This is a genomic window from Streptomyces sp. A0642 (assembly GCF_004795105.1).
Lineage (GTDB): Bacteria > Actinomycetota > Actinomycetes > Streptomycetales > Streptomycetaceae > Streptomyces.
Genome location: NZ_SSBL01000002.1, coordinates 683,737 through 738,026 on the forward strand (window position 1 = coordinate 683,737; position 54,290 = coordinate 738,026).

The window sequence follows — 54,290 nt, forward strand, 5'->3', positions numbered from 1 at the left end:
GGATCGCCGCTCACGTCCGGCCGCACATCCCCTGGACGCAGGGTGAAGGGCTGCGCCGACTCGCTTACGCACTGCGGCCGTTGATCGACCAGGGGCTGGACGCCCACGACATCGCCGCCGAGCTGGCCTCCTGGTGGCTCGCCTGGCGTCCTGCGCGACCGGCCGCGTACATCACCGCGCAACTCCGCGACCGGACGGCGACCGCTCCGTACGACGCCCCGTCGGCTGACGCCCACCCCCACACCACCGGGCCCACCGGCAACCCCGCCTGGCAGGCATGGCTCCGGCAACGCGCCACGGCAACGGAACTCCGCGAAGAACAGCGCACCGACGACGACCGCCGCCACGCGCGCCTCTACGGCTGGGACCGATGGGCGAAGGTCGCCGACCACTACGCCACCGACCCGGACGACGCCCTCGACCTCTACGGCACGCGGCTGTGCTGTTACGCGGTCAGGCGCGCTTCGGGCGGCGCGGCGCGCTCGTAGCCGACCCGTCTCGCTCTGGGCGGTGACGTGCGCGCCACCGTTCGCCCTCGTAAGGTCCCGCGCGGGCCGACCGGTGAAGGCATCAAGGGACAGCCCGCCGGGCCGCACATCCCGGCACCGTTGTGCCCGCGCGGCGATGAGGGTCGGGGAGTTGTGCCCGGCACTGGGCATCGCGCATACGCCCGACCCGCGAGCAGATCGTCGGCCGGAACCGCGCTCCGCGGGTTCGCACATGGTTACTGCCCGGGATTACCAAGTCGGCAGTGCGACCGGGCGCCGGGATCGGCGTCAGAAATACTACTCGGCATGAATGATTCGCCATCGATCAGCAAGCCAGGCCGGTCCGGTCTGACGCGGCGGCTGGTCCCGATGACCGGCCGTGACCCGCACGAGCACGGCCGGACCTCCTCGCCGCTGGAGCTCCTGTTCGATCTGACCTTCGTCGTCGCCGTCGGCACTGCGTCATCCCAGTTCGCAGAGATGCTTGCTGAGGGCCATGCCGCCCCGGCGGTCACCGCGTTCGTACTGGCCATGTTCGCCATCAGCGTCGCCTGGATCAGTTTCAGCTGGTTCGCCTCCGCCTTCGCGACCGACGACTGGCTTTACCGAGCCCTGACCATGGTCCAGATGATCGGCGTCGTCGTGTTCTCGCTCGGCCTCCCCGCGATGTTCCACTCCGTCGAGAAGGGCGGCCACCTCGAACTGCGGGCCATGGTCATCGGCTACGTCGTCATGCGGATCGCGATGGTGCTCCAATGGTGGCGCGCAGCCCGGGAGGCTCCGTCGTTCCGCGAGGTCGGCATGGCCAACATCCGCTGGACGCTGATCGCCCAGGCCGGCTGGATCGTCGTGGCCTTCACGCCCCTCCCGATCGCTGTCGCCTTCGCCGCGTTCGCCGTCCTCGCCGCCCTCGAACTCGCCCTGCCGGTGTTCGCCCAGGGTTCCGCCGTTGGCACGCCCTGGCACCCGCACCATGTGGCCGAGCGCTACAGCCTCTTCGCGATCATCGTTCTCGGTGAGGGCGTCGTCGGCACAGTCGCCTCCTCGGGAGACCTCCTGGGCGGCGGGGACGGTACGCACTGGACCTGGAATGCGATCGCTGTCGTCATCGCAGGTGTAGGGCTGACCTTCGGTTTGTGGTGGATGTACTTCATGACGCCGTTCGGCGACATCCTGGTGCACCGCCGCGGGCTCGGATACCTCTTCGGATACGGCCACATCCCTCTGTTCATCGGCGTCGCCGGTGCCGGCGCGGGGCTGCACGTGGCGGGTCTGTACATGGAGAACCACGCCGAGATCTCCGGCACCGCCGTCGTCCTCGCACTGGCGATCCCCGTCGGCCTCTACATGCTCATGATCTACCTCCTGCACACCCTTCTGCTGTCCACGGCCGACCGCTTCCACATCCTTCTGGTCACCCTCACTCTCGCCGTACTGCTCGCCGCGGTCCTCTTGGCTGCCGCGGGTGTAGCCGTCGCGACATGCCTGCTCGTCATCATGCTCGCGCCGTTCGTCACCGTGATCGGCTACGAGACGATCGGCCACCGCCACCAGCAGAAGATGCTGGAAGACCTCGGTGCGCGGTAGGGGCTCCGCGTGATGGTCACCGTTGACGGCGGTGACCTACGTGGCTCACGCGGTGGAGTCCGAGGGGGACAGTTCACCGATCCCCCCGGGCCGCGGGCTCGCCGCAGCCGGTGCACGGCGTCACTGACACGCGGGCAAGAAGCGGGGCCCGCGCGCGGACATCACGTCGCGTCCGTGTCGTACGCCGATGCGAGCGAGCTGGGGCGTTCCGTCGTGCACACCTCCAACTGGAAGGCGTGCACGCAGAGTCCTTCGGCCGGTACGTACAGCACGGCGACCAAGGTCGCGTTTGATCCTCGGAGTGACGGAGTCGTGCGCGAACCCGCCGAGCTCCTCACCCGCTGGTACGTCCACGAGCGGCGGGTCGTCCTCGTCCGGGGGCGACGACCACGGACGAGGCCGGGCGAAGGATCACCTGCAGCTATCAGTCCAGTGCCAACCGGTGGCACTATTGAGGGGTCCGGCCGGCTCGGCGACGGATTCCGGGGCGGCCACGGGACGTGGCCGTTGCCGTGTCCCGTACGCCGTTGCCGCGTCCCGTACGCCGTATCCGAGCCCGCCGCTCCCGCCAAGCCTCCCGCTACGGCGGGACCGGTGCGGACGGGCGCTCCGTCTGCGGCCGGTCCGAGACCGTCAGTCTGCACTGACCGTCCTCGCAGGTCTGGCGCAAGCGACCCCGCGAGACGGTCTGCACCAGGCCGACGGCCCAGCACATCGGGCAGCCGCGCAGCGCGAGGAGGCCGGCCGGCAGCATCAGCAGGCTGGCCGGTCCGGTGACCGGGAGGAGCGCGACCGAGCCGATCAGGCCGCCGAACCCCACCACGCCCCGCAGCAGGTGCCGGGGAAGGGAGGAACTGGCGAAGTCAGGGCCGTCTGTTCGTGGCGTCGGCATCGGTATCTCCACACTCCGGTTCGGGTAGTGCGCCAAGGGACCGCTGAACAGCCGTCCGGGCGCGGTGCAGGCGCGATTTCATCGCGGCGGTACTGAGGCCGAGCGCGTCGGCGACCATGCGCCCGCTGTGGCCCTGGATGTCGCGCATGATCAGGACGCGGCGCTGTTCGACCGGCAGGGCGGCGATGACGGCCGCCACCTCGCTCGCCTCGATGCGCCCCAGAACCTCGTCCTCGGCCGAGCGCACGGGGAACTCCGGCAGGGGTGCGGAGGGCCGGATCGAGCGGGCGCGCCGCAGGCACTCGTTGCGGACGATCCGGAACATCCACGAGGCCAGCGCACCGGACGCCCGGAGCATCCCGATCTTGCGGTAGAGGATGATCAGGGCTTCCTGGGCGGCATCCTCGGCGTCCTCCGGAGTGGCGCAGAGCGAGCGGGCGAATCGCCGGACGTTGGGGTGCGAGCCCGACACCAGCGCGCTGATCGCATCGACGTCACCGCGCTGGGCGGCGGCGATCAGCTGTTCGCCCGGCCAGGACGAGTCAGCCACGGGCTTGCTTTCGCCTGCGCATGACGACGTAACTGCACGTGCAGAGCAGTACGGCTCCGGCGGCGATGGCGATGGCTGCGATCACGATGTCCTCCTGTCTCCCGTCCCGGCGTTCACCGGCACATGTATAGGAGGCGCGGGCCCGCCGAAAGGATTCGGGCCGCTCCGGAGAGATTCGATCGCGGCCTGCGAGAGCGTCCTAAGCCGCGAGAGCGCCCTCCGCCGGGAGGGCGCCCCCGGCCCGCGAGGGCGTCCTCGGCCGGGCGGCGGCTCGGTCCTGCCCGTGCCTCGCGACCGGTGCACCTTCCGCGCCACCGGGCGGCCCCCGGAGCGGCGGATGCTCAGAGCTCCGTCGTGGCTCCCCGCACTCCGTCCACATGCGCCGCGATGCGCGCGATCGTCCGGGCGTTGTCCTCGAACAGGTGGCCCTGCATGCCCGCCGCCCCCGCTGCCTCCACGTTGACTGCGAAATCGTCGATGAAGAGGCAGCGTTCCGGCTTCACGCCCAGGGCGGCGCACGCGGCCTCGAAGGCACGCGGGTCGGGCTTCTCGATGCCGATCTCGTGCGAGTAGACGATCCGCTCGACCAGTTCGTCGAACCCGTACAGCGCGGTCTCCCTCTCCCGTGCCCCGACGAAGCTGTTGCTCAGGATGCCCAGCCGGCACCTCCCCCGGAGCCCGCGCACATAGGCGATGAGCTCCTCATTGGGCGTGCCGAGGTACTCCGTCCAGAGGTCGGCCATGAAGGCTTCGACCTGGGACGCGTCGAGGGCCAGGCGGGCGGCCAGTTGCTCGTGCACGTCCTGTTCGCCGATGCTCCCGAGGCTTCCGGCCTGCCATACGTCGCCCATGCGCTCGTGCACCGTGCCCGGCGGCAACCGCAGGCGGGTTTCCCACTGTTGCACCCAGCCCGTTGCCGGAGTGAGTTCCAGCACGCCGCCGATATCCAGAATGAGGCAGGCCTCGTTCTCCGCCACTTCCGTTCCCCCTACGCCGTGACCGGCCTCGGCTCGGCCGGTCTTCGGTCGGGCGCCCGGCAGGCCACCGGCCAGGCGCCGGGAACCGCGCGGCCCGTGTCCGCGTCCGTCCGGACACTAGCAAGATCATCGGAACCTCACGGAGGATCTCGCCCCCATGACTGGAACAGCCACCCGCTACCTCTATCTGACCCGCCACGGAGAGGCGTCCCCGGACGAGAGCGAGCTGACGAACACCGGCCGCCGACAGGCCGTACTGCTGGGCGAGCGGCTGCGGCGCGCCCCCCTCACGGCCGTCCACCACGGTCCGCTCCCCCGGGCCGCGCAGACCGCTCAGCTGATCCGCGAGCAACTCGGTGACGTACCCCTGCACGTGTCCGACGAGGCCGGCGACTACCTCCCCTACCTGCCGCAGCGGCACGAACTGCCCCCGGAGTCGGCCGACGCCATGGTCGCGCGGCTGGCCGGGTTCCCGGCCGAGGAGCGCGAGCAGGGGCCGGGGTTGGCCCGGGCGGCTCTCGCCCGGTTCACGGGGCCGGTGGACGGTGACGAGCCCCGGCATGAACTGCTCGTGACGCACAACTTCCTGGTCGGCTGGCTCGTCCGAGCCGCCCTCGATGCTCCGAACTGGCGCTGGATGGGGCTCTACCACGCGAATGCCGCACTGACCGTCATCCGCTACGAACCCGGCCGGCCCGCATCCGTGCTGCTCTACAACGACACCGGACATCTGCCCGCCGAGCTTCGCCGGGACGCCTTCCCACCCGACCTCCGCATCTGAGAGGTCTGACGGGCCTGAGGGGTCCGAGAGGTCTGGCCGAAGTGTCTGGCTGAGGGGTCTGGCCGAGGGATCTGCCGGGCCGACGGTGCCTGGGAGCGTCGGCCCGTCAGGGGCCGGGCTCCCAAAGGGCCGCCGCCGCGGGATCGTCCGCAGCGGCGGCCCCTTCCCGGTCAGCCGCGCATGGACGTGGCGTACGCCTCGATCGCATCCCGCTGGAACGCGGCCAGGCCAGGGGCGATCGCCTCGTACGCCGCGCGCCAGGCCTCGTTGTCCACGCAGGAGCGCCCGATCGCGCGGTACTCCTCGGCGGAGACGGTGCGCAGCTCGGTCAGCGCCGCGTACTGGGCGTCGATCTCCGCCTGCACGGGTTCGGCGTCGGCCCGGTGGCCTTCGGCCATCAGCTCGGCGAGACGGATCATCTGTGCTGTGCGCTCGCGGTGCCCGGTGTCGGCGTCGCCCTGGGTCATCGTGGCGGCCCGCCGGCCGACCTCCTCGGCGAGTTCGGGGAAGTCGCGCATGTTGGCTTCGTACTGGGAGGGCTCCACGCCCTCGAACAGGTTCTCCGGTCGGTTGATGGTCATGGGTCGGCCGTCCTTTCTGGACTGCTCCAGTTCGGCGATGGTGCGGGAGACGGTTCCGGCCAGGGCGTCAAGGCGGTCCCGCTCCGCGAGCAGCCGCCGGTGGTGGCCGCGCAGGGCTTCCACCTCGTCGACCTGCGCGGTCAGGATCAGCCCGATCTCGGGCAGCCCGAGGCCCAGCGCCCGCAGGACGAGGATCTGCTGCAGCCTCAAGAGCTCGGGTTCTCCGTAGTAGCGGTAGCCGCCCGCACCGATCCGGACCGGCGACAGCACACCGATCTCGTCGTAGTGCCGCAGGGTCCGGGCGGTCACACCCGACATGCGGGCGACCTCCGAGATCGGCCACTCCATTGCCGCTCCCTCACGCACGCGTCACCGGGCCGGTCTTTCCGGCCCTGGTCAGGACCGTAGAAGCTGCCGCAGCGGCAACTTCAACCCCGCGCGCGGCCTCACTCCGGCCTCGTCACGGCGCGGGCGACTCCGGTTTCGTGTGGAGGACCTCGCGGGCCTGGTCCGCGGCGCGGGCGATGCTCTCGGAGACGAAGTCTATGAAGCGCGCGATGTTCTCCAGGCGGGCCGCGGCCGGGGTGCCCTGGCCGAGGACGCCCACGCCCTGCCGGGCGACCTCGCCGAGGTGGGCGGTGGCGCGGGCGCTGGCCATCGTCGACTGGTAGAGGACGTCGTCGTCGACGACGTAGCGCTCGCGGCGGCCCTCGTCGCGCTCCCGGCGGACGAGGCCCTGACTTTCGAGGAACGCGATCGCCTTGGAGACGGACGCCGTGCTGATCCCCAGGCGCTCGGCGAGTTCCGCGGCGGTGAGCGTGCCTCTGTCGGTCATGTAGAGGGCGGCCAGCACCCGGGCGGTCATCTTCGGCAGTCCCGACTGCATGAAGACGGTGGCGAACACCTCCTCGTACGCGCGCACGGCGTCGGCATCGCGTCCGTGGGGCTGCGGAGGCGTACGGGAGCCGGCGGGCGCGGGGCGCTTGCGGCGGTGGGCGCGGTGTTCGGTGGCGCGGTGGGCGAGGTCGGCACGGTAGGCGTGGCCGCCGTTGCGCATCACCTCGCGCGTGACCGTCGAGGTCGGGCGGTCGAGGCGCCGGGCGATCTCCGCGTAGGCGAGCCCGTCGGCCAGTCCCAGCTCGATCTGCCGGCGTTCCTGCTGGGTGAGTCTGCCTCCGGGCATCGCGGTCCCCTTCGTGGTGCGTGGTGGGTGGCGTGCCGAGCTTAGCGTTCATTCTCAGCTCATTGCAACGACCCGCATGGGCGTCGTTGCATTAGACGGCACCAGCAATGCAACGAAATAGGCCCCGTGAGCTGCAAATACGCCCACCTGGTGCGCCATCTCTATTGCCCACTTCAGAAACGCAACGTAGCTTTCTCGCATCGGAAACAACGAGCGAAGGAAAGAGACCATGCAGAAGTTCGAGACCCCCGCCCAGGTGACCGCTGTCCTCCACATCCCCGCCGGCCGCATCCAGCTCATCGGCGCCGACCGGGCCGACACCACCGTCGAGGTCCGCCCCTCGAACGCCTCCAAGGGCCGCGACGTGAAGGCCGCGGAACAGACCCGGGTCGAGTACGCCGACGGCGTCCTGCGGATCACCGGCCCCGAGGGGAAGAACCAGATCCTCGGCCCCTCCGGTTCCGTCGAGGTGACGGTCCAGCTGCCCGCCGGCTCCGTGGTCGAGGCGAAGGCGGCCGGCGCCGAACTCCGCGGCGTCGGACGGCTCGGTGACGTCGCCTTCGAGAGCGCGCAGGGATCGGTCAAGCTCGACGAGGCCGAGAGCGTGCGCCTCACCTTGCAGTCCGGCGACGTCTCGGTGGGCCGCCTGGGCGGCTCCGCCGAGATCAGTACGCAGAAGGGCGACCTCCGGATCGCCGAGGCCGTGCGCGGCACGGTCACCCTGCGCACCGAGCACGGCGAGATCTCGGTCGGCGCGGCCCACGGCGTCTCCGCCTCACTGGACGCCGGCTCCGCCTACGGCAGGATCCACAACTCCCTCAAGAACGCCGACGGCGAGGCCGCTCTGCACCTGCACGCGACCACCTCCTACGGCGACATCACCGCACGCAGCCTGTGAGACACGCACCCAGTCTGTGCGGCGCGCGCAGCCCCGCGACGAAGGGCGCGCGCGCCGCGAGGAACGCGCACCGCCGCCGGGTCCGCGCCCGGCGGCGGTGCGCTTTCTCAGCGGTGCGCGTCTTTCGTGGTGCGCGTATCTCGTGGTGCGCGGTCGCAGCGGTGCACGTTCCTCGTGGCGCGCATTCGCAGCGTGCACGTGCGCAGCTGGTCCGCGCCGCCCCGCTCAGGGCGCCATGTCGTACGCGGACCGGGCCGCCAGCACCTCGTCCATGTTCTGCTCCGCCCACGCCTTGATCGTCCGCATCACCGGGACCAGGCTCAGGCCGAGGGGGGTCAGGGCGTAGTCGACCCGGACCGGCACCGAAGGGGTCACGGTGCGGGTGACGAGGCCGTCGCGTTCGAGGGCGCGCAGGCTCTGCGTCAGCATCTTCTGACTGACGCTCACGAGGGTGCGCGCCAGGTCCGTGTAGCGCTGCGGCCCGTCGGCGAGGGCGTTGATGATCAGGCTGACCCACTTGTTGCTGATCCGGTCCAGCAGGTTCCGTGCGGGGCATTCGGCGAGATAGGCGTCGTACGCCGCATGGGCCTCGGAGCGGGTGGTCGTCGTCATGGCTCACCTTCCGGTGCGATAGGCACCTTGAAGTGCCTTCTTCCTTATGGAGAGTAGCTCTCCATAAGGTCGTGGACATCAACGGTCCGAAAGAAGGAGTCACGCGTGCGCGCGATCGTGGTGCGAGCGGTGGGTGGGCCCGAGGCCCTGGAGCTCGTGGATGTACCGGTGCCGGTGCCCGGCGTCGGGCAGGTCCGGATACGGGTCGAGGCGGCGGCCGTGAACCCGGTGGATCTGGCGACGCGCTCCGGGGCCCTGATCCCCGCCGGCCTGATGGCGCCCCGGGACGTCATCGGCATCGGGTGGGATGTCGCCGGCCGGATCGACCAAGTCGGTCCGGGGGTGACGGCGTTCGCCGAGGACGACCGGGTGATCGGGGTCCAGGACAGGCTGGACGTCTCGCTGGGGGCCTATGCCGAGTACGTCGTGCTGGACGCCGCGGCGGTCGCACCGGCCCCCTCCCGCCTGTCCGCCGCCGAGGCCTCGACGCTGCCCCTGAACGGGCTCACCGCACTCCAGTCCCTGGACCTGCTCGCAGCCGAGCCGGGCGCGACCCTGCTGGTGACGGGAGCGGCAGGGGCGGTGGGCGGGTACGCGGTGGAGCTGGCCGCCCTGCGCGGGCTGCGGGTAGTGGCGGGCGCCGGCGCGGAGGACGAGGCGTTCGTACGGAAGGCCGGGGCCCGGTGGTTCGTCGAGCGGTCGGCCGATCTGGCGGCTGCCGTGCGCGAGTTGGTTCCCGGCGGGGTGGACTGCGTCCTGGACGCGGCGGTGCTCGGGCTGCCGGCGCTCGGGGCCGTACGCAACCGCGGGGCCTTCGTCTCCGTCATCGGCGGCGCCGCGCCCGTCCCGTTGCGGGGGATCCGCGTGCACGAGCAGTGGGTCGCGGCCGACAGCGGCGCCCTCGCCCTGCTCTCCTCCCTCGCCGAGAGCGGCCGGCTCACGCCGCGCGTCGCCGACACGATGCCCCTCCAGGAGGCGGCCCGGGCCCACCGCCGCCTGGCCGAGGGCGGATTGCGGGGACGACTGGTGCTCATCCCCTGACCGGGAGGAACGGGGAGGACGGGGAGGGACGGGGAGGCGTGCCGCCGGGGACGGCACCTCTCCCCGGCGGCACACCCGCGCACGCGTCTCTGCCCCGTCCGCCCGGACGAGGGCGAGGGGCGCTCACACCCTGGGCACTCACACCCTGGGCCCCCACGGTGGGCGCGTCCACCACCCGCCGGGTGACGCCGATGAGGGAGAAGTCCTCGGGTGTCAGCCCGCGGCAGGGGATGCCCCGGTCGCGCACCCCAGGGCCCGGCTCCCGCGCCCCACCGGCGTCAGCCGCCTGCCCCCGCGGCTGACGCCCCCTCACATGCGGTTCGGCACACGCGAATCCGTCCGATGTCTTGACGTGCCCCTGACTGGATGGCTTCATGGGAGCGCGCAAATGTGGGAGCGCTCCCACAGAGCCATGGAACGTCTGTCGATGCTCAGCTCTTGATCCCCGTCCACTCCCTGGAGCCGCAGTGAGAACAGCAAGAAGCACGGCGAAGAACCCAGCGCGCAAGAGCCCCGCCACCGTCCTCCTGACCGCACTCGTCACCCTCCTCGGGCTCCTCGCCCTCGGCGGCCTCACCCCGGCGCAGGCCGCCAGCGCCGCCGCGAGCGGGCTGCACATCAGCGACGGCCGGCTGGTCGAGGGCAACGGCAACGACTTCGTCATGCGCGGGGTCAACCACGCCCACACCTGGTACCCCGGCGAGACGCAGTCGCTGGCCGACATCAAGGCAACGGGCGCCAACACCGTCCGCGTCGTGCTCTCCGACGGCTTCCGCTGGAGCAGGAACAGCCCCGCCGACGTGGCCGCCGTCATCGCCTCGTGCAAGGCCAACCGGCTCATCTGCGTACTCGAGGTGCACGACACCACGGGATACGGGGAGGACTCCGCCGCCGGCACGCTCGATCACGCCGCCGACTACTGGATCAGCCTGAAGGACGTCCTCGCCGGCCAGGAGGACTACGTCATCATCAACATCGGCAACGAGCCCTGGGGCAACACGAACCCGGCCGGCTGGACCGCGCCCACGACCGCGGCGGTCAAGAAGCTGAGGGCCGCTGGGTTCGCGCACACGATCATGGTGGACGCACCCAACTGGGGCCAGGACTGGCAGGGCGTGATGCGCGACAACGCCCAGGCCGTGTACGACGCGGACACCACCGGCAACCTGCTGTTCTCGATCCACATGTACAGCGTCTACAACACCGCCCAGAAGGTCACCGACTACCTCCACGCCTTCGTGGACGCGGGACTGCCGCTGGTCATAGGGGAGTTCGGGGGACCCGCCGACCAGTACGGCGACCCGGACGAGGACACCATGATGGCCACCGCCGAGCACCTCGGACTCGGTTACCTCGCCTGGTCCTGGAGCGGCAACACCGACCCGGTCCTCGACCTGACGATCGGCTTCGACCCCACCCGGCTCAGCCCCTGGGGTGAGCGCATCTTCCACGGCGCCGACGGAATCGCCCAGACCTCCCACGAGGCCACCGTCTACGGCGGCGGCACACCCGAGGACACCCAGGCCCCGACCGCGCCCGGCACCCCGGCCGCCTCCGCGGTGACGGACACGTCCGCGGCCCTGACCTGGACCGCGTCCTCCGACAACGTTGCCGTCACCGGCTACGACGTCGTCCGCGTCAACGCCGGTGCGGAGACGGCCGTCGCCTCCTCCGCCACCAACAGCGTCTCCGTCACCGGCCTCACCGCCGACACGGCGTACACGTTCGCCGTGTACGCCCGCGACGCCGCCGGGAACCGCTCGGCGCGCTCGGCGACGGTGGCCGTCACCACGCACTCCGGCGGCGGCACCGGCGGGAACTGCTCCGTCGGCTACCGGATCGTCGGCCAGTGGCCGGGCGGCTTCCAGGGCGAGATCACCATCCGGAACACCGGTACCGCCCCCATCGATGCCTGGAAGCTGGGCTTCGCCTTCGCCAACGGCCAGACCATCACCAACATGTGGGGCGGAACCCCCACGCAGAACGGTGGGTCGGTGAGCGTCGCCCCCGCGTCGTACACCTCGACGATCGCCGCGAAGGGCTCGGTCACCGTCGGCTTCACCGGCAGTCAGAGCGGTACGAACGCCGCCCCGGCCGCGTTCACCCTGAGCGGCGCCGCCTGCGCCGCCGCGTGAGGCGGTACCCGGCGGCGTAGCGCCGCAGCGATGTGCGGCCGGCCGGCGGAGGTCATCGACTCCGCCGGCCGGTCAGTCCTCGTCGGTGACCACGACGGTGTCCGTGACGCGCTCGTACGTGAGGAACGCCGTCCCGCTGTCCAGGATCTTGTGGTCCGTCAGCGACCAGGCGACCGGGTCGAAGGCCGCCTGGCGGGAGAAGAGCGGAACGCCCGCTCCGATCGTCGTCGGGTTCAGCTTGACGATCAGCGTGTCGATCTCGGTGTACGCGACGGTGCGGGACCGGCCGCACAAGCGCGGCGGGGTAGGCGGGCGTCCCGAGGCACACGACGGGGTACGGCGGTGTCCGGCCGCCATGATCAGGCAGACCTGCCGGCCGTGCAACGGAAATCGTGTCTTCCGGGTGCGCGCCCGGTCACCGCGGCGAACGTACGGGCCCCTTGAAACGCGCGTTCTGCACCCGTCGGGTTTTGGATAGGGTGCCGTGTCGACAGCAGTGCTCTTCGGGGGAGTTATGAGTTCATGAGCGGTCAGCAGCCAAACCGGGGCAGCGTCTCCCAGGTCTTCCAGCCACTCGCGGCCGACGACCCGGCCACCATCGCCGGATACCGTCTCGCCGCGAAGCTCGGCGCCGGCGGTATGGGCAAGGTGTACCTGTCGTACACGCCCGGCGGCCGGCCCGTCGCCATCAAGGTGATCCGGCCCGAATTCGGCGAAGACCCCGAATTCCGGAGGCGGTTCGCGCAGGAGGTGCAGTCGGCGCAGCGTGTGCAGGGGCTGTTCACCGCGCCCGTCATCGACGCCGACACCCAGGGTGCGCAGCCGTGGCTCGCCACCGCGTACGTGCCGGGGCCCTCGCTCGCCGACGCCGTCGTCGCGCACGGGGCGCTGCCGGTCGAGGCCGTCCTGCTGCTGATCGCCGGGATGGCCGAGGCCCTGCACGTCATTCACGGTGCGGGCATCGTGCACCGCGACCTCAAGCCGTCGAACGTGCTGCTGGCCGCCGACGGTCCGCGCGTCATCGACTTCGGCATCGCGTACGCGGCCGACGCTACCTCGCTCACCGGCAGCGGCGTCACCATCGGCACGCCGTCGTTCATGGCGCCGGAGCAGGCCGCGGGGCGCCGGGTCACCCCGGCCACCGACATCTTCGCGCTCGGACAGGTCGCGGCGTACGCGGCCACGGGGTCACCGGCCTTCGGCGAGGGGACCTCGCACGGGGTGCTCTACCGGATCGTCCACGAGGACCCGGACCTCACCGGCGTCCCGGAGCGGCTGATGGAGTTGGTCAGCCGCTGCCTGGCCAAGGACGCGGAGGCCAGGCCCTCGGTGGCCGAGGTCATCGCGCTGTGCCAGACCGCGAACGCGGAGACGGTGCTGCGGCGCCCCGAGGACTGGCTGCCGAGCCCGGTGGCCGCCGACATCACCGTACGGGCGGCGGCTCCCGCCCCCGCGCAGACCCCGCCGCCTCCGGCGGCCGCCCCGGCGGTCGCCTACTCGCCCACGACTCCGGCGGCGCCGAGCACCCCGCCTCCGGGCTACGGTCCTCCGGTCACACCGCCGCCCGGCCAGTCGCCGCAGGGCGCGCAGACGCCGTACCCGGGTCCGGGACACTCCGCTCCCACCCAGCCCGCGCAGCCCTACCAGCCGGGCCCCGCCCACCCCTACCAGCCGGGCCCGCCCTCGCAGGCGCAGGCCCCGACGCAGTTCCCCACCGCGTACCCGGCCCAGGCCCAGACGTACCCCGGGCACCAGCCGCCGCAGGGACCGGCGGCGCCGCAGCCCGCCAAGCGCCGCGGCGGCCGGGTCGCGGCCATCGCGATCGCCGTCGCACTCGTCGTCGGCATCGCGGGCGGCGGGACGGCGTACTTCCTGCTGAAGGACGACGGGAAGTCGTCGCAGAGCAGCGGGTCGCCGAAGGGCGGAAGCACACCGACGCAGAAGCAGGCGAGCTCGTCGCCCAGTGCGGAGGAGGGGGACGGAGGCGCGGAGGCGGACCCGAAGCCTTCCGCCGTCGCGGACCCGGAGCCCCGCGAGTTCCCGGGCATCAACCTCACCGCCGGATACCACCTGACGCTCGGCGACGAGGAGGTCCGCCCCCAGGACGGCGAGGACAGCGGGTACGAACTGTCCTACGACACCGGCGGATACCTCGACGCCGAGGAGGAAGGCGGACGCCTCGCCCTGCTCGACCCGGGGCAGCAGGGGTCACTGGAGACCTGCCGCTCGGAGACCCGGTTCACCACCAACATCTATGTGGACAAGCTCTCCAAGGGCCGTCAGATCTGCATCACCACGGGTACGGGGCACCTCGGACTCCTGACGTACCAGGGCCACTCGCCCGAGGACTCGGCCAGTGACTACATGACGATCGACCTGACCGTCTGGCGCAACGCGATGGGCTGACACGCGCGTCGGGCGGGAAGGCGGCCGTGGGCAGAGCCCCGGCCACCGTCCCGCCCGCGTCCACTAACCGGCCAGCAGGTCCCGCTCCACATGGGCCGTGACCACCCAGTTCGGCGCGTCCACCACCTCGGAGATCTTCAGGTCCGCCGCCACGCTCGCCAGCAGGTACGCGTCCTGCGGGGCGAGGCCCGTACGGCCCGTGATCTCCTCGATCAGCGCCCGGACGGCGTCCTTGGCCGCCTCCATCAGGTCAGGGCCGATACCCGTCGTCGCCAGGGCCGCCCCGGCCCGGGCGCTCACCGGGTCGGTCTCGATCACCGGGGTGCGGGGCGCCGCGCCCTTGCGGACGTCCACGCGCAGCCGCACGGTGGCCCCGGTCTCGATCCCCGTACCGCAGACCTCGCCGTCGCCCATCGCGGCGTGCGCGTCGCCCGCCGAGAGCAGGGCGCCGGCCACGCCCACGGGCAGGATCAGCCGCGCGCCGGGGCCGAGGTGGCGGATGTCCATGTTGCCGCCCCAGCGGCGGGGCGGGATGACCGAATGCGGCCCGGGCTCGGGCGGGGCGACGCCGATCGTCCCGATCATCGGCACGACGGGAATCCGCAGGCCGGGCAGGAGTTCCGCGTGGCCGTCGCCGATGGCGGAGATCCGCAGGTGCGGATCGGGGAAGTCGTCGGCGAGCAGCCCGAATCCGGGCAGGCAGGCGGTCCAGCCCCAGTCCCCCACCTGTACGTCGAGGACGTCGACGACCAACGCGTCACCCGGCTCGGCGCCGGCCACGCGCAGCGGCCCGGTGACCGGGTTGAGGGTGCCGAAGTCGAGTCCGGTGAGGTCCGCCGCGGTCGACTCCCTCTCCAACTGGCCACCGCTCGCGTCCTGGAACTCCAGGACCGCCTCGTCGCCGGGGTGGAGCGTGGCGACGGGGGCGATCGTCCGGTCCCAGGTGTGGTGCGCCTGCCCGCGGTGGATGCTGAAGTCACTCATGAACGCTGCGGCCTCCAGGTCGAGTTCGGTGCGACGACGGCCGTGCAGGGCCGCCCGCACGGCACCGTTGATCCTGGCGCGGGCGCGCGAGTGACACAACAGGGCCGCCCCGGGCCTGCGAACCGGCCCCGGTCCCGATGACGCCCGCGTCCGGGAATGGATGCCGGGCTCCACGGGGTTGGCAGGGCATGTCGACACCACGCGTGGTCCTTCTGCTGTCCGGCAGCCTGCGGGCGGGCTCCTCCAACGAGACGGTGCTGCGCACCGCGCAGGCCGTGACGCCGCCCGGAGTACGGACCGTGTTCTACGAGGGTCTGGCCGGCCTCCCGCCGTTCAATCCGGACGACGACGCCGAACCGCTGCCGCAGCCGGTGGCGGCTCTGCGGTCGGCGATCGACGCGGCCGACGCGCTGCTGGTCTGTACACCGGAATACGCGGGGACCCTGCCCGGCGCGTTCAAGAACCTGCTGGACTGGACGGTCGGCGGGACCGAGATCTGCGACAAGCCGGTGGCCTGGGTGAGCGCCGCGGCGCCGGGACGCGGGCAGGGCGCGGAGGCCACGCTGCGGACCGTGCTCGGCTACACCGGAGCGGTGGTCGTCGAACCGGCCTGCGTACGGGTCGCGGTGGGCCGGGATCCGGTCGGCGCCGACGGGGCCCTCACGGACGACGGGGCGCGTGAGCGGATCGCCGAGGTGCTCACGCTGCTCGCGTCCTACGGCTCGTGACCGGCCGCCGACCGGTCAGCGGTAGTCCTCCGGGTGGCCCTGCATCCAGGCGTTGACGCGGTCGCGCGTGCCGATGAGCTGCTTGCGGTGCTTCTCCAGGTTGTTCGTGGAGGCGTCCCCGGCCAGCGCGGTGCGCAGCGCGCTCATCCACGCCAGCGGCTCCTTGAAGTGGCGCAGCCCGTCGTCGCCTTCGGCCCTCATCGACTCGTCCAGACCGGCCAGCTCCGTGTTCACCCGGCCGAGGAAGTAGGCGCAGTCGCCTGCCCCGGGGGCGCAGCCGTCCTGGTACGTGGCCTGGAGACCGGCGAAGGCGCTGCGTACCTCTTGGGGCTTGGTACTCAGGGCCGTTTTCCTGTCCGCCTGCGCCTCGGCGTCCGCCTGCGCCTCCGCGTCCGCCTCGGCCTGCTGGATCCCCTTGTCCACCGCCGACGCGTTCACCGAGGGCGCCACGTACGGGACATCGCCCCCGGGGCCCTGTGACGTGCTCGCCGCGGTGCAGCCGGCCAGGGCCACCATCAGAGCGGCCGCCAGGGCCGGTGCGGCGGTGGACATGCGGATGCGGACAGACATGTGAGGCCCCCTCGTAGGTTGGCCCAGACCATACCGCCCGCCCCGCCGGCCGGCGACCGCGTTAGCCTCGGAGCCGAAAGCCGGTACGGGCGGTGTGCACACCGCGGGTACGGCGACGACGATCTACGAGAAGGCTGAGGTGGCTGCGATGGCGAAGGTTCCGGCAGCGGCGGTGGCGGCGGGCGGACTGGTCGGCGGCTACGCCGTCGCGCGGTGGACCAGGAAGCGGCCGCTGGGCGGGGTCGCGCTCGCCGCCGCGGGAGGCGTCGCCGCGTACGAGTGGAACCGGCAGGCCGGGCCCCGGGCCGCCGCCGCCCTGACCACCGCCTATGTCGCCGCGTTCGCGGGGTCGCACCCGCTGGCGAAGAAGGTCGGCGCCTGGCCCGCGGTGTTCACCGCGGCCGGCACGGTGGCCGCCGCCTCGTGGGCCGTCACGCGCCGCGCCGCCTGAACCCGCTCGGGGGGACTTCTTCCGCACGCGGTGAACGCGGGCGGCGCCGGGCCCGTATACATGGGCACTCCCCCGCGTAACCCGGGTGCGTATCCGAAGTGATCGACAGGACGGATGCGCACCCGGTCCCTCCCCGGCGTACGGCCCTCAGGCGCCGAACGCCCAGGACACCGCATAGATCGCCAGGCCCGCCAGCGCGCCCACCACCGTGCCGTTGATCCGGATGAACTGCAGGTCGCGGCCGATGTGCGCCTCGATCTTCTTCGACGTCTGGTCCGCGTCCCAGCCGGCCACCGTGTCGCTGATCAGTGAGGTGATCTCCGCCCGGTAGGTCGTCACCACGTACACCGCCGCGTCCTCCAGCCAGCCCTCCAGCTTCGCCTGGAGCCGCCCGTCCGTCGCGAGCCGTGCGCCCAGCGACATCAGCGAGGCGCGCGCCCGCAACCGCAGTTCGCTCCGCTCGTCCTCCGCCGCCGTGATCATCATCTGGCGGACGGACGACCAGGCGGAGGCGATGACGTCCTGGACCTCGCCGCGCCCCAGGATCTCCGACTTCAGCCGCTCCACCCGGGCCCGGGTCTCCTCATCGGTCTGGAGATCGGCCGCGAAGTCCGTCAGGAACGTGTCGATCGAGCTGCGGGCCGGGTGCCCCGGCATGTCGCGCATCTCGGTGACGAACCGCAGCAGCTCCTTGTAGACCCGCTCGCCCACCCGCTTGTCGACGAAACGCGGGGTCCAGCCCGGCGCCCCGCCCTGCACCGCGTCCATCACCGAGTCGCCGTGCTCCACCAGCCAGTCGTGCGCCCGCACACAGACCAGGTCCACCACCTTGCGGTGCCCGCCGTCGGCGACGATCTTCTCCAGCATCTTGCCGAGCCCGGGGCCGACTTCCGCGGCGTTCGCCCGGCGGGTGATCGCCTCACCGACGACCGCCTGCACGTCCGAGTCCCGCAGGACGGTGAGCGCGCCCCGCAGCGCGGTCGACAGTTCGGCCGTCACCCGGTCCGCGTGGGCCGGCTCCGCGAGCCAGGAGCCGAGCCTGCCGCCGATGGCCAGGGAGTGGATCCGGTCGCGGACGACCTCGCCCGACAGAAAGTTCTCGCCGACGAAGGAACCGAGGGAGGCGCCCAGCTGGTCCTTCTTGGTGGGAATGATGGCGGTGTGCGGAATGGGCAGACCCAGCGGACGCTTGAAGAGAGCAGTGACCGCGAACCAGTCGGCCAGCGCACCCACCATGCCCGCCTCGGCGGCCGCCGCGACGAAGCCCGGCCAGCCGTCCACCCCTTCGTTCTTCGCCCATGTGGCGAGGACGTACACCAGCGCGACGAGCAGAAGGAGTCCTGTGGCCGTGGTCTTCATGCGCCGTACGCCACGGCGCTTCTCCTCGTCGGCGGCCGTGTACGCGAACGAGGCGAGGGCCGACGGCGGGCGCGCGCCCGACCGCCGCCCCGGCCCCCGGCCGGGGCCGCCCGCACCCGCGCCGGTGCCCGCCGTCCCGTTGTCCGCCGCGCCGGACGCCGCGTCCTCGCCCGTGCCTTCGATCCGTTCCATCCGCTCCACCCGTCCGCGTACCCGTCGCCCCCGGCGTCCCGTACGCATTGTGCCTACCTGACCTACTCCCGGGCCGCACGTCGAGTTCCCCGCGCCCTGCCGCATCATGAGTCCGGCCCACGAACGAACCGGCCGGCGAACCAACGAGGAGACACACCGTCCATGCCCAGGCGCCAGGGGTACGCCCTGCTCATAGCCCTCGTGGCCGGCACCGCCGCGCTCGCCGCCGTCGTGGCGTTCGCCGGGTCCCTGCTGTTCTCCGGGCCCGGGGCGAAGCCCGTCGCCGCCCCCGGCCCGCAGGGCGCGGCCCGCAGCCCCGTCGCACCGGCGCACTCCACCGGCCACTGGCTCGCCACCTGGGCCGCGGCCCCCGTCCGCGGCGTCACCGACCCGGAGCAGGGCACGGACCCGGCCCTGCGCACCATCCATAACGTCGTGCACACCAGCATCGGCGGCGACGCGGCCCGCATCACCCTCTCCAACCTCTTCGGTACCCACCCGCTGCTCATCGACCGCGTCACCGTGAACACCCTCCCGGTGACGTTCCGCAGCGCCCCGGCCGTGACCGTCGCCGCCGGCGGGCAGATCGTCAGCGATCCCGTCGTCGTCCCGGTCGCCGCCGACGCCGATCTGGTCGTCACCCTGCGCACCCCCACCGCCCGGGGTCCGGTCACCGTCCACCCCAACAGCCACCAGACGTCCTCCACCGAGGACGCGCGCGGCACCCGGCCCACCACGGACTGGCGTTACCTCACCGCCGTCGACGTACGCGGTGACACCGCCGCCGGGACGCTCGTCGCGTTCGGCGACTCGCTGACCGCGGGCAGCGGCTCCACCACCGACGCGAACAGCCGCTGGCCCGACGTCCTCGCCGACCGGCTGCACGGCCGGTACGCCGTGGTCAACCAGGGCATCGCGGGCAACCGCCTCCTGCGCGACGGCGCCGGTCCCCGCGCCCTCGACCGCTTCGAACGCGACGTCCTGGGCGTCGGCGGAGCCAGAACCGTCGTCATCGCCCTCGGCATCAACGACATCCGCGCCATCCCCCACGAGACGGACCCGGCACGGATCACGGACGCCCTGCGCACCCTGACGCAGCGCGCGCACGCCCGCGGACTGCGGGTCGCCGGCGCGACCCTGATGCCGTACGAGGGCTACCGCACCTGGACCCCGGCCCAGAACGCCGTACGGATCCGGGTCAACGAGACGATCCGGGCCGGCGGCGTCTTCGACGAGGTCCTCGACTTCGAGCGCGCGGTACGCGACCCGTCCCGGCCCGACCGGCTGCTGTCCGCCTACGACTCCGGCGACCACCTCCACCTGAACGACGCCGGCTACCAGAGCCTGGGATCGCTCATCGACCTGAAGGGGCTGCTGCGCACCCAGCCGTCGTCCGACGCGCTGTAGCGAGAGCCCCCGCGGGGCGGGCACGACGCCCGGTGTCGCGAGAACGCTCAGGGCAGGCGCGCCGCCTGGTGTGACGAGCACTCCCCGGGCAGCCGCGTCGCCTGCTGCCACGAGAACGCTCACAGCAGGCGACGCCCCCTACGCCTCGCGGTCGCCCTTCTCCAGGCTCGGGAGCTCCGCGTTCCGCAGGCGCTGCTTCTCCGCCTTGCTCCGCTTGTGCTCCACCCCGACGCCCCCCATCAGGGCGAGGCCGGTGATCCGCACCCGGGGAGCGTCCGGCGCCGGGTCCCCGTCGTCCTTCGCGCGCTCCCCGAAACCGCCCATGATGCCGATGCCGCGGACCTCGACGTTCAGCTCCGGCGGCACCGTCACCTGCATGCCGCCCATGATCGCGAAGCAGCGGATGACCACCTCGCCGTCCTCGAAGTTCGCCTCGCGCAGATCGATCTCGCCACCGCCCCACATCGCGAACGCGGTGAACACCCGGCTGACCGTCCAGTGCCCCCGGCGCGAGAACCCGCCCCAGAAGGCGAAGGCGCCCCTCGACGTGGCGGGCCTGCCGACACGGTCCGGCCAGCGGGCCATCGATCCCGTCCGGGGCCGCCCCCCGGCCACCGGCGCCACCGCCGCGCCTCCGGGCGCGGGCAGATCGCGGACGAGCGGTTCGAGCTCACCGTGCGTACGGGCCCGATAGGCGGCGTCCAGCCGCTGCTCGAACTCCTCCATCCGCAGCCGGCCCTCGGCCACCGCCTCCCGCAGAACCTCGGCGATCCGTTCACGTTCGGCGTCGGAGGCGCGCATCTCCGGAAGTTCGCTTGTCATACCGAGCAGCCTATTGACCCTGGGGCGCCACGCCATGGAAACCGCCGGATGGGAGGGCGTCCGACGGCCCGGAGGGCGGGCGAGCCGCCGGGACGGGCGCAGCGGCAGCGGCGCCCTTCCGCCTTCCGCGGGTCCCTCCACCTTTGCGACATACCCCTAGGGGGTATACAGTCGGGGTCTGGACCGCGAGAGCGGGACCACGCCGGACTGGATGGGGGATGACGGTCATGGATCACAGCGCACACCACTCAGCCGCCGCGCACGACCACGCCGCGCACCAGGCGCACGCGGGTCACGCCGGGCACGGGACGGGCGGGGTGACCTGGGGCGCCGCCGCGCAGGCGACGCTGCACTGCCTGACCGGATGCGCCGTCGGCGAGATCCTGGGCATGATCATCGGCACCGCCCTGATGTGGGGCAACGTCTCGACGATGATCCTGGCGATCGCTCTCGCCTTCGTCTTCGGCTACTCGTTCACGCTGTTCGGCATCCGCAAGGCGGGGCTGGACCTCAGGACCGCCCTCAAGGTCGCCCTCGCCGCGGACACCGTCTCGATCGTGGTGATGGAGCTCGTGGACAACGGCATCATCGCCCTGGTCCCCGGGGCCATGGACGCCCACCTCGCCGACACCCTGTTCTGGACCTCGCTGCTGGGCGGCTTCGTCATCGCCTTCCTGATCACGACGCCCGTCAACAGGTGGATGATCGGCCGCGGCAAGGGCCACGCCGTCGTCCACGCCTACCACTGACCCGCCGGCCCGGCACCGCGTCCGGCCGCACCTCATGGTGCGGCCGGGCGCATACGCGCGCGGGGGCGTTAGCTGGAAGTACCGGGGACTTCGACGGCGGCCGCCCCGGACACGCCGGCCCCCCGGGAGAACGGAGGCATTCCGATGACCAGCACCGTGAAGGGCATGCTCGCCACCTACCCGGCCGACCTCGGCGCCATCGACCAGGCCAAGCTCGCCCAGTGCGTCGAGGCGTGCGTCGCCTGCGCGCAGGCGTGTACGGCATGCGCGGACGCCTGCCTGTCCGAGGGCATGGTGGGTGATCTGGCCAAGTGCATCCGCACCGACATGGACTGCGCCGACATCTGCACCGCCACCGCCGCGGTCCTCTCCCGCCACACCGGTTACGACGCCAACGTCAGCGCCGCGATCCTCCGGGCGTGCGCCACGGTCTGCAAGGCGTGCGCCGACGAATGCGGACGGCACGCGGAGATGCACGAGCACTGCCGCCTCTGCGCCGAAGCCTGCCGCTCCTGCGAACAGGCGTGCAACGAACTCCTCGGCGCCCTCGGCTGACAGGACGCGGAACCCAGGACGCGGGCTGGGGCAGCGCGGCCGGCGCGCCGCCCTCGCCCGGCCGGCCGCCGCGCTACGCGCCCGAAGCCGACGCGTACATCTTCGCGATCACGGCCTCGATGTCCGGCTCCCGCACCGAGAGGTCCACCAACGGGTACTCCGCCGCGATCCGCGCCACCAGCGGAGCCGCCGACGCGGACGCCGGGAACGCCAGCCACTGCCGTACCCCCTCCACCTTCACCGTACGCACCGAGGGCTCCGACTCCAGCCGGATCGGGGGGAGTTCCCGCTCCAGATCCACCACGAGCATCCGCTCGCTCTCCCCCACCTCGTGCAGGCCCGCGAGCGCGCCGTCGTACATCAGACGGCCGTGGTCGATCACCATCACCCGCTTGCACAGCTGCTCGATATCGGTCAGGTCGTGGGTGGTGAGCAGCACCGTCGTCCCGCGCTCCGCGTTCAGGTCCCGCAGGAAGCCGCGGACCTTCGCCTTCGACACCACGTCGAGACCGATCGTCGGCTCGTCCAGATACAGCACCTCCGGGTCGTGCAGCAGTGCGGCCGCGATATCGCCCCGCATCCGCTGCCCCAGGGACAGCTGCCGCACCGGCACGTCCAGCAGCGCCGCGAGATCGAGGAGTTCGACGCAGCGGTCCATGTTGACCCGGAAACGGTCATCGGGGATCCGGTACATCCGGTGCATCAGACGGTACGAGTCCCGCAGCGGCAGGTCCCACCACAGCGTGGTGCGCTGCCCGAACACCACACCGATCCGGTGCGCCAGCCTCGTACGCTCCCGGGACGGATCGATGCCCGCCACCCGCAGCGAACCGGCGCTCGGGGTGAGGATCCCGGTCAGCATCTTGATGGTCGTCGACTTCCCCGCCCCGTTCGGGCCGATGTAGCCGACCATCTCCCCCCGCGCCACACGGAAGCTGATCCCGTCGACAGCCCGCACCGCACGCCGTTCGCTGCGCAGGAATCCCGTCCTGCGACGGACGTCGAAGACCTTCTCCACGCCGTCCAGCTCGATGAAGTCCGTATCCATGTCCGCCGCCTCTTCCCGCTCGCCCCGCGTCAACTTCCCGTGCTCCGGTACGCCCGCAGCCCCGCCCGCCACGCCCACCCCGCGAGCGCCCCGCACGCACCCGCCACCAGCGGAGGCAGGAACGCCACCCACTCCGGCAGGTCCAGCGGATACTCCCGCCCCAGCACGTACAGGGACGGCAGCCAGTTCACGAAGGCCAGAGGGACGACGAACGTCACCCCGCGCAGCAGGTCCGTCGCGAAGATCGTCGGCGGGTACTGGAGCAGGGTCGCTCCTCCGTACGTGAACGAGTTCTGCACCTGCGAGGCGTCCTGCGCGACGAACTGGAACGCCGCCCCGGCCACGAACACCGCCGCGAAGATCGCCGCACCGCTCAGCACCATCAGCGGCACCAGCACCGCCTTCGCCACCGTCCAGTCGACGTCCAGCGTCACCAGCGCATAGCCGAGCACCAGCAGGCCCTGACTCACCCGTCCCAGCCTGCGCAACGCGAACCGGTCCGCCGCCACCTGCGCCAGCACCGGAGCCGGCCGCACCAGCAGCGTGTCCAGCGTCCCGTCCCGCACCCGGCGGCCCAGCCGGTCCATCGACCCCATCAGCAGGTCCGCCAGGCCGAACGCCGTACCCGAGGCCCCGTACAGCAGCGCGATCTCCGGCAGCGTGTAGCCACCCAGCGCCTCGACGTGGGAGAACATCAGCAGGATCGCCACGAAGTCGAACGCCGTCGCCGCGAAGTTCCCGAACGTCGTCATCACGAACGACGCCCGGTAGGCCATCGTCGACCGCAGCCACATCGCCACGATCAGCCCATACGCCCGGACCCCCTCCACCAGCCGCGACCGGGGGACGAACACCACCGCCGGCCCCCGGGCCACCACCTCGTCCACCGCCTCAGCCACCCTGGACCACCACCCTCCGCGTCGCCACCGACTGGAGCAGCCGCCCCGCCAGCAGCAGCACCAGCGCCCAGGCCGCCTGGAACGCGTACACCCCCACCAGGCCCCAGCCCGTGTGCTTGCCGAGGAACACGTCGGCGGGCACCTGGAGCAGCGCCGACCACGGCAGCGCCCGCGCCACCTCCCCCAGCAGCCCCGGGAACAGGTTCAGCGGCACCAGCATCCCCGAGAAGAACATGCCCGCCAGGAACGCGATCTGTGCCGCCCCCGCCCCGTCCATCAGCCAGAAAGCCGACAGCGCCACCAGATAACGGATCGCGAAACTCACCACGACCCCCAGCACCACCGCGACCAGGAAGGCCACCCACGTCCCCGGCGACTCGGGCATCGCCAGATCGAAGGCGAGCGAGCCCAGGATCATCGGCACGATCCCGCGTCCCAGCAGATGAAACGCCGCCCGCCCCAAGTCACCTGCCAGCCACCACAGTTGCAGGTCAACCGGCCGGTAGAGATCGACCGCGATATCGCCCGTGCGGATCCGCTCGATCAGCTCGTCCTCGAAACCGCCGCCCATCATCACGCACGTCATCAACAGCGCCTGGCCCAGCCACACGTACGTGAGCGCCTGCGACACGTCGTAACCGCCGAGCTGCGGACGCTCGTCCCACAGGGCCGCATACGTGTACGCCAGGACGAAACCGAAGACCGTGTTCGTGAAGACCCCGGCAGCCGTCTCGATCCGGTACGTGGCATAGCGCCGGAACCCGCCCGCCACCACCACCGCGTAGAGCCGCACCACCACCCCCAGCGCTCGGGGTGCCGCGCCGTACGCGGACACCAAAGCGCAGGAGCCTAGCCCAGCGAGGGACCCGCCGCGACCGCTTTACGAAGGTCGATCCGGTAGTTATTCCACAGAAAAGTGCAGTATGGGAGAACTGACCGCGGCCGAGGAGTCTGCACCGACATGAGCGACGAGCCACAGCAGCAGAACGGGGACCCGGCAGACCCCGGCTGGACCCCCAGAGACCTGTCTGCCGACGCTGCCGCCCCCGCGGAACAGGGCACCCCGGCCGCCGGCGGAAAGGGCACGGGAAAGCAGAGGAAGCCCAAGTCCAGGCGCCCCAAACGCACCGGCTGGCGCCGCGCCGTCCCCACCTGGCGCATGGTCCTCGGCGGCATCCTCCTCATCGCACTCGTCCTGATCGGCGGCTTCATCGCCGGCTACCAACTCGTCGACATCCCGCCCGCCAACGCCAGCGCCACCGCCCAGTCCAACGTCTACCTCTACAAGGACGGCAGCGTCATCGCCCGCGACGGCGAAGTGAACCGGGAGAACGTCAGACTCGCCCAGGTCCCCCGCACCGTCCAGCACGCCGTCCTCGCCGCCGAGGACCGCGACTTCTACTCCGAACGCGCCGTCGACGTCAAGGCGATGATCCGGGCCGGCTGGAACACCCTCACCGGCAAGGGCAAACAGGGCGGCTCCACCATCACCCAGCAGTACGTCAAGAACTACTACCTGGGCCAGGAACAGACCGTCGTCCGCAAGATCAAGGAATTCTTCATCGCGATCAAGCTCAACCGCGAAGAATCCAAGGACCAGATCTTCGAGGGCTACCTCAACACGAGCTACTTCGGCCGCAACGCCTACGGCATCCAGGCCGCCGCCCAGGCCTACTACAGCAAGGACGTCGGCGACCTCACCACCGCCGAAGGCGCCTACCTCGCCTCCCTGCTCAACGCCCCCAGCGCCTACGACATCGTCACCCACCCCGAGAACAAGCCCGCGGCCCTCGCCCGCTGGAACTACGTACTCGACGGCATGGTCAAGGAGAAGTGGCTCGGCCCCGGCCGACGCGCCGCCCTCACCTTCCCCGTGCCCGGCCCCGTCAAGCCCACCAACAGCCTCTCCGGACAACGCGGCTACATCGTCCAGGCCGTCGAGGACTACCTCGTCCGCAACGACATCCTCGACGAGAAGACCCTCGCCACCCGCGGCTACCGCATCACCACCACGCTGGAGAAGAAGAAGCAGGACGCCCTCGTCGAAGCCGTCGACGACAACGTCATGTCCAAGACCAGCAAACAGAACAAGGCCGACCGCAACGTCCGCGTCGGCGGCGCCTCCATCGACCCCGCCACCGGCCGGGTCCTCGCCCTGTACGGCGGCATCGACTACACCCGGCAGTACGTCAACAACGCCACCCGTCGCGACTACCAGGTCGGCTCCACCTTCAAGCCGTTCGTCTTCACCTCCGCCGTCGCCCACCGCTCCACCACACAGGACGGCCGCCGCATCACCCCTGAGACCCTCTACGACGGCACCAACAAGCGCATGGTCCAGGGCCCCGACGGACCCACCGGATACGACCCCGCCAACGAGGACGACGTCAGCTACGGACCCCTCACCGTCCGCGCCGCCACCGACAAATCCGTCAACGCCGTCTACGCCCAGATGGCCGAGGACGTCGGCCCCGAGAAGGTCCGCACCACCGCCATCGACCTCGGCATCCCCAAGGACACCCCCGACCTCACCGCCTCCCCGTCCATCGCGCTGGGCCCCTCCACCGCCAGCGTCCTCGACATGACCGAGGCCTACGCCACCCTCGCCAACCACGGCGAACACGGCGCCCACGTCCTCGTCGACCACGTCACCAAGGACGGCGAGAGCGTCAAGCTCCCCGACCGCACCACCGAACAGACCGTCACCCGCGAGGCCGCCGACACCACCACATCGATCCTCCGGAGCGTCGTCGAAGGAGGCACCGGCACCGCCGCCCAGGGCGCCGGACGCCCCGCCGCCGGGAAGACCGGCACCGCCGAGGAGGACAAGGCCGCCTGGTTCGCCGGCTACACCCCCGACCTCGCCACCGTCATCGCCGTCATGGGCCAGAACCCCGACACCGGAGCCCAGAAACCGCTCTACGGAGCACTCGGCCTGCCCCGCATCAACGGCGGCGGCGCACCGGCCCTGACCTGGGCCCAGTACACCGGAGCCGCCCTGCGGGGCACGCCCGTCGAGGAGTTCGACCTCGACCTGGAGCCCGGCAGCGACCAGACCGAACTGCCGAGCGACGAGAACACCGTGCCCGGCACCACCGGACAGCCCACCCGGAGCCCGTCCCGCACACGCCCCGCCACCCCGGGCAGCACCCCGCCCACCACCCCGTCCGCACCGCGGACCACCCCCGGCGGCACCGACGACACCGGCGGCACGGACAGCGACGGCGGAACGACGGACGGCGGCGAGGACAACGGCGGCGGAGACACCACGGGCGGCACCGGCGGCGAGGACGACAGCGGCGGCGGGGGCGGCGACAACGGCGGCTTCTTCGAAGGCCCCCGCGGCACCCGCGCCCCTACCGCCCCCCTCCGCAGGTGACCCGGCGGCGTCAATGACCCGACGTCGCCTTCAGCCCCACCACCGCCACCAGCAACAGACACACGAAGAAGATCCGGGCCGCCGTCACCGGCTCGTGCAGCACCACCATGCCCAGCACCGCCGCACCCGCCGCACCGATACCGACCCACACCCCGTACGCCGTGCCGATCGGCAACGTCCGCGCCGCATGCGACAGCAACAGCATGCTCGCCACGATCCCGAGCCCCGTGAACACACTCGGCCACAGCCGGGTGAACCCCTCGGTGTACTTCATCCCGATCGACCAGGCCACTTCCAGCAGACCCGCGACCACCAACAGAACCCACGCCACGACGGCACCTCCGACGACAGAACACTCGGACAACACGGTGCGTCGTCTTTGCCGAAGCCCGGTACGGCGCGTCTCGTCGGGTTCCCTCCACCGTAGCAAAGGACAGGCAAAGGGCCTGGTGACAACGGTCACCAGGCCCCTCGCACCACCCTCAGGACTACAGATACAGGCCGGTCGAATCCACCGAACCCTCGAACCGGTCCGCGGCCACCGCATGCAGATCCCGCTCCCGCATCAGCACATACGCCACGCCCCGCACCTCCACCTCGGCACGGTCCTCGGGGTCGTACAGCACCCGGTCCCCCGGCTCCACGGTCCGCACGTTCTGCCCCACCGCGACCACCACGGCCCAGCCCAGCCGGCGCCCGACCGCAGCCGTCGCCGGAATCAGAATGCCGCCGCCCGACCGCCGCTCGCCCTCGGGCGAATCGGACCGGACCAGCACACGGTCGTGCAGCATCCGGATGGGCAGCTTGTCGTCGCTGTTCTCGCTCACGCCCCGCAACCTACCTGGCCCCGGCACGGACCCGCGCCCTCGGGTGTCAACGCTTCCGGCGCCGCTTCGAAGCGACGACCAGACCCACCACACCCGCAGCCAGCAACGCCGCCGGAATCACCCGCTCCAGACGCGGCGCACCGTCCTCCGACACGAACTGCGCCTTCACGTCCGACACCGCCCGGTTCACCGTGACGAACGCCCGTCCGGCCGTCCGGTCCACCGTCCCGGCCACCTTGGCCTTCGCATCACCCATGATCGTCTTCGGGTGCAGCCGCACCCCGATCTCATCGAGCACCACCGCCAGCTGCTCACGCCTGCTGATGATGTCCGCCTCGATCTGCGCAGGGCTCCTGGCATCCGACACTGCGCCGCCTCCGTGATCCTCGTCCGGTAAACCTTCATCGACAGTCTGTCAGCTCGACCGCCCACGCACCCGGCGGCACCCCTATTACTCTCGGACCCGTACACCCCACGTACCAACGAGGAGAACCATGAGCGAGCGACTCCAGCCCGGCGACACCGCCCCCGCCTTCACCCTCCCGGACGCCGACGGCAACGACGTCTCGCTCGCCGACCACAAGGGCCGCAAGGTCATCGTCTACTTCTACCCGCGTGCGCTTACCCCCGGCTGCACCAAGCAGGCCTGCGACTTCACCGACAACCTCGACCTCCTGGCCACCGCCGGCTACGACGTCATCGGCGTCTCCCCCGACAAGCCGGAGAAGCTCGCCAAGTTCCGCGACGAGGAGAACCTCAAGGTCACGCTGGTCGGCGACCCCGACAAGAAGACCCTGGAGGCCTACGGCGCCTTCGGCGAGAAGAAGAACTACGGCAAAACGGTGGAGGGCGTCATCCGCTCCACGATCGTCGTCGACGAGAACGGCAAGGTCGAGCACGCCTTCTACAACGTGCGCGCCACCGGCCACGTCGCCAAGATCATCAAGGACCTGGGCATCTGACCTACCGGGCAAGTCGTCAGGAAACCACCCACGGATTAGGCCGAACGGCCGAAATCATGTGATGGACATCCCAATCCTTCGCCCCATCGGTTTGCCACCGCCATGTCCGCGCAGAAGCCTTTCCTGGAACACCCACCGAGGAAAGGACCCGGCCATGGCGGCCTCCGACCCCCACCAGGCGGCCGACCCTGAAGCGGTCAAACGCCACCCCGCCCTCTTCCGCGTCATCCGAAAGCGCCAGAACCCCAAGCTGCGCAGGACCGACATCACGGTCACGGACGACCAGGCGGTCAAGAGGGCGGTCAAGGCCGCCTCTCTGGGTAACGCCATGGAGTGGTTCGACTTCGGCATCTACTCCTACCTCGCCGCCACACTGGGCCACGTCTTCTTCCCCTCCGGGAACGACACGACCCAGCTCCTCTCCTCCTTCGCCACCTTCGCCGTCGCCTTCCTCGTACGACCCCTCGGCGGCATGTTCTTCGGCCCCATGGGCGACAAGATCGGCCGCAAGAAGGTCCTCGCCCTCACCATGATCCTCATGGCGGTCGGCACCTTCGCCATCGGCCTCATCCCCTCCCACGACACCATCGGGGTCGGCGCCCCCGTCCTCCTCATCCTCTTCCGGATGCTCCAGGGCTTCTCGACCGGCGGCGAGTACGGCGGCGCCTCCACCTTCATCGCCGAATACGCGCCCGACAAACGACGCGGCTTCTTCGGCAGCTTCCTCGAATTCGGCACCCTCGCCGGCTACGTCGGCGCCGCGGGGCTCGTCACCGCGCTCTACGCCCTCCTCGACGACACCCAGATGGAAGCCTGGGGCTGGCGCGTCCCCTTCCTCGTCGCCGGCCCCCTCGGCCTCGTCGGCCTCTACCTGCGACTGCGCCTCGACGAGACCCCCGCCTTCCAGAAGCTGGAGGGCGGCATCGCCCACGCCACCGAGGCGGCGGACGGCGTCGAGACCACCGCCAAGGGCGACCTCGCCAAGATCTTCCGCAACTACTGGCCGACGCTGATCCTCTGCATCTGCCTCGTCGGCGCGTACAACATCACCGACTACATGCTGCTGTCGTACATGCCGACGTACCTCTCCGACGAACTCGGCTACAGCGAGACGCACGGCCTGCTGATCCTGCTCGCCGTCATGGTCTTCCTCATGCTGATCATCAGCCACGTGGGCAAGCTCTCCGACCGCTTCGGGCGCAAGCCCCTCCTCATGGCGGGCATGCTCGGCTTCCTGGTCCTCTCCCTCCCGGCCTTCCTCCTGATCCGCCAGGGCAGCATCCCCGCGATCACCATCGGCATGCTGATGCTGGGCCTCTCGCTGGTCTGCATGCTCGGCACGATGTCCGCGGCGCTCCCGGCCCTGTTCCCGACGAACGTCCGCTACGGGTCCCTGTCGGTGGGCTACAACCTGTCGGCGTCGATCTTCGGCGGCACGACCCCGCTGGTCATCACGGCCCTGATCAGCTGGTCCGGCAGCAACCTGATGCCGGCGTACTACGCGATGGCGGCGGCCCTGGTCGGCGTGATCGCGGTGGCCTGCATGAAGGAAACGGCCAACAGGCCGCTGGCGGGCTCCCCGCCGTCGGTGGAGACGGACGAGGAGGCGGCAGAACTGGTCGCCGCCCAGACCCCGGACCCGAAGTTCTGACCTCACCTGTACGGAGAATGGCCCGCCCCGCTTCGGTCGCCGCCGAAGCGGGGCGGGCCATTCCGCATCTTGTCGGATATCGGAGGTGACTCTCCGATAAACGGTTCGTTACTCCGTACGAGGCCGCGAAAGGGCGGCCGGATACGGAGGGGAACGTGCCGGTTCGGTATACGCGAGAACTGCTCGAAGAGGCGGCTCGCGAGACGACGAACGCCAATGATGCTGTGCGGTGGTGCGGGGGGACGCCTACGCCGGGGAGCCGGAGCTATCTGCGGAAGAAGATGGCGGAGTGGGGCGTGGACATCTCGCACTTCACTACGGGCCGGGTCCATCACAGCGAAGCCCGGCTGCGCGAGGTGGTCAGCCAGTCCACCACCATCAAGGAGGTCCTCCGGCGCCTTGGCGTCAGCCCGGTCGGGGGCAATCACACCCACATCAGCCGTAGGATCCGTGCGCTGAACATCGACACGGCACACTTCTCACCGCCGCCTCGCCGTCCGAAGGGACCGCCCGGAAATCTGCTGGTTCTGAAAACACCACTGGCCGGAAGAACCCCCGGGGAACGGCTCCGTCGAGAACTCATCCGCAGCGGGGTGGAGGAACGATGCGCGGTCTGTGGCACGGGCACTGTCTGGAACAACCTGCCGCTCCGGCTTGAGGTCGATCACCGGAACGGTGACTGGTGGGACAACCGACCGGACAATCTGCGCCTGTTGTGTCCCAACTGTCACGCCATTACGGATACTCACCGCGGCCGCAAGCGGCCGTCCGCGTCATGATCAAACGTCTCTTCCCACGGGACGAGCTCATGCGGGCCGTCGCAACGTCTCACAGCATGGCCGCCGTGATGCGCACACTCGGGAAACACCCCTACAACGGCACGGCACGAGCGAAGGCCAAGCAAAGCATCGCTGCGTACGGCCTGTCGACAGCCCACTTCACTGGGCAAGGGCACAATGCCGGTCGCGTCTCACCTGCCCGCAAAACGACGGAAGAGATTCTTCAGAAACTCCCAGCCGGCTCGTCACGCACGAAGACGGTGCTCCTACGACGAGCGCTCGACGAGGCACGCTTTCCTCAGACCTGTCGCCTGTGCGGCCTCGGCACTGTGTGGCAGGGGCGGCGGCTCGTCCTGGAGATCGACCACATCAACGGTGACCGGTTAGACAACCGCTTGGACAACCTTCGATACCTCTGCCCGAATTGCCACGCGCTCACGGACACCTGGTGCCGGACGAAGACGGTCGGCTCCGAGTGCCGCAGCGGCGGCCTGTCTGTGCCCCAAACACCCCTGCCCGCTACGATGGATCCACGTAAGCGGCCGTAGCCAAACTGGTATCGGCGGGTGTTTTAGGGGCATCTGGGAGAAATCCTGTGTGGGTTCGAATCCCACCGGCCGCACTGCGCCACAGGCCCGGCTCACTCCAACAGTGAGCCGGGCCTGTGGCGTTCGCGGAGGGCCGTCACCCCACCAACTCCCGCACCACCGGCACCAGCGCCCGGAACGCCTTGCCGCGGTGGCTGATCGCGTTCTTCTCCGCTGCCGTCAGCTCCGCACACGTGCGGGTCTCGCCCTCCGGCTGGAGGATCGGGTCGTAGCCGAAGCCGCCCGTGCCGGACGGGGTGTGGCGCAGGGTGCCGAGCAGGCGGCCCTCGACCACGCGTTCCGTGCCGTCGGGGAGGGCGAGGGCGGCGGCGCAGGCGAAGTGGGCCGCGCGGTGCGGGGTGTCGATGTCGGAGAGCTGGGCCAGGAGCAGGTCGAGGTTGGCCCGGTCGTTGCCGTGGGTGCCGGACCAGCGGGCGGAGAAGATGCCGGGGGCGCCGCCGAGCACGTCGACGCAGAGGCCGGAGTCGTCGGCGATGGCGGGGTGGCCGGTGGCCCGGGCGAGGGCGTGGGCCTTGAGGAGGGCGTTCTCGGCGAAGGTGACGCCGGTTTCCTTGACGTCGGGGATCTCCGGGTAGGCGTCCGCGCCGACGAGCTCGTGGGGGAGTCCTGCGTCGGCGAGGATCGCGTGGAGTTCGGTGATCTTCCCGGCGTTGCGGGTGGCGAGGATGAGGCGGGTCATGGGTCGATTATCGCCGCGCCCGGGTCAGGCCGTTACGGGGTGCAGACCTTGCCGATCTCCGTCGCCGCGTCGGTGACGGGGGTGATGTCGGGGGTGGCGTCGCCCTTGTCGATGGAGTCGCGGACGCTCTCGACGCCGGCCTGGAGGTCGTCGGCGGCCTTGCTGAGGTCGGCGTCGTCGGTCTTGTCGCCGAGGTTGTTGAGTTCCTTCTGGATCTCGTCGAGGGATTCGGATGCCTGGGTGGGGTCGCTGGAGGCGTTGGCGACGGCCTGTCGGAGGTTGTCGACGCTGGTGGCGATGGCGTCGGCGGTGCGGACGCAGTCGAGGGTCTTGTCGAGTGCGCCGCAGCCGGCCGCGGCGGTGACGGTGAGCAGCGCGGCGGTGATGGCCAGTGCAGTGCGGCGGTGGCGCGTGGCCATGGTGGGTCCCTCCCCGGGTGCGGATGTGCGGACGGGCGCACGGTTCGACCCGTGCGCCCGTATGCGTATCGACGCCGTGCGGGGGTTCTTGGTTGCTTCTTTACCCGGGCTTACTCGCCGAGGGTGAGGGCGAGGGCGCTCTTCTGAAGCTGGGTGAGGTCGGCGCAGCCGGCGGTGGCGAGGTCGAGGAGGGCGTTCAGTTCTTTGCGGTCGAAGGGTTCGGCCTCGGCGGTGCCCTGGATCTCGACGAACCGGCCGTCGCCGGTGCAGACGACGTTCATGTCGGTTTCGGCGCGGACGTCTTCCTCGTAGCAGAGGTCGAGGAGGGGGGTGCCGTCGACGATGCCGACGCTGATGGCGGAGACGGTGCCGGTCAGGGGCTTGCGGCCGTGCTTGATGATCTTCTTGCGCTCGGCCCAGGTGATGGCGTCGGCGAGGGCGACGTAGGCGCCGGTGATGGCGGCGGTGCGGGTGCCGCCGTCGGCCTGGAGGACGTCGCAGTCCAGGACGATGGTGTTTTCGCCGAGGGCCTTGTAGTCGATGACGGCGCGCAGGGAGCGGCCGACGAGGCGGCTGATCTCGTGGGTGCGGCCGCCGATCTTGCCGCGTACGGATTCGCGGTCGCCGCGGGTGTTGGTGGAGCGGGGCAGCATGGAGTATTCGGCGGTGACCCAGCCTTCGCCGCTGCCCTTGCGCCAGCGGGGGACGCCTTCGGTGACGGAGGCGGTGCAGAAGACTTTGGTGTCGCCGAAGGAGATGAGTACGGATCCTTCGGCGTGCTTGCTCCATCCGCGTTCGATGGTGACGGGGCGGAGCTGGTCGGGGGTGCGGCCGTCGATACGTGACATGGCGTCGACTTTATCGGGTGCGGGTGCGGGGGCGTTCCGGTGTGGGGTGGGGGCTGTGCGGGGGTGGGTGCGCCGCAGGCCCCGTCCTGGTGGGGGCGGGGCCTGCGGTGTTCCGGGCCGGGGCCCGAGGGGTTGTGCGGGTTACATCATGTCTTCGATGTCGGCGGCGATGGGGTCGGCGTCGGTGCCGATGACGACCTGGATCGCGGTGCCCATCTTGACGACGCCGTGGGCTCCGGCGGCCTTGAGCGCGGCTTCGTCGACCTTGCTCGGGTCGATGACCTCGGTGCGGAGGCGGGTGATGCAGCCTTCGACCTCTTCGATGTTCTCGATTCCGCCGAGCCCGGCGACGATCTTCTCAGCCTTGCTGGCCATGGCCTTCTCCCTGGTTCTTCACGTACGTGCGACGGCCCACCCTGGGTCCGTTTCGTCACGGTAACGCACGGTTGGCCCAACTTCGCGAGCGAGTGGTCCGATCATCACCAAAGATGACGATCACCGGTGCCCTGTCTCGCGGGCGGGCTCCGCACCGTACCGCAACTGGTCTACACCAGTGTGCAGCACCCGCCAACCGTGGCCTGTTCCGGGAGGACGCCCATGAGCTCCAGCAGCGCAGCGATCCCACAGAAGAAGTGGTGGAACGGCTTCTTCCAGGGTCTGCAGAAGATGGGGCGCAGCCTCCAGCTGCCGATCGCCGTTCTGCCGGCGGCGGGCATTCTGAACCGGCTCGGCCAGCCGGATGTGTTCGGTGACGAGGGTCTCGGCTGGGACAACGTCGCGAAGGTGTTCGCGGCCGCCGGTGGTGCGCTGCTGGATTCGGGGCTCGGGCTGCCGTTGCTGTTCTGCGTGGGTGTCGCGATCGGGATGGCGAAGAAGGCGGACGGTTCGACGGCGCTGGCCGCGGTGACGGGCTTCCTCGTCTACTACGCCGTGCTGCACGCGTTCCCGGTGGACTGTCCCGGTGGGGCGACGTTCACCTCGGGCGGCACCTGGTTCGGTACGTGTGTCACGGGTGACGCGAAGGTGACGGCGGCGGAGTACCAGAACCCGGGGGTGTTCGGCGGGATCGTGATGGGTCTGATGTCGGCGTGGTTCTGGCAGCGGTACCACCGGGTGAAGCTGGTGGACTGGCTGGGGTTCTTCAACGGCCGGCGGCTCGTGCCGATCATCATGGCGTTCGTCGGTCTGCTCTTCGCGGCGCTCTGCGCGTGGCTGTGGCAGCCGGTCGGTGACGCGCTGACCAGCTTCTCGGAGTGGCTGGTGGATCTGAACTGGCTGGGCTCCGGCATCTTCGGCATCGCCAACCGGGCCCTGCTCGTCTTCGGGCTGCACCAGTTCCTGAACACGTTCGTCTGGTTCCAGTTCGGTGACTTCACCAAGCCGGACGGCACGGTCGTGCACGGTGACATCAACCGGTTCCTGGCGGGGGACCCGACGGCCGGCCAGTTCACGACGGGCTTCTTCCCGATCATGATGTTCGCGCTGCCCGCGGCGGCCCTGGCGATCTACCACTGCGCCAAGCCGCATCGCCGCAAGGCGGTGGGCGGCCTGATGATCTCGGTCGCGCTCACCTCGTTCGTGACGGGAATCACGGAACCGATCGAGTACTCGTTCCTCTTCGTGGCGCCGGTGCTGTACGCGATCCACGCGGTGCTCACGGGTGTCTCGATGGCGGTGACATGGGCGCTCGGGACGAAGGACGGCTTCAGCTTCTCGGCGGGCTTGATCGACTACGTCATCAACTGGAGTCTGGCGACCAAACCCTGGCTGATCATTCCGATCGGGCTGGCGTTCGCCGCCGTGTACTACGTCATCTTCCGGTTCGCTATCACCAAATTCAACCTCCAGACGCCGGGCCGTGAGCCCGACGAGGTGGAGGAGGAGATCGAGAGGGACCTCACGAAGTAGCTGCCTCACCAGGGGTTATACCCTGAACGGCGAAGGCCCTCGGACTTCCGGTCCGGGGGCCTTCGGCATGTCACTGTGCGTGGGTGATGACTGCTGCGAAGTAGTCGGAAATTGCAGGTTCCTTATCTAACCCTCACCGTGCTACAACTGGTCTACACCACTCAGTGGTCCAGACCACGCGACGCCTGCGCGTCGCGTTTCTCGAGTCGTCGCCCCCAAAAAACACCCTGTCCCTGGCGGCGCCTTGCCTACTGGAGGAAGTTGATGAGTACGGCCACCGCTACGGCGGCCCCCGCGAAGAAGCGGGGCTCCGGCCTGTTCCAGGGCCTGCAGAAGGTGGGACGCAGCCTCCAGCTGCCGATCGCCGTGCTGCCGGCCGCGGGCATTCTGCTCCGTCTCGGCCAGCCGGATGTGTTCGGCCCCGAGGGTCTCGGCTGGGACAAGGTCGCCGCGGTCTTCGCGACCGCCGGCGACGCGGTCTTCGCCAACCTGCCGCTGCTGTTCTGCGTCGGTATCGCGATCGGCTTCGCCAAGAAGGCCGACGGCTCCACCGCGCTCGCCGCCCTGGTCGGCTTCCTGGTCTACAAGAACGTGCTGACCGCGTTCCCGACCTCGGACGCCGTCGTCAACACCACGGCCAACAAGGGCGTCGACGTCGCGGCGACGTACAACGACCCGAAGGTCCTCGGCGGCATCGTCATGGGACTCCTCGCCGGGTTCATATGGCAGCGCTACCACCGCACCAAGCTGGTGGACTGGCTCGGCTTCTTCAACGGCCGCCGCCTCGTCCCGATCATCATGGCCTTCGTCGGCACCCTCATGGGTGTTCTCTTCGGCCTGGTCTGGGAGCCGATCGGTGACCTCATCACCAACTTCGGCGAGTGGATGACCGGTCTGGGCGCTGTCGGCGCCGGCGTCTTCGGTGTCGTCAACCGCGCCCTGCTGCCTGTCGGCATGCACCAGTTCGTGAACACGGTGGCCTGGCAGGAGATCGGGTCCTTCAAGGACTCCGCCGGCGGCATGTGGCACGGCGACCTGCCGCGCTTCTTCCACGGTGACCCCAGCGCCGGTCAGTTCATGTCCGGCTTCTTCCCCATCATGATGTTCGCGCTTCCGGCCGCCGCCCTGGCGATCACGCACTGCGCCCGCCCCGAGCGCCGCAAGGCCGTCGGCGGCATGATGATGTCCCTCGCGCTGACCTCGTTCGTCACCGGCATCACGGAGCCGATCGAGTTCGCGTTCATGTTCATCGCGCCGCTGCTGTACGTGATCCACGCCGTGCTGACCGCCGTTTCCATGGCCGTCACCTGGGGCCTGGGCGTCCACCACGGCTTCAGCTTCTCCGCCGGAGCGATCGACTACTTCCTGAACTGGAACCTGGCGACGAAGCCCTGGATGATCATTCCGATCGGCCTCGTCTTCGCGGCGATCTACTACGTGGTCTTCCGCTTCGCGATCACCAAGTTCAACCTCACCACCCCGGGCCGCGAGCCCGAGGAAGAGGTCGAGGACCTGACCAAGGCGTAAGCCCGGTCGGCAGCACCAAAGACTCGAAGCCCTCACCTTCCCGGCGGAAGGTGAGGGCTTCGTCGTGCCTCGTGGCTCAGATCTCGTACACCGCGCCCGGCACCGCGAGCTCCGTCGGGCCGTCGAAGACGTCCTGCGCGTCGGAGAGGTTGCGGGCGGCGTCGGTCCACGGCGGGATGTGGGTGAGGACCAGGCGGCCCACCTGCGCGCGGGCGGCGAGCTCGCCCGCCTCACGCCCGTTGAGGTGGAGGTCCGGGATGTCCTCCTTGCCGTGGACGAACGACGCCTCGCAGAGGAGGAGGTCGGCGCCCACCGCCAGCTCGTCCAGGGCTTCGCAGGTCCCGGTGTCACCGGAGTACGTGAGCGAGCTGCCGCCGTGCTCGATGCGGATGCCGAACGTGTCGACGGGGTGGCAGAGCTTCTCCGTACGCACCGAGAAGGGGCCGATCTCGAACGACCCGGGCTTCAGGGTGTGGAAGTCGAAGACCTCGCTCATCGAGTGGTCGGACGGGGTGTCGGCGTGCGCGGTCGTGAGCCGCTGCTCCGTGCCGTCGGGGCCGTAGACCGGGATGCGGGCCGGGCGTCCGCCGTCGTGCGGGTAGTACCTGACGACGAAGTACGCGCACATGTCGATGCAGTGATCGGCGTGGAGGTGGCTGAGGAAGATGGCGTCGAGGTCGTAGAGACCGACGTGGCGCTGCAGCTCGCCGAGGGCGCCGTTGCCCATGTCGAGGAGCAGCCTGAAGCCGTCGGCCTCTACGAGGTAGCTCGAGCATGCCGATCCCGCGGACGGGAACGAGCCGGAGCAGCCGACGACGGTGAGCTTCATGGAGCGTGAACCTCCGAGACGCGGGAACGGGGAGGGTTCGTGCGGTCTGTTGAGCGGTTCGTTGAGCGTAAGGCGCGAAAGAGCCGGTCGCTCCTTCGGAGTGTGCCGTTGTGGGGGAACTCACCTGTGCTGTCACCGGTTCGATGGAAGGGCGCCCCTCGGGGCGCGCTTCTGAGGGGTGCGCTTAGGGGGCGCGAGCCGGGTGCGCGCCTGCGGCGGGCTTGTTCCCCCACCCGCCCCTTCCCGTAACCGGGGCTCCGCTCCAGGCCCCGCGCCTCACGCGCCGGAGGGGCTGGGTTTTCTGGCTCCGCCCGGACCCGGCACCCGGGGTACGAGGGCAGGGCCCCCGGAAACGGCGGACGCCGGGGGTCCCGTACCTGTGGTCCGGGACCCCCGGCGTCCGGGGTGCGTGCGGCGCGCGGGCGCTAAGCCCAGAGCTGGCCCTGCAGCGTTTCGATCGCCGCCTCCGTCGTGGGCGCGGTGTAGACGCCCGTCGACAGGTACTTCCAGCCGCCGTCGGCGACGACGAAGACGATGTCGGCGCTCTCGCCGGCCTTCACGGCCTTGTTGCCGACGCCGATCGCGGCGTGCAGCGCGGCTCCGGTGGAGACGCCGGCGAAAATGCCCTCCTGTTGGAGGAGTTCGCGGGTGCGGGTGACGGCGTCGGCGGAACCGACGGAGAAGCGGGTGGTGAGGACGGAGGCGTCGTAGAGCTCGGGGACGAAGCCTTCGTCGAGGTTGCGCAGGCCGTAGACCAGGTCGTCGTAGCGCGGCTCGGCGGCGACGATCTTGATGCCGTCGACGTGTTCCCGCAGGTAGCGGCCGACGCCCATGAGGGTGCCCGTGGTGCCGAGACCGGCGACGAAGTGGGTGATGGAGGGGAGGTCCGCGAGGATCTCGGGGCCGGTGGTGGCGTAGTGGGCGCCCGCGTTGTCGGGGTTGCCGTACTGGTACAGCATGACCCAGTCCGGGTGCTCGGCCGCGAGCTCCTTGGCGACGCGGACGGCCGTGTTGGAGCCACCGGCCGCCGGGGAGGAGATGATCTCGGCGCCCCACATGGCGAGCAGGTCGCGCCGCTCCTGGGAGGTGTTCTCCGGCATCACGCAGACGATGCGGTAGCCCTTGAGTGTGGCCGCCATGGCCAGGGAGATGCCGGTGTTGCCGCTGGTGGGTTCGAGGATGGTGCAGCCGGGGGTGAGCCGGCCGTCCTTCTCGGCCTGCTCGACCATGTGGAGCGCGGGGCGGTCCTTGATCGAGCCGGTGGGGTTGCGGTCCTCGAGTTTGGCCCAGATGCGGACGTCGTCCGACGGTGACAGCCGCGGCAGGCGGACGAGCGGGGTGTTGCCCACTGCGGCGAGCGGGCTGTCATAGCGCATCAGTTCATGCCGCCGGCGACGGCCGGGAGGATGGTGATGCTGTCGCCGTCGCTGAGCTTGGTGGAGATGCCGTCGAGGAAGCGGACGTCTTCGTCGTTGAGGTAGACGTTGACGAACCGGCGCAGCTGCTCGCCGTCGACGATGCGCTCCCGGATGCCGGTGTGACGGCTCTCCAGGTCCGTGAAGAGGTCGGCGAGGGTGTCCCCGTTGCCCTCGACGGCCTTGGCGCCGTCGGTGTAGGTGCGGAGGATGGTCGGGATGCGGACCTCGATGGCCATGGCGTGGGCTCCTGTCGAAGCGGAGTGGTGGCGGTGGGCGTGGGGCGCGCGGCTCTGCCCCCGCGCAGGGGTGGTACGGGAAGGGTGGCGGCCGCTGGGCGGCGCCGCGCCTCGGCCGGGCTCAGGCCTCGCGGCCGGCGGTCCGGTGGTTCGTACAGATCGCGCTGGCGAGTCGGCACAGGTCGACGTGCAGGCGCGCAACGAGCAGCATGCCCGGCGTCTTGTCGCTCACGTCCTGGAGAACCATGCGCTCATCGTATCGATTCCCCGTCCGGGATCCGGAATGTGATCTCACCTGATGGATGGTTGACGTTCGAGGCGTGGACAGGGCCGGGTGGGGGCCCTGTCCGTTCCGCCGCGTGCGGGGGCGGGTGCCGAGGTCAGGGCGTGACGTAGGCGTCGACGACCTGGACGTCCTCCTCGGTGATCTCGCCGTCCACGATGCGGTACGAGCGGAACTGGAAGGGCCCCGCCCCGTCGGTGTCGGCGGTCGAGACGAGGACGTAGTGGGCCCCGGGCTCGTTGGCGTACGTGACGTCGGTGCGGGAGGGGTAGGCCTCGGTCGCCGTGTGCGAGTGGTAGACGATCACGGGTTCCTCGTCGCGGTCGTCCATTTCGCGGTAGAGCTTGAGGAGGTCGCCCGAGTCGAACTCGTAGAACGTGGGCGAGCGGGCGGCGTTGAGCATGGGGATGAAGCGTTCGGGGCGGCCGGTGCCGGCGGGCCCGGCGACCACGCCGCACGCCTCGTCGGGGTGGTCGGCGCGGGAGTGCGCGACGATCTGGTCGTACAGCGCCTGGGTGAGGGTCAGCATGGCGCCCAGGATAGGACGACGGGCTCCCGCGTACCGAGGGGTGGTACGCGGGAGCCCGCATCGTGGACTCGGCCTCGCCCGACGTCCGTCGCGGGGCGACTCCGCTGCCGGGACGCGCAGTCTTCCTCCACCCTCAACTTCCGCATCAGTGTTCGAAACATGGGGGTGTTCGGTGAAAGTCTGGGGTAGCTTCAGTGATCACTGAGGGGTGGCAAGTACAGCGGGGAAGCGGGCCGATCGCTTAGCGGACGGCCCCTGCGTCCATGCCCGCATACCACCCGTCGGCCCTGGCACCACGCACGCACCTGCTCGCGCTCCACCCGACGGAACGGACGCCGGACGCCATCCGGCACGCAGTCCTACGGCGCATGAAATGGACCGCCGACATCGCGGGCGGATCCGCGCTTCAGCACAGCACAACTATCGGCGCGTCCTGTCTCGCTGCCCGGATGCCATACCAGAGGAGCCACTTTGTCACAGATATCACCACACAGAAACCGGCGCGTGCACTACACGCGCTTGCTACAGGTGTTTCTGCTGTGCACCACCTTCCTCGCCATCGGGTTCACGACTTCCCCTCCTGCGCAGGCCTACACCAAGCTGTGCGGAAAGTTCTTCGGCGTCGACGGCAACGACCCGATCTCCTACCGCTATTACAGCATCACGACCACGTACTACAACGCCTTCAACAGTGCCCAGGGACGCTGGGACGCCACCAGGGCCCCCGGCTTCTTCCGTTACGAGAAGAGCAACGGCGACCCCGAGATCGAGGTCCGTGACGCCTCCTACGCCTGGGGGGACTGGGCCCGGACCAGCTGGCAGGGCTGCACTTTCGGCTACTGGTCCTACGACGAAGTGAAGCTGACCTTCAACTCGCGCACGATGAAGGGGCTCAGCGCCCGCGAGAAGAAAATCGTCGCCGAGCACGAGATCGGGCACGCCTACGGGCTCGGTCACGAGAGCCTCGGATGCTCCAACCCCGGTCCTGCTGTCATGCGCCAGGGACAGACCAAGTTCGGTTGTGGCGGTGACGGCCCCTGGTACGACGACGTCCAGGGCGCCAAGTCGAAGTACTGACCTTTCCTCCGAGGAGTGCTGTGAATACGACAATGCGCATCTACGCGGGCGCCACCGGTCTGGCCCTGGCCTGCCTCACCGCATGCTCGGGCGCCGGGTCCTCCGGTTCCGCCGGCAAACCCCAGATCGAAGCCGACTACGCCCAGTATGCGAGTGCCGAAGAGGTCAGCGTCGACGCCGACATCGCCATCACCGCCGCCGTGCTGAGCGTGCAGACCAAGGAGTGCGACGAGGGAGGCGACCCCCCGGGGGAACCCACCATCGACCCGACCGCCGCCGACAGCGTCGACCCCGATCCCGACCCGTCTGCCACCGATCAGCCGAAGCCCACCGAGACCCCCACAGGCGTGGCGGGCGACGGAGGGGCGGACACCACGTGCATGCCCATGGTCTTCATGAAGGTCCGCGTCTCCGGGATGATGAAGCGCGGATTCGGTGTCACCGAGGGTGACGAGATCGTCATCGGCAACATCGACACCGACGCGGTCTCCATGGAGGGCACCACGAAGCTCTCGGTCGGCAAGCAGTACGCCCTCTACCTGACCCAGCTCGTGGCGGGCGACCACCCGGGCATCACCTCGGTGCCCACGTTCTGGATTCCCGTCGGCGGGAACCAGGGCATCTTCACCATCGGTACGGGCGGCGTCCAGCCGGCCTCGTCGAACATCGTGGCTCTGACCGCCGCCGACGCGAGTGAACTCCTCGGGAGTTCCGCCCAGCCCTCCGGCAAGGGCAGGTTCACCACCAGCGTCGCAGGGCTGAAGAAGGCGGCGGCTCTGGCCGCGGAAAGCAAGAAGTAGCGCCCCCGTGGGCCACCCGCAGCCGGCGTGGTGGCCCACCAGGACGCACGTCCCCGGATCGGTGCCGGACAGGATCAGCGGCCCGCGAAGGCCTTGTTCTCCGGGTTGCGGGCCTTGAGGACCAGGTACGAGACGCCGAGGATCAGGGCCCACAGCGGGGCGCAGTAGAGCGAGATCCGGGCGTCCTTGTCGATGCCCATCATGACGATCACCACGCCGATGAACGCGAGGGCGAAGACGCTGGTGTACGGGGCTCCGGGGGCCCGGAAGCCGGACTGCGGGAGGGCGCCGCGGTCGGCCTGGCGGCGGTAGCGGATCTGGCAGACCAGGATCATGATCCAGGCCCACATGCCGGAGATGGTGGCGAAGGAGACGACGTAGGTGAAGGCGTCACCGGGCCACTGGTAGTTGATCCAGACGCCCACGAGCATGAGGGCGGCGGAGAACGTGGTGCCGACGAGCGGGGTGCCGCTGCTGGTGAGCTTGGTGAAGAACTTCGGCCCCTGTCCGTTGAGCGCGAGGTCGCGCAGCATGCGGCCGGTGGAGTACATGCCGGAGTTGCAGGAGGAGAGCGCGGCGGTCAGGACGACGAAGTTGACGATGCCTGCGCCGAGGCCGAGACCCATCTTCTCGAAGGCCTCGACGAACGGGGAGACGCCCGGCGAGAACTCGGTCCAGGGGACGACGGAGAGGATCATGATGAGGGCGCCGACGTAGAAGACGGCGATGCGCCAGGGCACGGTGTTGATGGCCTTGGGCAGGACGGTCTCGGGGTCCTTGGACTCGCCCGCGGTGACGCCGACGAGTTCGACGGCGAGGAAGGCGAACATCACGATCTGCAGCGTCATCAGGGTGCCCTTGATGCCGTGCGGGAAGAAGCCGCCGTCCGACCAGAGGTGGGTGACGGACGCGGTGTCCCCGGCGTCGGAGAAGCCGAGGGTGAGAATTCCGGCGCAGATGAGGATCATGCCGACGATGGCGGTGACCTTGACCATCGAGAACCAGAATTCGAGTTCCCCGAACAGCTTCACGGAGATCAGGTTCACGCCGTACAGGATGATCGTGAAGATCAGTGCGGACACCCATTGCGGAATGTCGAACCAGAACGTCATGTACTGGGCCGCGGCGGTGACTTCGGTGATTCCGGTGACGACCCAGAACAACCAGTAGGTCCAGCCGGTGACGAAGCCGGCGAAGGGGCCGACGAATTCGCGGGCGTACTCCGAGAAGGAGCCCGAGACCGGGCGGTACATGAGGAGTTCGCCCAGTGCCCGCATGATGAAGAAGATCACCAGGCCCGCGATGGCGTAGGCCAGGATGAGGCTCGGCCCGGCCTTGGCGATGGCTTTGCCCGCGCCGAGGAAGAGGCCGGTGCCGATGGCTCCGCCGATCGCGATCATCTGGATCTGGCGGGCGCCGAGGGCTCGCTGGTAGCCCTCGGCGGACGTCGCGGAATCCGCGCCTGTGGCGTGCGGGCCGCCCTGTCCCTTGTCGTCGACCTGCGCCGATGTCATGTGCTGCGCCTTTCTCCACGCTGATCCGCGCCTTACGGCCGCGGATCAGGTCCTGATCCCCCCGGATATGGATGGAGTGCCGCCGGTGGTGGCCGGCTCGTAGCGCCTACCCGGGAACAGGGGTGGCGTCCCCGGGTGGTCGTGAAGATTTATCACGGACACATCGGTGATCCACCGGACATTATGTGGCGCACACCACAGGAAAAAGCGGACAACGGGGGCCGGTCCCTGCAAAAAAGACCGATCAGGTGACGCGATCGTTATTCGGATTTGAGCGTTCGTTGAGCGAACACTCGGTAACCGGCCTCTTCCGGCGTCAGTGTTCTACGGCATCAGCGTTTCGACGAGTGTTTCCTGGAGCGCGCCCAGCCAGAGGTAGGCCATGACCATGGGCTTGCGCGGGTCGCTGTCCGGGAGCCGGTAGAGGGAGCCGTCCTCGCTCCCGTCGTCGTCGGAGACCTCCAGGCGGGTACCGATCGTGAGCCGGAGGTCGTTGAGGGAGCCCAGCCAGCTGCGGGACTCGTCGGCGGTGAGCGTGAGGACGGCGGCGCCGTCCCCGCCGGGCGTCAGCGCGTCGAGGGTGCGGACGACGACGAGGGCGTCGTCGCGCTTGCGGGTGCGCAGGTCGTTCTCGGTGAAGCGGCGGAACTCGGCGGACGCGGCGCGCAGTTCGGTGTCCTCGTCGCCGTAGGCCTCGGGGAAGAGGCGGGCCAGGGCGGGGTCGGAGGGCGGTTCGCTCGGGCCCTCGGCGAAGAGGGCGGCGAGCGGGTCATCGCCGTCGGCGGGCTGGTCGCCGGGACCGATGAGTTCGAGCAGCTGGACGGCGAGGGAGCGCAGGATCGCGATCTCCACCTCGTCGAGCGCGACGGCCGCGCCGCCGCCGGGGGTGGCCTCGAAATGGCCGGCCATGGGTTCTCTCCGATGGTGGTCGGGCGGGGCGGGGGGCGGGGCGGTGCTAGTTGCGGTCCTGGGTGAGGGTGGCCCACAGTCCGTAGCCGTGCATGGCCTGGACGTCGCGTTCCATCTCTTCGCGGGTGCCGCTGGACACGACGGCGCGGCCCTTCTGGTGGACGTCCAGCATCAGCTTGTGGGCCTTGTCCTTGGAGTAGCCGAAGTACGCCTGGAAGACATAGGTCACGTAGCTCATGAGGTTGACCGGGTCGTTGTGGACCAGCGTCACCCAGGGGACGTCGGGCTCGGGAACGACGAGGTTCTCCTCGGCCGATTCGGGACGTTCGATCTCTACGGGGGCGACGCTCACGTACCCCATGCTGCCACTCGGGAGGGGGCATCGCACAAACGGGGCCGGGGGGCGGCGAGCTGCGGGCCGGCCGCCGGGAGTGGCCCCGCACCCCCATCTCGTCACTTTGACGAAATAGGGGTAGCATCCCCGGCATGAACTCAGCGGACCTTGGGCGGCGGGTCGGTGTGCCGTCGACCGCACTCTTCACCGACCAGTACGAGCTCACGATGGTGCAGGCCGCGCTGAAGGCCGGCACCGCCGGACGGCGCTCGGTCTTCGAGGCGTTCACCCGCCGGCTGCCCGAAGGGCGGCGCTACGGCGTCGTCGCGGGCACCGGGCGGGTCCTGGACGCGGTGGAGAACTTCCACTTCGACGACGAGATGCTCGCCTTCCTGCGCGACCAGAACGTCGTGGACGGGGCCACGCTCGACTATCTGGCCGATTACCGGTTCAGCGGCGACATCTGGGGCTACCCGGAGGGCGAGGTGTACTTCCCCGGTTCGCCGATCCTGCGGGTCGAGGGCTCCTTCGCCGAGTGCGTGCTGCTGGAGACGGTGATCCTGTCGATCCTCAACCACGACTCGGCGATCGCCGCGGCGGCCTCGCGGATGTCGGCGGCGGCGGGCGGGCGCCGGCTGATCGAGATGGGCGCCCGGCGCACGCACGAGCTCTCGGCGGTGGCCTCGGCCCGCGCGGCGTACGTCGGCGGCTTCGACACGACGTCGGACCTCGCCGCGGGCTTCCGCTACAACATCCCCACCGTCGGCACGAGCGCCCACGCGTTCACCCTGTTGCACGACACGGAGCGCGACGCGTTCCAGGCCCAGGTCGACTCGCTGGGGCGTGCCACGACGCTGCTGGTGGACACGTACGACGTCACCGCGGCGGTCCGTACGGCGGTCGAGGTGGCGGGGACGGAGCTGGGGGCCGTACGGATCGACTCCGGCGACCTGCTGCTGGTCGCGCACCGGGTGCGCCAGCAGCTGGACGAGCTGGGCGCCACGGAGACGAAGATCGTGGTCACGTCGGACCTGGACGAGTACGCCATCGCCTCGCTGGCCGCCGCGCCGGTGGACGCGTACGGGGTGGGCACGCAGCTCGTCACCGGCAGCGGGCACCCCACCTGCTCGATGGTCTACAAGCTGGTCGCCCGCGCCGGTTCGGGCGACCCGGCGGACGAGCTGCGGCCGGTGGCGAAGAAGTCGCTGGGCGCGAAGTCGTCGAGGGGCGGTCGCAAGTGGGCGGCGCGCCGGCTGGACGAGGACGGGGTGGCCGAGGCCGAGGTCGTCGGCACCGGCCCGGTCCCGGCGGAGCTGGCCGGCCGGCAGCTGCAGGTGGAGCTGGTCCGGGGCGGCGACGTGGTGGCGCGGGAGCCGCTGGACGCTGCTCGGGAGCGGCACATCGCCGCGCGGGCGGGACTGCCGATGTCGGCGATGCAGTTGTCCCGGGGGGAGCCGGTGCTGCCCACGGAGTACGTGTGAGCCCGGTGCGGGGCGCCCGGGCCGCCCGGTAGCCGCTTCGTCCCCGGCCTCCCCCGTGGACCGAAGGGCACGGGAGCGCCCCACGACGTGCCCGGCGGGGCCCGGCCGGGGCTTTTCTGCCCGGCCGGGCTTGATTGTGCTGCCCGAGTCTCTAGGCTCGGGAACACCCCGTAACCCCACACCCCGTATGCCGCAACCGCCGCCCCTCCCCCACCGAAGGACACCGTCATGCACCGCGCCTTGATCGTCGTGGACGTCCAGAACGACTTCTGTGAGGGCGGGAGCCTCGCGGTGGGCGGGGGTGCCGATGTCGCCGCCGCCATCACCGATCTGATCGGGGAGGCCCAGCCCGGCTACCGGCACGTGGTGGCCACCCGTGACCACCATGTCGACCCGGGTGACCACTTCTCCCCCGAGCCGGACTTCGAGCACTCCTGGCCGGTGCACTGCGTCGCCGGTACGGAAGGGGTGGGCTTCCATCCCAATTTCGCCCCCGCCGTCGCCTCAGGGGCGATCGACACCGTCTTCGACAAGGGCGCCCACGCCGCCGCGTACAGCGGCTTCGAGGGCCAGGACGAGAACGGGACGGGGCTGGCGGAGTGGCTGCGTGAGCGCGGGGTCACCGAGGTCGACGTGGTCGGTATCGCGACCGACCACTGCGTCCGGGCCACCGCGCTCGACGCCGTGCGCGAGGGCTTCGCCACGCACGTACTGCTGGATCTGACCGCGGGTGTCGCTGAGGCGACCACGGAGCGGGCGCTGGCCGAGCTGCGGGAGGCGGGCGTGGTGCTCTCCGGCAAGCCGGTGGTCTGCTGAGCGGGCCGGCACCCCGGCTCCGGTGTCTTCCATCGGATCAGGACGGGCCCGAAGCCTTGCGTGCGGATCAGGCCGGGCCCGCGGGCCCGGTCCGGTCCGGACGGCGGTCCTCAGCTCTGCCGGGCCGGCAGGGCGGGTCTCAGCAGGGCCTGGATCGGGTGCCAGAGTTCCAGGGCCCGCTCGGGTCTCGCGCGCCACAGCAGTCCGTCGGGGTGGTGCAGGACGGCGGTGATCTCGTCCGGGCTGGGCGGTTCCGCGTTGCCGCGGAGGTAGACGGCGCGCAGGCCCAGATTGCGCAGCCTGGTCAGTGCCCGGGCCCGGTTGGCCGCGTGCACGAGGACGCGTACCGGGGTGTCCGGCCCCGCGCCCTCCGCCGGGCTGGGCAGGGTGATCGCGACGACCACTCTGCCGTTCGGCAAGATGCTGAATCCTCCGCCTGCCATGCTCCGCGCTCCCCCGTGAGACGTAGTGTCAATAAGAGACGAACAACAGGCACCTAAACACGATCGGCCGCCGCCCGCTAGAGGGCGACGGCCGATCATGGTTTGACCTGCGGTTTTACCGGACTACTTGTGCGAGGGAGCCACTCGGACGGTCACCGTGGAGCCGCTGAGCGGCTCGTTGATGATCGAGATCCGGGTGTTGGTGTCAGTAACCTTCACACTTCCGGTCTTGTTCTCCGCGTACCAGTAGGTGCCCTTGTGGTCGTCGAAGACCGGAACGCCGAGCTGCGGCTTGATCTTCGTGGCCACGTCACCGTTGTGCAGCGTGAAGCCGTCGGTGGGGTACCAGCTGAACGGAGCGTCGAAGGGCTGGATCTTGTTGCGGATGACCGAGCCGTCCGACCACTTCAGCGGCTTGGCGTGGGCGTCGATCGGCAGGATCAGGCCCTGACCCGGGTGGGCCGAGACGTTGTTGTCCTTCTGCGACTCGTCCCACAGCCAGATGAGCAGGCCGTTCTGGTACGGGTAGTGCTCGACCCAGTCCGGACGGGAGTTGAGGAACCCGAAGTTGTACGGGCCGACCTTGAGGGTCTGGTCGTACGAGACGTACTGGCGGTTCTCCGCGAGGTAGTGCTGCGCGTAGTCCTTGGTGAAGGACGAGCCCACCCGGGAGAAGCCCTTGACGGTCCAGCCGTTGTCGTCGCCCTCGGCGTTGTCCGTGAAGAGCGCGGCGCCGTCGGCGTTGACCGCGATGGTGTCGGCGGCGAAGCCGACGCCGCCCGCGCCGCCGTCGGTGGCGTAGCGGAAGCGGATGTCGATCTTCTTGCCGGCGTAGGCGTCCAGCGAGTACGAGAGCTTCTTGTACTGGCCGGAGACGTCGGTCAGGGCCGGCTTGTCGCTGGCGTCGCGCGGGATCGCCTTGCCGTCGGCGGTGCCGTCGATCGCGGTCCAGCTCGTGCCGCCGTTGTCCGACACCTCGGTGTAGAGGTAGTCGTAGTCCTTCTCGATGTCCCACCAGCCCGAGAGGTCCAGGGACGCCTTGGACTTGCCGGTCAGGTCGACCGAGCGCGACAGGGTGTTGTTGAGGTTGTCACCCATGTCGCTCCACCACTGCTTGGCGCCCTCGGCGGGCGTCGTGACGGCGGTGGTGACGGCCTTGTCGGGCAGCTCGACGAGGAGCGCCTGCTTGTTGCTGGTGTTGTACTCGGAGACACCCAGCTTGTGGGTGGACTTCGTCGCGGCCTTGGCCGTGTCGTAGTCCAGCCAGCCCAGCTGGAGCTTGTCCCAGGCGGTCATGTCGCCGGGCAGGTCACCGATGCTGTTCTTGCCGGTGCCGAGCCAGGAACCGGCCGACATCAGCGACCAGAAGCCGACCGAGTTCTCGGCGGTGTTGGTCGTGTCGTACAGGTCCGGGAGGCCGAGGTCGTGGCCGTACTCGTGGGCGAAGACGCCCAGGCCGCCGTTCTCGGGCTGCGCGGTGTAGTCGCCGACCCAGATGCCGGTGTCACCGATCTGGGTGCCGCCGGCCTTGTTGTCGGCCGGGCCGGTCGCGCCGGCGTTGGTGCCGTAGGCGTACCAGCGGTGCGCCCAGATGGCGTTCTCGCCCTCGGCGCCGCCACCCGCGGACTCGTCCTCGCCGGCATGCACGATCTGGAAGTGATCGATGTAGCCGTCGGGCTCGTTGAAGTCGCCGTCACCGTCGAAGTCGTAACGGTCCCACTGGTCGTACTGAGCGAGGTCCGTCTTGATCTGCTCGGGCGTACGGCCCTTGGCCTTCTGGTCGGCGGCCCAGGCGTTCACGCCGTCCTTGATCATGTCCCAGGCGTTGGCGCAGTTGGACGAGCCGCAGTAGTTCGAGCCGTAGCGGGCCTCGTTGTAGGGGACCTTGACCCAGTCGGAGACCTCGCCCTCGACCGAGTAGCGCCCGGAGGACGTCTTCTCGTAGTACGTCTTGAGCGAGTTCTTGCCGGCGCCCTCGCCGAAGTACAGGTCCTGGAAGTGGGCCTGGTTGTAATCGGCCTGCCAGGCGGTGCTGTTGTCCTTCGCGGGGTCCGGCTTGGCTATCTTGTTGTGCGCCGGTCCCGGCGTGCCGCCGTACTTCTTGACGGCGGGCTTGGGGCCCGCGCCGTCCGGGTCGTACATGGTCGTGTTGTCGACCTGGGCGCCGAACTCCACCAGGACGGTGAAGATCTTGTCGGTCTTCTGACGCTGCACCTCGACGAACTTGTTGTCGTCGAGCTTGACGACCTGGGAGCCGTTGCGCGTCGTCGCCTTCTTCTCGCCGGATATGACCTGTTCGAGGGCGGCCTGACGCTGTGCGTCCTGCTGCTTGCTGAACGGACCTTCCAGGTTGTGCGCGTCGCCCTTCGCCGACCCCGGGTCCCGGCGGTCCACGGCGGAGGCGGCGGTACCTGACGCCTGGTCATCTGCCTGAGCGGTGGCGAAGGCGGATGCGGTGGCGGCGGTCGCAGCCATGGCCACGACAATCGCCCCGGTGCGAAGCGCCCGTCTTTTAATGATCACGTGATGCAGTCCTCCCCGGCGTTCGCGGCTACGGCCTTGGAGGTGTGAACGGGCCGCGCGCGGATACGCGTCACAAGTGACGACATTCGATCGGAGTTACGGAAGAAAAGCCAGACCTTGACTTGAACAGGCCAAGTGCACTATGCAGGAGCGCGTTTCCGCTATCCGGACGACCGCTCCGTGCCCGACCGGCGCGTCGAACGCCCCTATCGGCGCGCGGCATGACTCCGTGCGCCCCCCGTGCACCGGTACTGTGGGTTAGGTTACGCTTACTACCCGTTCCGCTCGGGCATTCACCGTCGTAGAGTCACTTGACAGCGAGACCGTGTTGAGAGACTGCCCATCCGACGTCCCGAGGACGGATACCGCCATGCCGCGTCCCAGTGCTGCACAGCTCTCCTACGGTTCGGTGACCGTCGTCTTCTCGACCCTCGCGATGCTGCTGCTGTCCCGAACCGAATCGGGCCTCGGCATCGCCGTCATCGGCACGGCCGCGCTCGCGCTCGGTCTGCTGGTGGCCGTCACCGTTCCGCTGCCCGCGCGCAGGAAGACGGCGAAATCGGGGGCCGCCGTGTCCGCACGCCGTGCCACCGCCCCCGCCGCTGCCGGAACCGAGGGCCGCGCCCTCGACCCCGTACAGAGCAGGATCCCGGCCGCCCGCGCCGCGTCGGAGCGGGTCGGCGAACACTCGCTCCGGCACTGACCTCGACGGGCGGGAGGGTGCCGACGCCCTCCCGGCCGTCCGTCAGTTGGTGACCACGACCACCGTCTTGGCGGCCTTGTCCTGGAGTCCCTGCTTGTAGGGCTTGTCCGTGAACATCAGCACGATGTTGATGAGCCACCACAGGCACGGGCAGCACAGCAGCGCGGGCACCCACAGCACCACGGCCCGCAGGAACGCGCTGCCGGTGTCCGGCACCCTGCCGTCGTTGAGCATCGCGACGCGCAGCTTCAGCAGCCGCTTGCCCAGGGTGCGGCCGTCCTTGTGCGTGAAGTACGTGTCGTACGCGACGTAGATCACCAGGGCGAGCAGCGACCACAGCAGCTGATGCCCGCTGTAGGTCTGGGCGAAGACGTCACCGACGTCGTCGTCGTTGTTGCTGTCCGACATGACCGCGCCGCCCCAGGGCAGCGAGATCAGGTACAGCGGGATCGAGATGATCAGGAAGTCGATCAGCCTTGCCAGGATCCGCTTGCCGGGCTCGGCGAGCGGCGGCATGCCCGCCAGCGGATCCGCCCCGCCGTACGGACCGCCGCCGTACGGACCGGGATCGTACGGCGGCGGGGGCGGCGCACTGCCGTAGGGCGAGCCCGAAGACGGCGGCGGCTGGGAGCCGGGCGGCTTCTTGGAGAACGGGTCGTCCTCGGGGGGCTGACCGGGCGTCGGCTGATCGTTGCTCATGGGGGCAGTGCACCGCGCCGCAGGGGCGCCCGCAACGGCTCAGGTGCGTTCGGGGGAACGGGATCCGTCCTACGGCCCTCACCCGAAGAGCCGTCAGCCGTGCGGGTCGCGCACCCGCCCGCTCGCCCGTCCTTCCTCAGCCGGCGACGAAGGTGCGGGCCGCCTTGTCGTGCCAGCACTGGCGCCAGGGCCGGTCGACCAGGCACCAGAGGACGTTGACCACACCGATCACCACGAGACCCAGCACCCCGTAGACCAGCCAGCGGCGCACGGCGGCCCCGAAGCCGGGCGTGTCGTGCGACTCGATGTCCCGGACGTCGAGGCCGCAGAGCTTCTTGCCGAGCGTACGGCCCCACTTCGCGGTCGGCAGCGCCTCCAGGAGGACGCCCAGCAGCAGGAAGACAGCGAGGACCGCGCCGCCCAGAGAGGCCGTGGTGGAGTCCAGCAGCCAGACCGTGACCGTCTCCCCCGACAGTCTGGCCGCGTCGATCTTCTCGTTGATGTGGTCCGTCGCCTTGGCCGCGAGCGGCACGGCGACGGCGCCGACGAGGGCGCCGAGCACCACCGTGTCGATGAGGCGGGCGGCGAACCGCTTGCCGAGCGCCGCCGGGCGGGCCGACGTCCTGGCCGCCGCGAGCTGCTGGAAGTGGTCGTCGACCGGGGGCTTCCAGGGCACGACGGGCTGGTCGGGCTGCTGGGACTGCTGGGGGAAGGCGGGGCGTTGCTGCTGCGCGGGCGCCTGGGGCTGCGGCCGGGCGGCCGGTTCGGGCCGGGCCAGCTGATGGACCTGCTGCGCCCAGGAGGCGGAGCCGCCGCCCGGGCCGGGCGTGAGCGGGCTGTTGAGCTCGGCGGGGGCGGGGGCCTGCGGGGCGGACGGCCGGGCGGCGTGCGGGGCGGCGGGCGCGGAGGACTGCGGCGCGGCCGGAGCGGTGCCGGGGGTGATCGCACGGATCGTCATCGTGCCGTCGGACGAGGGCTGCTGGGCCTCGCTCGGGCGGGACGCCTGGCCGCCGGGGCCGATGGCGCGGATGGTGACGGTGCCGTCGGAGGGCGGGGGCGGCGTGTCGCCCGAACGGCCGGGGCTGTCGGAGCCGCCGGAGCGGTCGGAGCGCCCTGTTCGCCCTGCGCGGTCGACCCGGATGGCGACGGTGTGTTCGGGGGCCTGCCCGCCGCCGTCCCGCATCCCCGGCAGGGCGCCGCGGGTCGGGTCGGCGGGGACGGGGCTGCGCGGGTCGGTGGCGGCGCGGTCGGCCGGGGCGGTGTCGGGGGAACCGGCCGCGGGCGTCCGCGGATCGGTTCCGGCGGGTCCGCCCTGCGGTTCGGGCTGCCCGTCCTCGGGCCCCCCGCCCCAGGAGACCCGCCGGTCGCGCTCGCCGCCGAAGCCGGTCTGCCGGGAGGCGTCGGCCTGCCAGGCGGTGGCGGGTTCAGGGCGGTTGCCCTCGTACGGCTCCTCGTCGAAGAACATCGGGCCGGTCTCGTCCACGGCGGCGGGGCCGGGTGCGGGGGCGTGCGGTGCGGCCTCCTCTCCCGCGGGCTCGGCGGGCAGGGGATCGCCCTGCTGCGGGGCGGGCCGGCTGGTGCCGGGCACCCACGAGGCCCCGTTCCAGTACCGGACGTATCCGGGAATGGACGGGTCGGGGTAGTACCCCTGGCGGGGTCGGTCGTCACCGGGTGCCGGGGTTGGGGCGCTCATCACCGTGGTCCCGTATCTCTTCGAGGCGTTGGACCGGCCGGCAAGGGGGAACGGCCGGTCCTCATACAAGGGTCCACATCTACCAGACACCCGCCCGTCACCGGGCGGGTCCTGGGGTTTGGGCCCCTTTCCGGTCACGCCGAAATATTTTTCCCGAAGTCGCGTAATGGATGGCGGGGAGGGCGCTCTCTCCCTGTGCGGGCGGTCGTGGGACCGGCCCACAGGTATCGAAAGGACGCACCTCATGGACACCGTCGTGGAACGAGAGCTGGAGCTCAAGCTCGTCCTGTCGCCGGAGCGCAGCATCCCTGTGCCCGCCCGGCTCTCCTACCGGACCGAGGACCCGTACGCCGTGCACATCGCGTTCCACATCAGCTCCGACGCCCCCGTGCACTGGACGTTCGCGCGCGATCTGCTGGTCGAGGGGGTGTTCCGGCCGTGCGGGCACGGGGACGTGCGGATCTGGCCCACCAAGGTCGAGGGGCGCAGCGTGATCTGTGTGGCGCTGACCTCGCCCGACG

Annotated in this window: 58 protein-coding genes, 1 tRNA gene, 1 pseudogene and 1 riboswitch (2 of these 61 only partly in view); of the genes and pseudogenes, 26 read left to right on the forward strand and 34 right to left on the reverse strand. The window is 70.3% G+C overall.

Annotated features, from left to right (window positions below):
• Together E6R60_RS06690 and E6R60_RS06695 are read left to right on the forward strand one after the other, a co-directional pair.
• On the forward strand, nt 1–488 hold the final stretch of the coding sequence (locus E6R60_RS06690; protein WP_136325455.1) for a cell wall protein. The gene continues 619 nt to the left of window position 1, outside the view; the window shows 488 of its 1,107 coding nt (coding positions 620–1,107); its start codon lies beyond the left edge, outside the window; the stop codon is at nt 486–488.
• Between the two features lie 306 nt (nt 489–794).
• Nucleotides 795–2,075 (forward strand): low temperature requirement protein A, encoded by a 1,281-nt coding sequence (locus E6R60_RS06695; RefSeq protein ID WP_136325456.1) that lies wholly within the window; start codon nt 795–797, stop codon nt 2,073–2,075.
• A gap of 580 nt (nt 2,076–2,655) precedes the next feature.
• On the opposite strand, the gene E6R60_RS06700 is transcribed toward E6R60_RS06695, so the two are convergent.
• The 3 genes from E6R60_RS06700 to E6R60_RS06710 form a co-directional block, all read right to left on the reverse strand.
• Nucleotides 2,656–2,967: a hypothetical protein gene (locus E6R60_RS06700; protein WP_136325457.1), complete on the reverse strand. Its 312-nt coding sequence runs from the start codon at nt 2,965–2,967 to the stop codon at nt 2,656–2,658.
• Nucleotides 2,939–3,517, reverse strand: a complete 579-nt coding sequence (locus E6R60_RS06705; protein ID WP_136325458.1) for an RNA polymerase sigma factor — start codon at nt 3,515–3,517, stop codon at nt 2,939–2,941. The genes E6R60_RS06700 and E6R60_RS06705 overlap by 29 nt, the downstream gene beginning before the upstream one ends.
• 341 nt (nt 3,518–3,858) lie before the next feature.
• Entirely contained in the window at nt 3,859–4,494 is a 636-nt protein-coding gene (locus E6R60_RS06710; protein ID WP_136325459.1) for an HAD family phosphatase, read from the reverse strand.
• 157 nt (nt 4,495–4,651) lie between these two features.
• Here E6R60_RS06710 and E6R60_RS06715 point away from each other — a divergent pair, with 157 nt between their 5' ends.
• Entirely contained in the window at nt 4,652–5,275 is a 624-nt protein-coding gene (locus E6R60_RS06715) for a histidine phosphatase family protein (protein WP_136325460.1), read from the forward strand.
• A 170-nt stretch (nt 5,276–5,445) separates the two neighbouring features.
• Here E6R60_RS06715 and E6R60_RS06720 read toward each other — a convergent pair whose 3' ends face one another.
• The 3 genes and pseudogenes from E6R60_RS06720 to E6R60_RS37760 all read right to left on the reverse strand — a co-directional run.
• A complete protein-coding gene (locus E6R60_RS06720; protein ID WP_136325461.1) occupies nt 5,446–6,204 on the reverse strand; it encodes a MerR family transcriptional regulator in 759 nt (252 codons plus the stop codon).
• A 112-nt stretch (nt 6,205–6,316) separates the two neighbouring features.
• Complete coding sequence (locus tag E6R60_RS37195; protein WP_346766061.1) at nt 6,317–6,742, reverse strand: helix-turn-helix domain-containing protein; 426 nt, start codon at nt 6,740–6,742, stop codon at nt 6,317–6,319.
• Between the two features lie 96 nt (nt 6,743–6,838).
• Nucleotides 6,839–7,039: pseudogene (locus E6R60_RS37760) on the reverse strand (helix-turn-helix domain-containing protein); the annotation flags it as partial.
• A gap of 229 nt (nt 7,040–7,268) precedes the next feature.
• On the opposite strand from E6R60_RS37760, the gene E6R60_RS06730 reads away from it, so the two are divergent.
• Nucleotides 7,269–7,937 (forward strand): DUF4097 family beta strand repeat-containing protein, encoded by a 669-nt coding sequence (locus E6R60_RS06730; protein ID WP_136325463.1) that lies wholly within the window; start codon nt 7,269–7,271, stop codon nt 7,935–7,937.
• A 225-nt stretch (nt 7,938–8,162) separates the two neighbouring features.
• Here the strand turns inward: E6R60_RS06730 and E6R60_RS06735 are convergent, their stop codons facing one another.
• The gene (locus tag E6R60_RS06735) at nt 8,163–8,549 is read right to left on the reverse strand and encodes a helix-turn-helix domain-containing protein (protein WP_136325464.1); all 387 of its coding nucleotides are present in this window, start codon (nt 8,547–8,549) and stop codon (nt 8,163–8,165) included.
• A gap of 105 nt (nt 8,550–8,654) precedes the next feature.
• Between E6R60_RS06735 and E6R60_RS06740 the strand changes: the two genes are divergently transcribed.
• Nucleotides 8,655–9,590, forward strand: coding sequence for an NADP-dependent oxidoreductase (locus tag E6R60_RS06740; RefSeq protein ID WP_136325465.1), 936 nt, complete (start codon nt 8,655–8,657; stop codon nt 9,588–9,590).
• A 467-nt stretch (nt 9,591–10,057) separates the two neighbouring features.
• Nucleotides 10,058–11,725, forward strand: a complete 1,668-nt coding sequence (locus E6R60_RS06745; protein WP_168713551.1) for a cellulase family glycosylhydrolase — start codon at nt 10,058–10,060, stop codon at nt 11,723–11,725.
• Between the two features lie 72 nt (nt 11,726–11,797).
• On the opposite strand, the gene E6R60_RS06750 is transcribed toward E6R60_RS06745, so the two are convergent.
• Complete coding sequence (locus E6R60_RS06750; RefSeq protein WP_206309325.1) at nt 11,798–12,019, reverse strand: hypothetical protein; 222 nt, start codon at nt 12,017–12,019, stop codon at nt 11,798–11,800.
• A gap of 228 nt (nt 12,020–12,247) precedes the next feature.
• Here E6R60_RS06750 and E6R60_RS06755 point away from each other — a divergent pair, with 228 nt between their 5' ends.
• Nucleotides 12,248–14,131 (forward strand): serine/threonine-protein kinase, encoded by a 1,884-nt coding sequence (locus tag E6R60_RS06755; protein ID WP_136325467.1) that lies wholly within the window; start codon nt 12,248–12,250, stop codon nt 14,129–14,131.
• Nucleotides 14,132–14,194: 63 nt separating this feature from the next.
• Here E6R60_RS06755 and E6R60_RS06760 read toward each other — a convergent pair whose 3' ends face one another.
• Complete coding sequence (locus tag E6R60_RS06760) at nt 14,195–15,175, reverse strand: acetamidase/formamidase family protein (RefSeq protein ID WP_240802414.1); 981 nt, start codon at nt 15,173–15,175, stop codon at nt 14,195–14,197.
• Between the two features lie 128 nt (nt 15,176–15,303).
• Here E6R60_RS06760 and E6R60_RS06765 point away from each other — a divergent pair, with 128 nt between their 5' ends.
• Nucleotides 15,304–15,843 carry an NADPH-dependent FMN reductase gene (locus E6R60_RS06765; RefSeq protein ID WP_136325468.1) on the forward strand — a complete coding sequence of 180 codons (540 nt, stop codon included), beginning with the start codon at nt 15,304–15,306 and terminating at the stop codon, nt 15,841–15,843.
• A 15-nt stretch (nt 15,844–15,858) separates the two neighbouring features.
• Here the strand turns inward: E6R60_RS06765 and E6R60_RS06770 are convergent, their stop codons facing one another.
• Nucleotides 15,859–16,413, reverse strand: coding sequence for a hypothetical protein (locus E6R60_RS06770; RefSeq protein ID WP_240802415.1), 555 nt, complete (start codon nt 16,411–16,413; stop codon nt 15,859–15,861).
• Between the two features lie 148 nt (nt 16,414–16,561).
• On the opposite strand from E6R60_RS06770, the gene E6R60_RS06775 reads away from it, so the two are divergent.
• The gene (locus tag E6R60_RS06775) at nt 16,562–16,864 is read left to right on the forward strand and encodes a hypothetical protein (RefSeq protein ID WP_136325469.1); all 303 of its coding nucleotides are present in this window, start codon (nt 16,562–16,564) and stop codon (nt 16,862–16,864) included.
• 147 nt (nt 16,865–17,011) lie between these two features.
• Here the strand turns inward: E6R60_RS06775 and E6R60_RS06780 are convergent, their stop codons facing one another.
• On the reverse strand, nt 17,012–18,463 hold the full coding sequence (locus tag E6R60_RS06780; protein WP_136325470.1) for a DUF445 domain-containing protein: 1,452 nt from the start codon (nt 18,461–18,463) through the stop codon (nt 17,012–17,014).
• Between the two features lie 114 nt (nt 18,464–18,577).
• Between E6R60_RS06780 and E6R60_RS06785 the strand changes: the two genes are divergently transcribed.
• Entirely contained in the window at nt 18,578–19,822 is a 1,245-nt protein-coding gene (locus tag E6R60_RS06785) for an SGNH/GDSL hydrolase family protein (protein WP_136325471.1), read from the forward strand.
• A 138-nt stretch (nt 19,823–19,960) separates the two neighbouring features.
• Here E6R60_RS06785 and E6R60_RS06790 read toward each other — a convergent pair whose 3' ends face one another.
• On the reverse strand, nt 19,961–20,623 hold the full coding sequence (locus E6R60_RS06790; protein WP_206309332.1) for a DUF1707 domain-containing protein: 663 nt from the start codon (nt 20,621–20,623) through the stop codon (nt 19,961–19,963).
• A 248-nt stretch (nt 20,624–20,871) separates the two neighbouring features.
• Between E6R60_RS06790 and E6R60_RS06795 the strand changes: the two genes are divergently transcribed.
• Nucleotides 20,872–21,393 (forward strand): DUF4396 domain-containing protein, encoded by a 522-nt coding sequence (locus tag E6R60_RS06795; RefSeq protein WP_136325473.1) that lies wholly within the window; start codon nt 20,872–20,874, stop codon nt 21,391–21,393.
• A 144-nt stretch (nt 21,394–21,537) separates the two neighbouring features.
• Nucleotides 21,538–21,948, forward strand: coding sequence for a four-helix bundle copper-binding protein (locus tag E6R60_RS06800; RefSeq protein ID WP_136325474.1), 411 nt, complete (start codon nt 21,538–21,540; stop codon nt 21,946–21,948).
• A gap of 73 nt (nt 21,949–22,021) precedes the next feature.
• On the opposite strand, the gene E6R60_RS06805 is transcribed toward E6R60_RS06800, so the two are convergent.
• The 3 genes from E6R60_RS06805 to E6R60_RS06815 are packed head-to-tail and all read right to left on the reverse strand — an operon-like array spanning nt 22,022 to nt 24,688.
• Complete coding sequence (locus E6R60_RS06805) at nt 22,022–22,996, reverse strand: ATP-binding cassette domain-containing protein (RefSeq protein WP_136325475.1); 975 nt, start codon at nt 22,994–22,996, stop codon at nt 22,022–22,024.
• Between the two features lie 29 nt (nt 22,997–23,025).
• Nucleotides 23,026–23,883, reverse strand: a complete 858-nt coding sequence (locus E6R60_RS06810) for an ABC transporter permease (RefSeq protein ID WP_240802425.1) — start codon at nt 23,881–23,883, stop codon at nt 23,026–23,028.
• A gap of 4 nt (nt 23,884–23,887) precedes the next feature.
• Nucleotides 23,888–24,688 (reverse strand): ABC-2 family transporter protein, encoded by an 801-nt coding sequence (locus E6R60_RS06815; RefSeq protein ID WP_136325584.1) that lies wholly within the window; start codon nt 24,686–24,688, stop codon nt 23,888–23,890.
• 168 nt (nt 24,689–24,856) lie between these two features.
• Between E6R60_RS06815 and E6R60_RS06820 the strand changes: the two genes are divergently transcribed.
• A complete protein-coding gene (locus E6R60_RS06820; RefSeq protein ID WP_136325476.1) occupies nt 24,857–27,274 on the forward strand; it encodes a transglycosylase domain-containing protein in 2,418 nt (805 codons plus the stop codon).
• Nucleotides 27,275–27,284: 10 nt separating this feature from the next.
• Here E6R60_RS06820 and E6R60_RS06825 read toward each other — a convergent pair whose 3' ends face one another.
• From E6R60_RS06825 to E6R60_RS06835, 3 genes are all read right to left on the reverse strand, one after another.
• Complete coding sequence (locus E6R60_RS06825; protein WP_018555875.1) at nt 27,285–27,605, reverse strand: multidrug efflux SMR transporter; 321 nt, start codon at nt 27,603–27,605, stop codon at nt 27,285–27,287.
• A 36-nt stretch (nt 27,606–27,641) separates the two neighbouring features.
• A riboswitch (guanidine-III (ykkC-III) riboswitch) is annotated at nt 27,642–27,713 on the reverse strand.
• A 49-nt stretch (nt 27,714–27,762) separates the two neighbouring features.
• Nucleotides 27,763–28,101: a co-chaperone GroES gene (locus E6R60_RS06830; protein WP_136325477.1), complete on the reverse strand. Its 339-nt coding sequence runs from the start codon at nt 28,099–28,101 to the stop codon at nt 27,763–27,765.
• A gap of 46 nt (nt 28,102–28,147) precedes the next feature.
• Nucleotides 28,148–28,468 (reverse strand): DUF3618 domain-containing protein, encoded by a 321-nt coding sequence (locus tag E6R60_RS06835; RefSeq protein WP_136325478.1) that lies wholly within the window; start codon nt 28,466–28,468, stop codon nt 28,148–28,150.
• Nucleotides 28,469–28,595: 127 nt separating this feature from the next.
• Here E6R60_RS06835 and bcp point away from each other — a divergent pair, with 127 nt between their 5' ends.
• From bcp to E6R60_RS06860, 5 genes are all read left to right on the forward strand, one after another.
• Nucleotides 28,596–29,063 carry a thioredoxin-dependent thiol peroxidase gene (gene bcp, locus E6R60_RS06840; RefSeq protein ID WP_136325479.1) on the forward strand — a complete coding sequence of 156 codons (468 nt, stop codon included), beginning with the start codon at nt 28,596–28,598 and terminating at the stop codon, nt 29,061–29,063.
• Nucleotides 29,064–29,217: 154 nt separating this feature from the next.
• A complete protein-coding gene (proP, locus tag E6R60_RS06845; RefSeq protein WP_136325480.1) occupies nt 29,218–30,714 on the forward strand; it encodes a glycine betaine/L-proline transporter ProP in 1,497 nt (498 codons plus the stop codon).
• A 296-nt stretch (nt 30,715–31,010) separates the two neighbouring features.
• Nucleotides 31,011–31,493: an HNH endonuclease gene (locus tag E6R60_RS06850; protein ID WP_346766060.1), complete on the forward strand. Its 483-nt coding sequence runs from the start codon at nt 31,011–31,013 to the stop codon at nt 31,491–31,493.
• Nucleotides 31,494–31,561: 68 nt separating this feature from the next.
• Entirely contained in the window at nt 31,562–32,041 is a 480-nt protein-coding gene (locus E6R60_RS06855; protein WP_240802426.1) for an HNH endonuclease, read from the forward strand.
• Nucleotides 32,032–32,115 (forward strand) — tRNA-Leu (locus E6R60_RS06860). Before E6R60_RS06855 ends, E6R60_RS06860 begins: the two co-directional genes overlap by 10 nt.
• Before the next feature lie 62 nt (nt 32,116–32,177).
• Here E6R60_RS06860 and rdgB read toward each other — a convergent pair.
• The 4 genes from rdgB to E6R60_RS06880 form a co-directional block, all read right to left on the reverse strand.
• Entirely contained in the window at nt 32,178–32,780 is a 603-nt protein-coding gene (rdgB, locus tag E6R60_RS06865; RefSeq protein ID WP_136325483.1) for an RdgB/HAM1 family non-canonical purine NTP pyrophosphatase, read from the reverse strand.
• A 32-nt stretch (nt 32,781–32,812) separates the two neighbouring features.
• Complete coding sequence (locus E6R60_RS06870) at nt 32,813–33,199, reverse strand: hypothetical protein (protein WP_136325484.1); 387 nt, start codon at nt 33,197–33,199, stop codon at nt 32,813–32,815.
• A 110-nt stretch (nt 33,200–33,309) separates the two neighbouring features.
• On the reverse strand, nt 33,310–34,047 hold the full coding sequence (gene rph / locus E6R60_RS06875) for a ribonuclease PH (protein WP_136325485.1): 738 nt from the start codon (nt 34,045–34,047) through the stop codon (nt 33,310–33,312).
• Between the two features lie 141 nt (nt 34,048–34,188).
• The gene (locus tag E6R60_RS06880) at nt 34,189–34,422 is read right to left on the reverse strand and encodes a PTS glucose/sucrose transporter subunit IIB (RefSeq protein ID WP_018517946.1); all 234 of its coding nucleotides are present in this window, start codon (nt 34,420–34,422) and stop codon (nt 34,189–34,191) included.
• 222 nt (nt 34,423–34,644) lie between these two features.
• Here E6R60_RS06880 and E6R60_RS06885 point away from each other — a divergent pair, with 222 nt between their 5' ends.
• Together E6R60_RS06885 and E6R60_RS06890 are read left to right on the forward strand one after the other, a co-directional pair.
• The gene (locus tag E6R60_RS06885; protein ID WP_136325486.1) at nt 34,645–35,955 is read left to right on the forward strand and encodes a PTS transporter subunit EIIC; all 1,311 of its coding nucleotides are present in this window, start codon (nt 34,645–34,647) and stop codon (nt 35,953–35,955) included.
• 264 nt (nt 35,956–36,219) lie between these two features.
• Nucleotides 36,220–37,482, forward strand: coding sequence for a PTS transporter subunit EIIC (locus E6R60_RS06890; protein ID WP_136325487.1), 1,263 nt, complete (start codon nt 36,220–36,222; stop codon nt 37,480–37,482).
• A 76-nt stretch (nt 37,483–37,558) separates the two neighbouring features.
• On the opposite strand, the gene E6R60_RS06895 is transcribed toward E6R60_RS06890, so the two are convergent.
• From E6R60_RS06895 to E6R60_RS06920, 5 genes are all read right to left on the reverse strand, one after another.
• Nucleotides 37,559–38,311 carry an MBL fold metallo-hydrolase gene (locus E6R60_RS06895; RefSeq protein WP_136325488.1) on the reverse strand — a complete coding sequence of 251 codons (753 nt, stop codon included), beginning with the start codon at nt 38,309–38,311 and terminating at the stop codon, nt 37,559–37,561.
• Between the two features lie 425 nt (nt 38,312–38,736).
• Complete coding sequence (locus E6R60_RS06905) at nt 38,737–39,687, reverse strand: cysteine synthase (protein WP_136325490.1); 951 nt, start codon at nt 39,685–39,687, stop codon at nt 38,737–38,739.
• Nucleotides 39,687–39,965, reverse strand: a complete 279-nt coding sequence (locus E6R60_RS06910) for a MoaD/ThiS family protein (protein ID WP_136325491.1) — start codon at nt 39,963–39,965, stop codon at nt 39,687–39,689. Before E6R60_RS06910 ends, E6R60_RS06905 begins: the two co-directional genes overlap by 1 nt.
• A gap of 121 nt (nt 39,966–40,086) precedes the next feature.
• A complete protein-coding gene (locus E6R60_RS37765; protein ID WP_276613942.1) occupies nt 40,087–40,212 on the reverse strand; it encodes a putative leader peptide in 126 nt (41 codons plus the stop codon).
• 133 nt (nt 40,213–40,345) lie between these two features.
• On the reverse strand, nt 40,346–40,777 hold the full coding sequence (locus E6R60_RS06920) for a M67 family metallopeptidase (protein ID WP_136325493.1): 432 nt from the start codon (nt 40,775–40,777) through the stop codon (nt 40,346–40,348).
• A gap of 504 nt (nt 40,778–41,281) precedes the next feature.
• Between E6R60_RS06920 and E6R60_RS06925 the strand changes: the two genes are divergently transcribed.
• Nucleotides 41,282–41,854, forward strand: a complete 573-nt coding sequence (locus E6R60_RS06925; RefSeq protein WP_136325494.1) for a hypothetical protein — start codon at nt 41,282–41,284, stop codon at nt 41,852–41,854.
• Between the two features lie 20 nt (nt 41,855–41,874).
• Entirely contained in the window at nt 41,875–42,654 is a 780-nt protein-coding gene (locus E6R60_RS06930; RefSeq protein WP_136325495.1) for a hypothetical protein, read from the forward strand.
• A gap of 74 nt (nt 42,655–42,728) precedes the next feature.
• Here E6R60_RS06930 and E6R60_RS06935 read toward each other — a convergent pair whose 3' ends face one another.
• The 3 genes from E6R60_RS06935 to clpS form a co-directional block, all read right to left on the reverse strand.
• Nucleotides 42,729–44,168, reverse strand: coding sequence for an amino acid permease (locus E6R60_RS06935; RefSeq protein ID WP_136325496.1), 1,440 nt, complete (start codon nt 44,166–44,168; stop codon nt 42,729–42,731).
• Between the two features lie 324 nt (nt 44,169–44,492).
• Nucleotides 44,493–45,077 carry a DUF2017 domain-containing protein gene (locus tag E6R60_RS06940; protein WP_136325497.1) on the reverse strand — a complete coding sequence of 195 codons (585 nt, stop codon included), beginning with the start codon at nt 45,075–45,077 and terminating at the stop codon, nt 44,493–44,495.
• A 46-nt stretch (nt 45,078–45,123) separates the two neighbouring features.
• Nucleotides 45,124–45,438: an ATP-dependent Clp protease adapter ClpS gene (gene clpS / locus E6R60_RS06945; RefSeq protein WP_136325498.1), complete on the reverse strand. Its 315-nt coding sequence runs from the start codon at nt 45,436–45,438 to the stop codon at nt 45,124–45,126.
• A gap of 125 nt (nt 45,439–45,563) precedes the next feature.
• Here clpS and E6R60_RS06950 point away from each other — a divergent pair, with 125 nt between their 5' ends.
• Both E6R60_RS06950 and E6R60_RS06955 read left to right on the forward strand, forming a co-directional pair.
• Nucleotides 45,564–46,892: a nicotinate phosphoribosyltransferase gene (locus tag E6R60_RS06950; protein ID WP_136325499.1), complete on the forward strand. Its 1,329-nt coding sequence runs from the start codon at nt 45,564–45,566 to the stop codon at nt 46,890–46,892.
• Nucleotides 46,893–47,120: 228 nt separating this feature from the next.
• Nucleotides 47,121–47,708 carry a nicotinamidase gene (locus E6R60_RS06955; RefSeq protein WP_136325500.1) on the forward strand — a complete coding sequence of 196 codons (588 nt, stop codon included), beginning with the start codon at nt 47,121–47,123 and terminating at the stop codon, nt 47,706–47,708.
• A gap of 110 nt (nt 47,709–47,818) precedes the next feature.
• Here the strand turns inward: E6R60_RS06955 and E6R60_RS06960 are convergent, their stop codons facing one another.
• Nucleotides 47,819–48,151 (reverse strand): hypothetical protein, encoded by a 333-nt coding sequence (locus tag E6R60_RS06960; protein WP_206309326.1) that lies wholly within the window; start codon nt 48,149–48,151, stop codon nt 47,819–47,821.
• A 123-nt stretch (nt 48,152–48,274) separates the two neighbouring features.
• Entirely contained in the window at nt 48,275–50,674 is a 2,400-nt protein-coding gene (locus E6R60_RS06965; protein WP_206309327.1) for an immune inhibitor A domain-containing protein, read from the reverse strand.
• Between the two features lie 370 nt (nt 50,675–51,044).
• Between E6R60_RS06965 and E6R60_RS06970 the strand changes: the two genes are divergently transcribed.
• On the forward strand, nt 51,045–51,377 hold the full coding sequence (locus E6R60_RS06970) for a hypothetical protein (protein WP_136325503.1): 333 nt from the start codon (nt 51,045–51,047) through the stop codon (nt 51,375–51,377).
• Between the two features lie 42 nt (nt 51,378–51,419).
• Here E6R60_RS06970 and E6R60_RS06975 read toward each other — a convergent pair whose 3' ends face one another.
• Together E6R60_RS06975 and E6R60_RS06980 are read right to left on the reverse strand one after the other, a co-directional pair.
• The gene (locus E6R60_RS06975; protein ID WP_136325504.1) at nt 51,420–52,076 is read right to left on the reverse strand and encodes an RDD family protein; all 657 of its coding nucleotides are present in this window, start codon (nt 52,074–52,076) and stop codon (nt 51,420–51,422) included.
• A 136-nt stretch (nt 52,077–52,212) separates the two neighbouring features.
• On the reverse strand, nt 52,213–53,769 hold the full coding sequence (locus tag E6R60_RS06980) for an RDD family protein (protein ID WP_136325505.1): 1,557 nt from the start codon (nt 53,767–53,769) through the stop codon (nt 52,213–52,215).
• Between the two features lie 244 nt (nt 53,770–54,013).
• Here E6R60_RS06980 and E6R60_RS06985 point away from each other — a divergent pair, with 244 nt between their 5' ends.
• A protein-coding gene (locus E6R60_RS06985) for an SsgA family sporulation/cell division regulator (protein WP_136325506.1) crosses the window boundary here: on the forward strand, nt 54,014–54,290 show its 5' portion. The gene runs 200 nt beyond the window's last position; only the first 277 of its 477 coding nucleotides appear in the window; it begins with the start codon at nt 54,014–54,016; the stop codon falls past the right edge of the window.

Excerpts from the sequence above, each read along its gene's own strand:
- E6R60_RS06890 (WP_136325487.1), top strand. The coding sequence starts at position 36,220 with ATGAGTACGGCCACCGCTACGGCGGCCCCCGCGAAGAAGCGGGGCTCC.
- E6R60_RS06870 (WP_136325484.1), bottom strand. The coding sequence starts at position 33,199 with ATGGCCACGCGCCACCGCCGCACTGCACTGGCCATCACCGCCGCGCTG.
- E6R60_RS06790 (WP_206309332.1), bottom strand. The coding sequence starts at position 20,623 with ATGCGCGCCTCCGACGCCGAACGTGAACGGATCGCCGAGGTTCTGCGG.
- E6R60_RS06920 (WP_136325493.1), bottom strand. The coding sequence starts at position 40,777 with ATGCTGACCCTCACCCAGGCGCTGTACGACCAGATCGTCGCGCACTCC.
- E6R60_RS06785 (WP_136325471.1), top strand. The coding sequence starts at position 18,578 with ATGCCCAGGCGCCAGGGGTACGCCCTGCTCATAGCCCTCGTGGCCGGC.
- bcp (WP_136325479.1), top strand. The coding sequence starts at position 28,596 with ATGAGCGAGCGACTCCAGCCCGGCGACACCGCCCCCGCCTTCACCCTC.
- E6R60_RS37765 (WP_276613942.1), bottom strand. The coding sequence starts at position 40,212 with ATGGTTCTCCAGGACGTGAGCGACAAGACGCCGGGCATGCTGCTCGTT.
- E6R60_RS06905 (WP_136325490.1), bottom strand. The coding sequence starts at position 39,687 with ATGCGCTATGACAGCCCGCTCGCCGCAGTGGGCAACACCCCGCTCGTC.
- E6R60_RS06720 (WP_136325461.1), bottom strand. The coding sequence starts at position 6,204 with ATGGAGTGGCCGATCTCGGAGGTCGCCCGCATGTCGGGTGTGACCGCC.
- E6R60_RS06880 (WP_018517946.1), bottom strand. The coding sequence starts at position 34,422 with ATGGCCAGCAAGGCTGAGAAGATCGTCGCCGGGCTCGGCGGAATCGAG.
- E6R60_RS37195 (WP_346766061.1), bottom strand. The coding sequence starts at position 6,742 with ATGCAGTCGGGACTGCCGAAGATGACCGCCCGGGTGCTGGCCGCCCTC.
- E6R60_RS06970 (WP_136325503.1), top strand. The coding sequence starts at position 51,045 with ATGCCGCGTCCCAGTGCTGCACAGCTCTCCTACGGTTCGGTGACCGTC.
- E6R60_RS06955 (WP_136325500.1), top strand. The coding sequence starts at position 47,121 with ATGCACCGCGCCTTGATCGTCGTGGACGTCCAGAACGACTTCTGTGAG.
- E6R60_RS06755 (WP_136325467.1), top strand. The coding sequence starts at position 12,248 with ATGAGCGGTCAGCAGCCAAACCGGGGCAGCGTCTCCCAGGTCTTCCAG.
- E6R60_RS06895 (WP_136325488.1), bottom strand. The coding sequence starts at position 38,311 with ATGAAGCTCACCGTCGTCGGCTGCTCCGGCTCGTTCCCGTCCGCGGGA.
- E6R60_RS06770 (WP_240802415.1), bottom strand. The coding sequence starts at position 16,413 with ATGTCTGTCCGCATCCGCATGTCCACCGCCGCACCGGCCCTGGCGGCC.
- E6R60_RS06910 (WP_136325491.1), bottom strand. The coding sequence starts at position 39,965 with ATGGCCATCGAGGTCCGCATCCCGACCATCCTCCGCACCTACACCGAC.
- E6R60_RS06730 (WP_136325463.1), top strand. The coding sequence starts at position 7,269 with ATGCAGAAGTTCGAGACCCCCGCCCAGGTGACCGCTGTCCTCCACATC.
- E6R60_RS06800 (WP_136325474.1), top strand. The coding sequence starts at position 21,538 with ATGACCAGCACCGTGAAGGGCATGCTCGCCACCTACCCGGCCGACCTC.
- E6R60_RS06935 (WP_136325496.1), bottom strand. The coding sequence starts at position 44,168 with ATGACATCGGCGCAGGTCGACGACAAGGGACAGGGCGGCCCGCACGCC.
- rdgB (WP_136325483.1), bottom strand. The coding sequence starts at position 32,780 with ATGACCCGCCTCATCCTCGCCACCCGCAACGCCGGGAAGATCACCGAA.
- E6R60_RS06975 (WP_136325504.1), bottom strand. The coding sequence starts at position 52,076 with ATGAGCAACGATCAGCCGACGCCCGGTCAGCCCCCCGAGGACGACCCG.
- E6R60_RS06960 (WP_206309326.1), bottom strand. The coding sequence starts at position 48,151 with ATGGCAGGCGGAGGATTCAGCATCTTGCCGAACGGCAGAGTGGTCGTC.
- E6R60_RS06695 (WP_136325456.1), top strand. The coding sequence starts at position 795 with ATGAATGATTCGCCATCGATCAGCAAGCCAGGCCGGTCCGGTCTGACG.
- E6R60_RS06765 (WP_136325468.1), top strand. The coding sequence starts at position 15,304 with ATGTCGACACCACGCGTGGTCCTTCTGCTGTCCGGCAGCCTGCGGGCG.
- E6R60_RS06820 (WP_136325476.1), top strand. The coding sequence starts at position 24,857 with ATGAGCGACGAGCCACAGCAGCAGAACGGGGACCCGGCAGACCCCGGC.
- E6R60_RS06885 (WP_136325486.1), top strand. The coding sequence starts at position 34,645 with ATGAGCTCCAGCAGCGCAGCGATCCCACAGAAGAAGTGGTGGAACGGC.
- E6R60_RS06855 (WP_240802426.1), top strand. The coding sequence starts at position 31,562 with ATGCGCACACTCGGGAAACACCCCTACAACGGCACGGCACGAGCGAAG.
- E6R60_RS06735 (WP_136325464.1), bottom strand. The coding sequence starts at position 8,549 with ATGACGACGACCACCCGCTCCGAGGCCCATGCGGCGTACGACGCCTAT.
- rph (WP_136325485.1), bottom strand. The coding sequence starts at position 34,047 with ATGTCACGTATCGACGGCCGCACCCCCGACCAGCTCCGCCCCGTCACC.
- E6R60_RS06780 (WP_136325470.1), bottom strand. The coding sequence starts at position 18,463 with ATGCGTACGGGACGCCGGGGGCGACGGGTACGCGGACGGGTGGAGCGG.
- E6R60_RS06775 (WP_136325469.1), top strand. The coding sequence starts at position 16,562 with ATGGCGAAGGTTCCGGCAGCGGCGGTGGCGGCGGGCGGACTGGTCGGC.
- E6R60_RS06805 (WP_136325475.1), bottom strand. The coding sequence starts at position 22,996 with ATGGATACGGACTTCATCGAGCTGGACGGCGTGGAGAAGGTCTTCGAC.
- E6R60_RS06715 (WP_136325460.1), top strand. The coding sequence starts at position 4,652 with ATGACTGGAACAGCCACCCGCTACCTCTATCTGACCCGCCACGGAGAG.
- E6R60_RS06980 (WP_136325505.1), bottom strand. The coding sequence starts at position 53,769 with ATGAGCGCCCCAACCCCGGCACCCGGTGACGACCGACCCCGCCAGGGG.
- clpS (WP_136325498.1), bottom strand. The coding sequence starts at position 45,438 with ATGGGGTACGTGAGCGTCGCCCCCGTAGAGATCGAACGTCCCGAATCG.
- E6R60_RS06950 (WP_136325499.1), top strand. The coding sequence starts at position 45,564 with ATGAACTCAGCGGACCTTGGGCGGCGGGTCGGTGTGCCGTCGACCGCA.
- E6R60_RS06700 (WP_136325457.1), bottom strand. The coding sequence starts at position 2,967 with ATGCCGACGCCACGAACAGACGGCCCTGACTTCGCCAGTTCCTCCCTT.
- proP (WP_136325480.1), top strand. The coding sequence starts at position 29,218 with ATGGCGGCCTCCGACCCCCACCAGGCGGCCGACCCTGAAGCGGTCAAA.
- E6R60_RS06940 (WP_136325497.1), bottom strand. The coding sequence starts at position 45,077 with ATGGCCGGCCATTTCGAGGCCACCCCCGGCGGCGGCGCGGCCGTCGCG.
- E6R60_RS06795 (WP_136325473.1), top strand. The coding sequence starts at position 20,872 with ATGGATCACAGCGCACACCACTCAGCCGCCGCGCACGACCACGCCGCG.